Annotated in this window: 43 protein-coding genes (1 of these 43 running past the window's edge); 26 read left to right on the plus strand and 17 right to left on the minus strand. The window is 62.1% G+C overall.

Annotated elements, in window-relative coordinates; translation table 11 throughout:
- Nucleotides 1–854 carry the 5' portion of a 4-hydroxy-tetrahydrodipicolinate synthase gene (gene dapA / locus LQT98_RS15810; RefSeq protein WP_231463426.1) on the minus strand. 22 nt of this gene lie to the left of the window's left edge, so the window shows 854 of its 876 coding nt (coding positions 1–854); the start codon lies at nt 852–854; its stop codon lies off the left edge, out of view.
- A gap of 175 nt (nt 855–1029) precedes the next feature.
- On the opposite strand from dapA, the gene LQT98_RS15815 reads away from it, so the two are divergent.
- Together LQT98_RS15815 and fabG are read left to right on the plus strand one after the other, a co-directional pair.
- A complete protein-coding gene (locus LQT98_RS15815; protein WP_231463428.1) occupies nt 1030–2661 on the plus strand; it encodes an ABC-F family ATPase in 1632 nt (543 codons plus the stop codon).
- Between the two features lie 255 nt (nt 2662–2916).
- Entirely contained in the window at nt 2917–3657 is a 741-nt protein-coding gene (gene fabG / locus LQT98_RS15820) for a 3-oxoacyl-ACP reductase FabG (protein WP_048409082.1), read from the plus strand.
- Between the two features lie 67 nt (nt 3658–3724).
- Here fabG and cysB read toward each other — a convergent pair whose 3' ends face one another.
- The gene (gene cysB / locus LQT98_RS15825; protein WP_048409081.1) at nt 3725–4669 is read right to left on the minus strand and encodes an HTH-type transcriptional regulator CysB; all 945 of its coding nucleotides are present in this window, start codon (nt 4667–4669) and stop codon (nt 3725–3727) included.
- Between the two features lie 111 nt (nt 4670–4780).
- On the opposite strand from cysB, the gene LQT98_RS15830 reads away from it, so the two are divergent.
- From LQT98_RS15830 to greB, 16 genes are all read left to right on the plus strand, one after another.
- Entirely contained in the window at nt 4781–5482 is a 702-nt protein-coding gene (locus LQT98_RS15830; protein WP_231463430.1) for a phosphoadenylyl-sulfate reductase, read from the plus strand.
- An 18-nt stretch (nt 5483–5500) separates the two neighbouring features.
- On the plus strand, nt 5501–7156 hold the full coding sequence (locus LQT98_RS15835; RefSeq protein WP_231463432.1) for a nitrite/sulfite reductase: 1656 nt from the start codon (nt 5501–5503) through the stop codon (nt 7154–7156).
- Nucleotides 7140–7646 (plus strand): DUF934 domain-containing protein, encoded by a 507-nt coding sequence (locus LQT98_RS15840; protein ID WP_048409078.1) that lies wholly within the window; start codon nt 7140–7142, stop codon nt 7644–7646. Before LQT98_RS15835 ends, LQT98_RS15840 begins: the two co-directional genes overlap by 17 nt.
- Before the next feature lie 244 nt (nt 7647–7890).
- Nucleotides 7891–8568: an OmpA family protein gene (locus LQT98_RS15845; RefSeq protein WP_048409077.1), complete on the plus strand. Its 678-nt coding sequence runs from the start codon at nt 7891–7893 to the stop codon at nt 8566–8568.
- Between the two features lie 172 nt (nt 8569–8740).
- Entirely contained in the window at nt 8741–9676 is a 936-nt protein-coding gene (locus LQT98_RS15850; protein ID WP_231463435.1) for a bifunctional riboflavin kinase/FAD synthetase, read from the plus strand.
- Nucleotides 9673–12450: an isoleucine--tRNA ligase gene (gene ileS, locus LQT98_RS15855; protein ID WP_231463437.1), complete on the plus strand. Its 2778-nt coding sequence runs from the start codon at nt 9673–9675 to the stop codon at nt 12448–12450. The genes LQT98_RS15850 and ileS overlap by 4 nt, the downstream gene beginning before the upstream one ends.
- A 138-nt stretch (nt 12451–12588) precedes the next feature.
- On the plus strand, nt 12589–13077 hold the full coding sequence (gene lspA / locus LQT98_RS15860) for a signal peptidase II (protein ID WP_048409074.1): 489 nt from the start codon (nt 12589–12591) through the stop codon (nt 13075–13077).
- 27 nt (nt 13078–13104) lie between these two features.
- Nucleotides 13105–14046, plus strand: coding sequence for a 4-hydroxy-3-methylbut-2-enyl diphosphate reductase (ispH, locus tag LQT98_RS15865; RefSeq protein ID WP_048409073.1), 942 nt, complete (start codon nt 13105–13107; stop codon nt 14044–14046).
- A 156-nt stretch (nt 14047–14202) separates the two neighbouring features.
- Nucleotides 14203–16098, plus strand: coding sequence for a molecular chaperone HtpG (gene htpG / locus LQT98_RS15870; RefSeq protein ID WP_231463439.1), 1896 nt, complete (start codon nt 14203–14205; stop codon nt 16096–16098).
- A 128-nt stretch (nt 16099–16226) separates the two neighbouring features.
- Entirely contained in the window at nt 16227–17732 is a 1506-nt protein-coding gene (locus LQT98_RS15875) for a hypothetical protein (RefSeq protein WP_231463441.1), read from the plus strand.
- A 67-nt stretch (nt 17733–17799) separates the two neighbouring features.
- Nucleotides 17800–18648, plus strand: a complete 849-nt coding sequence (locus tag LQT98_RS15880) for a segregation and condensation protein A (RefSeq protein ID WP_048409070.1) — start codon at nt 17800–17802, stop codon at nt 18646–18648.
- A gap of 77 nt (nt 18649–18725) precedes the next feature.
- Nucleotides 18726–19259: a GNAT family N-acetyltransferase gene (locus tag LQT98_RS15885; RefSeq protein ID WP_231463443.1), complete on the plus strand. Its 534-nt coding sequence runs from the start codon at nt 18726–18728 to the stop codon at nt 19257–19259.
- A gap of 67 nt (nt 19260–19326) precedes the next feature.
- Nucleotides 19327–19959: an SMC-Scp complex subunit ScpB gene (scpB, locus tag LQT98_RS15890; protein WP_048409068.1), complete on the plus strand. Its 633-nt coding sequence runs from the start codon at nt 19327–19329 to the stop codon at nt 19957–19959.
- 44 nt (nt 19960–20003) lie between these two features.
- Nucleotides 20004–21404 (plus strand): pseudouridine synthase, encoded by a 1401-nt coding sequence (locus LQT98_RS15895; protein WP_231463445.1) that lies wholly within the window; start codon nt 20004–20006, stop codon nt 21402–21404.
- Nucleotides 21405–21439: 35 nt separating this feature from the next.
- The gene (locus LQT98_RS15900; protein ID WP_231463446.1) at nt 21440–21907 is read left to right on the plus strand and encodes an NUDIX domain-containing protein; all 468 of its coding nucleotides are present in this window, start codon (nt 21440–21442) and stop codon (nt 21905–21907) included.
- Nucleotides 21908–21937: 30 nt separating this feature from the next.
- Nucleotides 21938–22492, plus strand: a complete 555-nt coding sequence (greB, locus tag LQT98_RS15905; protein WP_048409066.1) for a transcription elongation factor GreB — start codon at nt 21938–21940, stop codon at nt 22490–22492.
- 69 nt (nt 22493–22561) lie between these two features.
- On the opposite strand, the gene LQT98_RS15910 is transcribed toward greB, so the two are convergent.
- Nucleotides 22562–22831 (minus strand): TFIIB-type zinc ribbon-containing protein, encoded by a 270-nt coding sequence (locus tag LQT98_RS15910; protein WP_231463448.1) that lies wholly within the window; start codon nt 22829–22831, stop codon nt 22562–22564.
- Nucleotides 22832–22908: 77 nt separating this feature from the next.
- A complete protein-coding gene (locus LQT98_RS15915; RefSeq protein WP_231463450.1) occupies nt 22909–23376 on the minus strand; it encodes a MarR family winged helix-turn-helix transcriptional regulator in 468 nt (155 codons plus the stop codon).
- An 86-nt stretch (nt 23377–23462) separates the two neighbouring features.
- Between LQT98_RS15915 and LQT98_RS15920 the strand changes: the two genes are divergently transcribed.
- Complete coding sequence (locus LQT98_RS15920; protein WP_231463452.1) at nt 23463–24620, plus strand: aminotransferase-like domain-containing protein; 1158 nt, start codon at nt 23463–23465, stop codon at nt 24618–24620.
- A gap of 43 nt (nt 24621–24663) precedes the next feature.
- Here the strand turns inward: LQT98_RS15920 and LQT98_RS15925 are convergent, their stop codons facing one another.
- The 6 genes from LQT98_RS15925 to minC all read right to left on the minus strand — a co-directional run bounded on the left by LQT98_RS15925 (nt 24664) and on the right by minC (nt 30046).
- On the minus strand, nt 24664–26700 hold the full coding sequence (locus tag LQT98_RS15925; protein ID WP_231463454.1) for a M3 family metallopeptidase: 2037 nt from the start codon (nt 26698–26700) through the stop codon (nt 24664–24666).
- 152 nt (nt 26701–26852) lie between these two features.
- Nucleotides 26853–27212, minus strand: coding sequence for a VOC family protein (locus tag LQT98_RS15930; RefSeq protein WP_231463456.1), 360 nt, complete (start codon nt 27210–27212; stop codon nt 26853–26855).
- A gap of 75 nt (nt 27213–27287) precedes the next feature.
- Complete coding sequence (locus LQT98_RS15935) at nt 27288–28226, minus strand: LysR substrate-binding domain-containing protein (protein ID WP_231463458.1); 939 nt, start codon at nt 28224–28226, stop codon at nt 27288–27290.
- A gap of 3 nt (nt 28227–28229) precedes the next feature.
- Nucleotides 28230–28487 (minus strand): cell division topological specificity factor MinE, encoded by a 258-nt coding sequence (gene minE, locus LQT98_RS15940; RefSeq protein WP_019104116.1) that lies wholly within the window; start codon nt 28485–28487, stop codon nt 28230–28232.
- Nucleotides 28488–28490: 3 nt separating this feature from the next.
- Nucleotides 28491–29303, minus strand: coding sequence for a septum site-determining protein MinD (gene minD / locus LQT98_RS15945; protein WP_048409059.1), 813 nt, complete (start codon nt 29301–29303; stop codon nt 28491–28493).
- Between the two features lie 26 nt (nt 29304–29329).
- Complete coding sequence (gene minC / locus LQT98_RS15950; protein ID WP_231463460.1) at nt 29330–30046, minus strand: septum site-determining protein MinC; 717 nt, start codon at nt 30044–30046, stop codon at nt 29330–29332.
- Between the two features lie 32 nt (nt 30047–30078).
- On the opposite strand from minC, the gene LQT98_RS15955 reads away from it, so the two are divergent.
- Together LQT98_RS15955 and LQT98_RS15960 are read left to right on the plus strand one after the other, a co-directional pair.
- Nucleotides 30079–30315: a hypothetical protein gene (locus LQT98_RS15955; protein ID WP_231463462.1), complete on the plus strand. Its 237-nt coding sequence runs from the start codon at nt 30079–30081 to the stop codon at nt 30313–30315.
- Between the two features lie 113 nt (nt 30316–30428).
- Nucleotides 30429–30995, plus strand: coding sequence for a phasin family protein (locus LQT98_RS15960; RefSeq protein WP_048409057.1), 567 nt, complete (start codon nt 30429–30431; stop codon nt 30993–30995).
- A gap of 47 nt (nt 30996–31042) precedes the next feature.
- Here LQT98_RS15960 and LQT98_RS15965 read toward each other — a convergent pair whose 3' ends face one another.
- Both LQT98_RS15965 and ppa read right to left on the minus strand, forming a co-directional pair.
- Nucleotides 31043–31768, minus strand: a complete 726-nt coding sequence (locus tag LQT98_RS15965) for a hypothetical protein (RefSeq protein ID WP_231463464.1) — start codon at nt 31766–31768, stop codon at nt 31043–31045.
- 290 nt (nt 31769–32058) lie between these two features.
- The gene (gene ppa / locus LQT98_RS15970; protein WP_048409055.1) at nt 32059–32586 is read right to left on the minus strand and encodes an inorganic diphosphatase; all 528 of its coding nucleotides are present in this window, start codon (nt 32584–32586) and stop codon (nt 32059–32061) included.
- A gap of 131 nt (nt 32587–32717) precedes the next feature.
- Here ppa and coq7 point away from each other — a divergent pair, with 131 nt between their 5' ends.
- Nucleotides 32718–33338, plus strand: a complete 621-nt coding sequence (coq7, locus tag LQT98_RS15975; RefSeq protein ID WP_048409054.1) for a 2-polyprenyl-3-methyl-6-methoxy-1,4-benzoquinone monooxygenase — start codon at nt 32718–32720, stop codon at nt 33336–33338.
- 131 nt (nt 33339–33469) lie between these two features.
- A complete protein-coding gene (locus LQT98_RS15980; protein ID WP_231463466.1) occupies nt 33470–34123 on the plus strand; it encodes a hypothetical protein in 654 nt (217 codons plus the stop codon).
- A gap of 56 nt (nt 34124–34179) precedes the next feature.
- Here LQT98_RS15980 and LQT98_RS15985 read toward each other — a convergent pair whose 3' ends face one another.
- The 4 genes from LQT98_RS15985 to LQT98_RS16000 all read right to left on the minus strand — a co-directional run bounded on the left by LQT98_RS15985 (nt 34180) and on the right by LQT98_RS16000 (nt 38416).
- A complete protein-coding gene (locus LQT98_RS15985) occupies nt 34180–35211 on the minus strand; it encodes a DUF475 domain-containing protein (RefSeq protein WP_048409052.1) in 1032 nt (343 codons plus the stop codon).
- Between the two features lie 114 nt (nt 35212–35325).
- Nucleotides 35326–36549, minus strand: coding sequence for a DUF1615 domain-containing protein (locus LQT98_RS15990; RefSeq protein ID WP_231463467.1), 1224 nt, complete (start codon nt 36547–36549; stop codon nt 35326–35328).
- A 66-nt stretch (nt 36550–36615) separates the two neighbouring features.
- A complete protein-coding gene (locus tag LQT98_RS15995) occupies nt 36616–37350 on the minus strand; it encodes a substrate-binding periplasmic protein (RefSeq protein ID WP_231463470.1) in 735 nt (244 codons plus the stop codon).
- Between the two features lie 358 nt (nt 37351–37708).
- Complete coding sequence (locus LQT98_RS16000) at nt 37709–38416, minus strand: peptidoglycan DD-metalloendopeptidase family protein (RefSeq protein ID WP_231463472.1); 708 nt, start codon at nt 38414–38416, stop codon at nt 37709–37711.
- 321 nt (nt 38417–38737) lie between these two features.
- Between LQT98_RS16000 and LQT98_RS16005 the strand changes: the two genes are divergently transcribed.
- The 3 genes from LQT98_RS16005 (at nt 38738) to tdh (ending at nt 41895) form a co-directional block, all read left to right on the plus strand.
- Nucleotides 38738–39424, plus strand: a complete 687-nt coding sequence (locus tag LQT98_RS16005; protein ID WP_048409048.1) for a substrate-binding periplasmic protein — start codon at nt 38738–38740, stop codon at nt 39422–39424.
- A gap of 196 nt (nt 39425–39620) precedes the next feature.
- Nucleotides 39621–40820, plus strand: coding sequence for a glycine C-acetyltransferase (locus tag LQT98_RS16010; protein WP_231463476.1), 1200 nt, complete (start codon nt 39621–39623; stop codon nt 40818–40820).
- 49 nt (nt 40821–40869) lie between these two features.
- A complete protein-coding gene (gene tdh / locus LQT98_RS16015) occupies nt 40870–41895 on the plus strand; it encodes an L-threonine 3-dehydrogenase (protein ID WP_231463478.1) in 1026 nt (341 codons plus the stop codon).
- Nucleotides 41896–42214: 319 nt separating this feature from the next.
- On the opposite strand, the gene LQT98_RS16020 is transcribed toward tdh, so the two are convergent.
- The coding region (locus tag LQT98_RS16020) for an SPOR domain-containing protein (RefSeq protein WP_231463480.1) at nt 42215–42716 on the minus strand (502 nt) is incomplete at its 5' end.

Genomic DNA, 42716 nt, shown 5'->3' on the forward strand with positions numbered 1-42716 from the left:
ATGGCCGCTTCCACTGCGGCTTGCGCGCCAGCGGACAGCGGGGTCAGCGGCAGGCGGATGCCGGCGGGGATCCGCTTCATCCGCATCAGCGCCCACTTCGCCGGAATCGGGTTGGGTTCAATAAACAGGTGCTTGTGCAGGCCTTGTAGTTTGTCGTTGATCTCGCGCGCCAGCTTGGCGTTGCCGCTGGTGGCGGCCTTGCAAAGCTCGCTCATCAGCTTGGGGGCGATATTGGCGGTGACCGAGATCACGCCGTGACCGCCGCAGAGCATGAAAGCCATGCCGGTGGCGTCGTCGCCGGAATAGAGGGTGAAGCCCGCGGGCGCGCGCATGAACAGATCGCAGGCGCGGCCGATGTCGCCGGTGGCGTCTTTCAGGCCCACGATGTTCGGGTGTTCTGCCAGGCGCAGCGCGGTGTCATTGCTCATGTCGGCCACGGTGCGGCCAGGCACATTATAAAGGATGACCGGCAGCTTGCTGGCGTCGGCGATCGCCTTGAAATGCTGGTACAGGCCTTCCTGGGTCGGCTTGTTGTAATAAGGTACGACCGACAGCACGTAGTCGGCGCCGACCTCCTGGGAGAGCTGGCTCAGTTCGATCGCTTCGGCGGTGGAGTTGCCGCCGGCGCCGGCGACGACCTTGACCCGGCCCGCCGCATAATCGACTACGGCCTTGACCACGGCGATGTGCTCGCTCACGCCCAGGGTGGCGGATTCGCCGGTGGTGCCAACCGCGACAATGCCGTCGGTGCCATTGTCAATATGGAAATCGACGAGTCGTCGCAGTGCCTCGTAGTCGACCGTGCCGTCTTCCGACATCGGGGTGACCAGGGCGACCAAGCTACCGGTAAGCATAGTTCAGCCTATCTCAGGGAATAGAAAACAAGATTCACGATTGTAGCGGAATTCGAGAAGCTGGCAAAAGGTGCTCGGCGATTCCTTGACGGATGGCTCGGGAAAATGGCCGCACTGTGCTAGAATCCCACGTTTTTCCGATACTTACGGCTATCTGGCTGAAGGATCCCTAAGCGTGATTACCACAAGCAACATTACCATGCAGTTTGGCGTCAAACCTTTGTTCGAAAAGGTTTCCGTCAAATTTGGCGAAGGCAACCGTTATGGCCTGATCGGCGCCAACGGTTCCGGCAAATCCACTTTTATGAAGATTCTGGGTGGCGACCTGGAGCAGACCAGCGGCGAGGTGGCCATCGAGAACGGTCTGCGCCTGGGTAAGCTGCGTCAGGATCAGTTCGCCTATGAAGATCAGCGCGTCATCGACGTGGTGATGATGGGCCACACCGAGATGTGGGCTGCGATGAGCGAACGCGACGCCATCTACGCCAACCCGGAGGCCAGCGAAGACGACTATATGCACGCGGCCGAACTGGAAGCCAAGTTCGCCGAGTACGACGGCTACACCGCGGAAGCGCGCGCCGGCGAACTGCTGATGGGCGTGGGCATTCCGGTGGAACAGCACGCCGGCCCGATGAGCGAAGTGGCGCCGGGCTGGAAACTGCGCGTGCTGCTGGCGCAGGCGCTGTTCTCCAATCCGGACATCCTGTTGCTGGACGAACCGACCAACAACCTGGACATCAACACCATCCGCTGGCTGGAACACGTGCTCAACGAGCGCAACGCCACCATGATCATCATTTCGCACGACCGTCACTTCCTGAACTCGGTGTGCACCCATATGGCGGACTTGGACTACAACACCATCCGCATCTACCCGGGCAACTACGACGACTACATGATCGCGTCGGCTCAGGCAAGGGAGCGTCAGCTGTCGTCCAACAGCAAGGCCAAGGAGCGCATCCAGGAACTGCAGGAGTTCGTGGCCCGCTTCTCCGCCAACAAGTCCAAGGCGCGCCAGGCGACCAGCCGACTGAAGCAGGTGGACAAGCTGAAGTCCGAAATGGTGGAAGTGAAGCCGTCCAGCCGTCAGAACCCGTTCATCCGCTTTGAAATGGACGACAAGTTCAAGCTGCACCGTCAGGCGGTGGAGGTGGATCACCTCAACAAGGCTTACGACAGCAAGGTGCTGTTCAAGGACCTGAGCCTGATTCTGGAAGCCGGCGCCCGCCTGGCCGTCATCGGCCCCAACGGCGCGGGCAAGACCTCGCTGGTCAAGCTGCTGGCCGGCGCATTCAGCGCGCCGTTCGCCGAAGGTCTGAGCGCTGACCGCGGTTCGATCAAGTGGGCGGAGAAAGCTCAAGTCGGCTATTTCGCCCAGGACCACGAAGCGGATTTCGACAGCGATATGACGCTGACCGAATGGATGCGCGAATGGGGTCAGGAAGGCGACGACGAACAGGTGATCCGCGGCACGCTGGGCCGTCTGCTGTTTGGCGGCGACGAGGTGGGCAAGCCGGTGCGGGTGCTGTCCGGCGGCGAGAAGGGCCGCATGCTGTACGGCAAGCTGATCCTGCAAAAGCCGAATGTGATGATCATGGACGAGCCGACCAACCATATGGACATGGAGTCGATCGAATCCCTGAACATGGCCTTGGAAAAGTACAAGGGCACCTTGATCTTCGTCTCCCATGACCGGCAGTTCGTCAGCTCGCTGGCGACCCATGTGCTGGAACTGGACGGCAAGGGCGGTTACGACTACTACACCGGCAACTACGAAGACTATCTGGCCAGCAAGGGCCTGGAATAAGCCTACGCGCCAGGGTAGTTACAAGTGGTAACTGACCTGTAGAGCAGTTGCTTTACCGGCGGGAGTGAGTGCGCTATATTGCAGTGCGTCTTGTGCGCTGCAATGGCTGCGGCGCACAAACTCCCGCTTTTATTTTTCAATAAGAAAAATATTCAATAAAAACAGGTGTTTGGCCGTAGATGGTCGATGGTGGAGTTGTTGGGTCCGGCCTCTGGGCGGATTGCCTGTTATCTACAAAGTCAGTAAGGAAAATCCATGCGCTTGAAAGGTAAAGTCTCCATCATCACCGGCGCCGCCAGCGGCATCGGCAAGGCGACCGCCGAGAAATTCGTGAAGGAAGGCGCGGTCGTCGCCGTTTGCGACCTCAATCTGGATGCCGTCAACGCGGTGGTCGATGAACTGCAGCAAGCCGGCGGCGAGGCCATCGGCTACAAGGTGGACGTGACCAACAAGGGCCAGATCGCCGAAATGGTGGCCGACCTGAAAAACCGCCGCGGCCGCATCGACGTGCTGGTCAACAATGCCGGCATCGTCATGGATGCGCAGCTGATGAAGATGACCGAGGACCAGTTCGACAAGGTGATCGACATCAATCTGAAAGGCGTCTACAACTGTGCCCGCGCGGTGATCGACACCATGGTGGAGCAGGGCGGCGGCGTGATCCTGAACGCGTCCTCGGTGGTGGGCGTCTACGGCAACTTCGGCCAGACCAACTACGCCGCATCCAAGTTCGGCGTGATCGGTTTCGTCAAGACCTGGGCCAAGGAACTGGGCAAGAAGGGCATCCGCGCCAATGCGGTGTGCCCGGGCTTCGTCGCCACTCCCATCCTGCAGTCGATGCCGGAAAAGGTGATCCAGGCGATGGAAGACAAGGTGCCGATGCGACGCATGGCCGACCCGACCGAGATCGCCAATGTCTACGCCTTCCTGGCGTCCGACGAGGCCAGCTACATCAATGGCGCCGCCATTGAAGTAACCGGCGGGCTGACACTCTGATCCGGCGCTGTCTCATACAAAAACGCCCCGCTAGCGGGGCGTTTTGTTTTGCTTGACTGGTCCAGCCTCAATCCTCGCTGTCCGGATCTCGCGCCAGCAGCGCGGCCTCGACTTCGCGTCGGTGCAGATGCGGCGCGAACAACTCGATGAAGGTGTAGGCGAAACCGCGTAGATAGGCGTCCTTGCGGATGCCTATCTTGGTGGTGGACGGCTCGAACAGCTGGCCGGCGTCCAGCAGCTGCAGATTGAGATCGCGCTCCGGCTCGTAAGCCATGCTGGCGATGATACCTATGCCCAGGCCCAGGCTGACATAGGTCTTGATCACGTCGGTGTCGATCGCGGTCAGCACCACATTGGGCGCCAGGCCTTGGTCGGCGAAGGCCTTGTTGATCTTGGAGCGGCCGGCGAAGGCGAAGTCGTAAGTGACGATGGGGTAGCGGGCGATATCCGCCAGCGTCAGAGGGTGATCCAGCTTTGTCAGCTCGTGTCCTTCCGGCACCACGATGGAACGGTTCCATTCATAGCAGGGCAGCATCGCCAATTCCTTGTACAAGGCGATGCCTTCGGTGGCGATGGCGAGGTCGGCTTCGCCGGACACCACCATTTCGCAGATCTGAGTGGGACTGCCCTGCTTGATCGACAGCCTCACCTTGGGGTAACGTCGAACGAACTCGGCGATGGCTGGCGGCAGCGCATAGCGCGCCTGGGTGTGGGTGGTGGCGATGGTCAGCGCGCCTTCCGCCTCCTTGGAGAATTCGTCGCCCACCCGCTTCAGGTTCTGCGCCTCGCGCAGAATGCGCTCGGAAATGCGCAAAACCTCCTTGCCCGGCTCGGACACCGAAACCACCCGCTTGCCGTTGCGGATGAAGACCTGAATGCCCAGTTCGTCCTCCAGCAAGCGAATTTGCTTGGAGATGCCCGGCTGCGAGGTGTGCAGCTTTTCCGCGGCCTCCGATACGTTCAGCCCTTGCTTGGCCACTTCGACCAAGTAACGCAGTTGTTGCAGCTTCATGCGACGCCATCCTCTTAAAACCTGTAGTAATTAAATACTAACACAATATTCTTTTAGGTTTATAAGCGGCTTGGGTAGGATTGTCGTGAAATTTCCTGCCTGGAGCTTTTGATGAGCCTGGAAGCAAAACTCGACGCGGCCGCCGCCTGTCTGCGCGCGATCGCCGCCGAGCACCCGGACGCGGTGCTGGCCAATAGCTATGGCGCCGAAGACATGGTGCTGACCGATCTGATCGCGCGGTTGAGCCTGCCTATCGCCGCCTTCAGCCTGGATACCGGCCGCCTGCCGGCGGAAACCTACGACTTGATGCAGCGGGTGGAAGAGCGCTATCCCAGCCACCCGGTGACGGTGTATTTCCCGCAGGCCGCCGCGGTCGAGCACTACGTCAAGCTGCATGGCATCAACGGTTTCTATCAAAGCGTCGATCAGCGCAAGTCCTGTTGCCAGGTGCGCAAGCTGGAGCCGCTGAGGCGCGCGCTGGCCGGGCGCTCGGCCTGGATCACCGGCCTGCGGCGCGAGCAATCACCGACGCGTCAGGACCTGCAGGTCAGCGCCTACGACGCCGACAATGGCCTGCAGAAGTTCAGCCCGCTGCTGGACTGGAGCGAGCGCGATGTCTGGGACTACCTGCGCGCGCACGAGGTGCCTTACAACGCTCTGCACGACCGTCACTATCCCTCCATTGGCTGCGCGCCCTGTACTCGGGCGATCTCGGTGGGCGAGGATGTCCGCGCCGGGCGCTGGTGGTGGGAAAACCCTGAATCCAAAGAGTGCGGCCTGCATCAGGCCAGCCCCTTGAAACGCCCGGCATAGCGCCGTCTGGAAGAGCCCATGTATCAATATGATGAAGTCGACCACCGCATCGTGCGCGAGCGCGTGGCCCAATTCCGTGATCAGACCCGGCGCTACCTGGCCGGCGAATTGAGCGAGGACGAGTTTCGCCCGTTGCGGCTGATGAACGGCCTCTATGTGCAGCGACATGCGCCGATGCTGCGCGTCGCCATTCCCTACGGCCACCTGCGCAGCGGCCAGTTGCGCAAACTCGCAGACATCGCCCGCCGCTACGACAAAGGCTACGGTCATTTCACCACCCGTCAGAACATCCAGTTCAACTGGCCGGAACTGGCCAGGGTGCCGGATATCCTGGAAGAACTGTCCACGGTTGAAATGCATGCGATCCAGACCTCGGGCAACTGCGTGCGCAATACCACCACCGACGCCTTCGCCGGCGTGGCCGGCGACGAGCTGTTGGATCCGCGGCCCTGGTGCGAAATCATCCGCCAATGGAGCACGCTGCATCCGGAATTCGCCTTCCTGCCGCGCAAATTCAAGATCGCGGTGTCCGGCAGCGTGGAAGACCGCGCGGCCACCCGAGTGCACGATATCGGCCTGCATGTGGTGCGCAACGAGGCCGGCGAAGTCGGTTTCCGGGTGATGGTGGGCGGCGGTCTTGGGCGCACCCCCATCGTTGGCGACGTGGTCAAGGAATTCCTGCCCACTCCGCATCTGCTGACCTATCTGGACGCGGTGCTGCGGGTGTATAACCGCTTTGGCCGCCGCGACAACAAATACAAGGCGCGCATCAAAATCCTGGTCAAGGCGATGACGGTGGAAGGCTTCGCCGCCAAGGTCGAGGACGAATGGCTGCATATCAAGGGCGGTCCGGCCACCTTGCGCGACGAGGATGTCGCCCATTACGCCAGCTTCTTCACCGATCCGCCCTATCAGGCGCTAAGCGCGTCTTCCGAATTCGCTGCCTTGCTGGCGCAGGACAAGGCCTTCTCCCGCTGGGCGGAGCGCAATACCCGCGCGCACAAGCGGCAGGGCTATCGCTCGGTGGTGTTGTCGCTGAAACGCACCGGGGTGCCGCCGGGCGACATCAGCGCGGAGCAGATGGATGCTGCGGCCGAGTTGGCGGACCGCTTCGGCTTTGGCGAACTGCGCGTTGCTCACGAGCAGAACCTGGTGTTGCCGGACGTGCCGGAGCGGGATTTGCACGCGGTGTGGCAGTTGGCGCGGCAGCACGGCTTCGCCACGCCCAATATCGGCTTGTTGACCGATATCATCTGCTGCCCCGGCGGCGATTTCTGCTCCTTGGCCAATGCGCGTTCGATTCCGGTGGCGGAAGCGATTCAACGCACTTTCGAGGATATGGACTACCTGTACGACCTGGGCGATATTGACTGCAACTTCTCCGGCTGCATGAACGCCTGTGGCCATCACCACATCGGCAATATCGGCATTCTCGGCGTCGACAAGAATGGCGAGGAGTGGTATCAGATCACCCTCGGCGGCAGCCAGGGCTCGGCCACCAGCATAGGCAAGGTGATAGGCCCGTCCTTTGCCCAGGCCGATGTGCCCAAGGCCTTCACCACCATCATGGGTGTTTACCTAGAACAGCGCGGAGCGGGCGAGCGTTTTATCGAAACCGTGCGCCGCATCGGCCTTGACCCTTTCAAGGAGCGGGTGTATGCCAAGCATCATTAAACAAGGGCAGTTGCGCCCGGATGACTGGAATTTGCTGCGCCAGGATGAAAACGGCCAGTTGCCAGAAACCGCCGCGGGCGGCAATGTGATCGTGCCGCTGGCGGACTGGCTGGAGCGCCGCGCGTTCTGGCGCAGCCATGCGGCGCGGGTTGGCGTTTGGCTGAGTCCGGACGATGATCCGGCGCGGCTACTGGCCGATTTGCCAGAGCTGGAGCTGATCGCCGTCGATTTTCCGGCTTTCACCGACGGCCGCGGCTACAGTCATGCCCGGCTGCTGCGTGAACGTTACGCTTATCGCGGGGAACTGCGGGCGATCGGAGATGTCTGGCAAGACCTGCTGCATTCCATGGCGCAAGTCGGATTTGATGCTTTTGCCATCAAGGAAGGCAAGACGCTGGAATCTTCGTTGGATGGTTTTAATACTTTTAGCGAAAACTATCAGGCCACCGTGCTGAATCCGCTGCCACTGTTTCGTAGGCGCGTCACATAGGCGTAATGTGTCGCTTATGCGAGACAAAGGCCGTGCAGAAACGCTTTTTTTGATGTTTTTTTGCAACGGATTGCTCGCAATCTGTGGCGCCTCAAGTTGACATGGGGTTGCAGCGTTTCTATAGTGCGGGTTAACTGCATAAACACAGTTTGCAGATCACCCTGTTGTTTGCAGTAAAATTGTTCGTGTGGTCTTTGCGTCAGCCCGCATTGCTACCCATTTTATAGATTAAAGAGGGAATAACATGACTAAACAGCTGAAACTGAGCGCCCTGGTTGCTGCTCTGTTGGTTTCCGCTAGCGCTTTTGCTGCTAAACCTGGCTATGCCGTTGACCAGTCCACCGAATCCGTGACTCGCAACAACTACGGCGAGTGCTGGAGAACCAACTTCTTCGACAAGGCCAAGGACGGCCTGGTTGAATGTGGCGATCGCGAAGCTGCCAAGCCGGTAGCCGAAGCTCCGAAGCCGGTGCTGGTTTCCGAAAAAGAAAAAGTCACCCTGTCCGCTAAAGTACTGTTCGACTTCGACAAAGCCAAGCTGCGCGGCGATGCCAAGAACGAACTGGACCCGCTGGTTGAAAAGCTGAAAGCCAACGCTGGCAAAGGCTACCTGAAGTCTGTTGAAGTTGCTGGCTACACCGACTTCATGGGCTCCGCTGCCTACAACAACCGTCTGTCGCAAGAACGCGCTGACGCGGTTAAGAACTACTTCGTAGCCGCTGGCGTTCCGGCCGACAAAGTGTCCTCCGTTGGTCGTGGCTCCGCTGAAGCCAAGATGACCGCCGAGTGCAAGGCCAAATTCCCGAAATTCCAGAAGAAAGGTTCCAAGCAGAACCTGGCTATCAAGGAATGCATCGAGTCTGATCGTCGCGTTGAGCTGACCATCGACGCGGTTAAAGAATCGCTGGTTGAGAAGAAGTAATCTTACTCAAACAATCGGTTTGAAAAGCCCCGCTAATAGCGGGGCTTTTTATTTTGCTGCATGGCTGAAAAGCATTGGCCCGCCGCTGGAGTCCAATTGTGTTCCATGTCTGGACGCTTTCCATGGCGGGCAGATACAATCGAAGGTTTTCAGGACGCAATAAGACCAGCACATGCAGGTATTCTTTGGAGATCCGCAGCGTTACCGGCTGTCAGCCTGCGCCTTGACCATCGGTAATTTTGACGGCGTGCATCTTGGCCATCAGAAAATGCTGCAACGGCTGCGGCTGGAGGCCGATGCGCGCGGCTTGCCGACGGCCCTGTTGACCTTCGAGCCGCACCCACGCGAATTCTTCACGCGAGACAAGCCTCCTGGGCGCTTGTCCACGCTGCGCGACAAGCTGGCGTTTCTGCAGCGGCTGGGCTTGGTCGACTATGTGTTTGTCTACCGCTTCAATCGCGGCTTCGCCGGCATGTCGGCGCCGGACTTCATCGACAAAGTGCTGGTGCGGGGTTTGCAGACCAAGTATTTGCTGATTGGCGACGATTTCCAGTTCGGCGCCAAGCGTCAGGGCAATTTCGAAATGCTGAGCTCCTGTAGCCACTTCGTTACCGAGGCGATGCCCACGGTGCTGGCCATGGGCGAGCGGGCATCCAGCACCCTGGTGCGCGAACGGCTGGCCGCCGGCGACCTGGGGGGCGCGGAACACTTGCTGGGCCGTGAGTACCAGATTTCCGGCCGTGTGGTGCATGGCAAGAAACTGGGGCGTACCATAGGCTTCCCCACCGCCAACATCCATTTGCCGCATCTGCGGCCGGCGCTGCAAGGCGTGTTCGTGGTGCAGGCGGAAACCGCCGATGGCGTGCTGGGGGGCGTGGCCAGCCTGGGGCTGAACCCGACGGTCAGCGACACGCCGGACTACAAGCTGGAAGTGCACCTGTTCGATTTCGCTGGCGATCTCTACGGCCAGCGGCTGACGGTGCGATTCTTGAAGAAACTGCGCGATGAGGCGCGGTATGATGATTTATCGGCGCTGATCGCTCAGATCGAAAAAGACGCGGCCAGCGCCAAGACCTATTTGACAAGTTTGCAGCGAGAGCAGGCATGAGCATCGATTATCGTAAAACCGTAAACCTGCTGGATACCCCCTTCGCCATGCGCGGGGATCTGGCCAAACGCGAACCGGCCTGGGTCAAGCGCTGGCAAGAGGAGAAGCGCTATGAAAAGCTGCGCAAGCTCTCCGCCGGCCGACCCAAATTCATCCTGCACGATGGCCCGCCGTACGCCAACAACGATATCCACCTGGGCCACGCGGTCAACAAGGTGTTGAAGGACATCATCGTCCGCTCCAAGACGCTGGCGGGTTTCGACGCCCCCTATGTGCCGGGCTGGGACTGTCATGGCCTGCCCATCGAGCTGATGGTGGAGAAGCTGCACGGCAAGGACATTCCCGCCGCCAAGTTCCGCGAACTGTGCCGTGAATACGCGAAAGAGCAAGTGGCGCGTCAGAAGAAGGGCTTCATCCGCCTGGGCGTGTTGGGCGATTGGGACAATCCCTATCTGACCATGGATTTCAAGACCGAGGCCGACATCGTGCGCACCCTCGGCAAGATCTTCGAAAACGGCTATCTGAGCAAGGGCGAGAAGCCGGTGCATTGGTGCATCGAGTGCGGCTCCTCTTTGGCCGAGGCCGAAGTCGAATACGAAGACAAGGTGTCGCCGGCGATCGACGTCGGTTTCAAGCTGGTGGACACGGCCAAGGCGGGTGAAATCTTCGGCGCGGACGCCTCCGGCGCGATGGCGGTGATCTGGACCACCACGCCGTGGACCCTGCCGGCCAACCAGGCCGTCGCCGTCGGCGAGGAACTGGTTTATCAATTGCTGGATACCCCCAAGGGCAAGCTTGTCCTGGCCAAGGACCTGGCCGAGGCGGCGATGAAACGCTATGGCGTTGAATCTTGCCAAGTATTGGGCGAGGCCAAGGGCCGGGCGCTGGAGTTGTTGCAGCTGCAACATCCGTTCTACGCGCGTCAGGTGCCGGTGATCCTGGGCGATCACGTCACCACCGACGCGGGTACTGGTCTGGTGCACACCGCGCCGGCGCATGGCCTGGAAGACTTCCAGGCCGGCCTGCATTACAAGTTGCCGGTGGCCAACCCGGTGGCCGACAACGGCTGCTACAAGTCCGGCACCGAGCTGTTCGCCGGCTTGCTGGTCTGGGACGCCAATCCGCGCATCATCGAAACGCTGGAAGAGCACGGCGCGCTGGTGCACAAGGCCAAGCTGGAGCACAGCTACCCGCATTGCTGGCGCCACAAGACCCCAATCATTTTCCGCGCCACGCCGCAGTGGTTTATCGGCATGGACAAGGCCGGCCACGGCGGCGAGACCCTGCGCTCCATCAGCCAACGCGCGGTGGATGCCACCGAGTTCTTCCCGGCCTGGGGCCGCGCGCGTCTGGACGCGATGATCAAGAACAGCCCGGACTGGTGCGTGTCGCGCCAGCGTAATTGGGGCGTGCCGATGACCTTCTTCATCCACAAGGACAGCGGGGAATTGCATCCGCGCTCGGCGCAATTGCTGGAAGAAGTGGCGCTGCGCATCGAGCAGCAGGGCATCGAAGCCTGGTTCAGCCTGGATGCCAAGGAGTTGTTGGGCGAGGAGGCCGAGCACTACCGCAAGCTGTCCGATACTCTGGATGTGTGGTTCGACTCCGGCTCCACCCATTTCGCCGTGCTCAAGCAGCGCGCCGAACTGGCCTGGCCGGCGGACCTGTACCTGGAGGGCTCGGACCAGCACCGCGGCTGGTTCCAGTCCTCGCTGAAAACCGGTTGCGCCACCATAGGCCGCGCGCCGTACAAGCAGTTGCTGACCCACGGTTTCACCGTGGACGACAAGGGCTACAAGATGTCCAAGTCGCGCGGCAACGGCATTGCGCCGGAAGAGATCTGCGGCACCCTGGGCGCCGACATCCTGCGCCTGTGGGTGGCCAGCGCCGACTACTCCGGCGATATGTCGCTGTCGCAGGAAATCCTGAAGCGCACGACGGAAAGCTATCGCCGCTTGCGTAATACCATCCGCTTCCTGCTGTCCAATCTGTCGGACTTCGATCCGCTGGAACACACCGTGCCCTTGGCCAATATGGTGGAACTGGACCAGTACGCGCTGCTGCGCGCGCGCGAAGTGCAGGAAAAGGTGGTGGGCGAGTTGTACTCGCGTTATGCCTTCCATCACGTGGTGCAGGAAGTGGTGGGCTATTGCTCCGAGGACCTGGGCGCTTTCTACCTGGACGTGATCAAGGACCGGCTGTACACCACCAAGGCCGACAGCCACGCGCGCCGCAGCGCGCAGACCGCGCTGTACCATATCACCCGCAGCCTGCTGCTGATGGTGGCGCCCATCCTGTGCTTCACCGCCGACGAGGCGTGGAATGTGTTGGTGGACAGCGAGGAAGAATCGACCCTCTATCACATCTGGCACGAATTCCCGGCCCAGGCCGCCGAACGCGAAGCGGCCTTGGCCGCCAAGTGGCAGGCCATCCGCGAACTGCGCGCTCAAGTGAACAAGCAGATCGAAGAACTGCGCAGCGCCGAGCAACTGGGCTCCTCGTTGCAGGCGGAAATCGAGATTGAAGCCGACGACGTCTTGCTGCCGTGGCTGCACAGCCTGGGCGATGAACTCAAGTTCGTGCTGATTGTCTCTAAAGCCAGCGTCAAGCAAGGTGAACACACTCGCGTCAGCGTGGTGTCGTCCACGCAGCAGAAGTGCGAGCGCTGCTGGCACTACCGCGCCGACATCGGCAGTCATGCCGGCCATGGCGCGGTGTGCGGTCGTTGCGTGGATAACATCGACGGCAAGGGCGAGTTCCGCAAGTTCGCCTAAGTTTGGCGGGCCGTTAGCCATCGCTTGACGAGGCTGGGCCGGAGGCAGTGGAGCGCAAGCTCCGCGCTTCCGGCGCTTTGATATCTAGAGTGCGCGGCGCTTCGCTTAAGCGCAATGGAAGGTCTGATGGATTCTGCAATGACTATGCCCAAGGCTAGGCAATGGCCGAAGTGGTTTGCGCTGGCCGCGGTGATCGTGCTGCTGGATCAATTGTCCAAGATCTATTTCAACGGCAATTACCAGTACGGCGAAGTCCGGGAAGTCATTCCCGGCTTTTTCGGATTTACCTTGTTGTACAATCCGGGCGCGGCGTTCAGCTTCCTGCACGACGCTGGCGGCTGGCAGAAGTATCTGTTTTCCGGCCTGGCGTTCGCCGTGTCCGGCTGGCTGGGCTGGAACATCTTCAAGAACCGCTTCAGCGGGCTGATGAGCCTGGCCGCGGCCTTCATCATGGGCGGCGCGCTCGGCAATGTGATAGACCGCATCGTCCACGGCCATGTGATCGATTTCATCCAGGTGCACTACTACAGCAGCTGGTCGTACCCGGCTTTCAATCTGGCGGACTCCTTCATCTGCGTCGGAGCCGCCTTGATGGTGCTGGACAGTTTCAGAAAGCCGCGCGCCTGAGCGCCGCGGCTTGAGCAAGGATTTGTGATGACGAAGACCATCATGCTGGCCAATCCGCGCGGCTTCTGCGCCGGAGTGGACCGGGCCATCGCCATCGTCGAGCGGGCGATCGAACTCTACGGCGCGCCGATCTACGTGCGCCACGAAGTGGTGCATAACCGCTTCGTCGTCGAGAACCTGCGCGCCAAGGGCGCGGTGTTCATCGAAGAACTGAAGGACGTACCCAGCGGCAGCACCCTGGTGTATTCCGCCCATGGCGTGCCGCTGTCGGTGCGCGAGGAGGCCGCCGCTTTGGGCCTGCAGGTATTCGATGCCACCTGTCCCTTGGTGACCAAGGTGCATGTCGAAGTCAAGCGCATGCACAAGGCGGGCATGGAAATCATCATGATAGGCCATGCCGGCCATCCCGAGGTGGAAGGCACCATGGGCCAGGTGGATGGCAATATGTATCTGGTGGAAAACGTGGCCGATGTCGCCAAGCTGCGGGTGCGCAATCCGGCGGCGCTGTCCTATGTCAGCCAGACCACGCTGTCGGTGGACGAGACCCGCGACATCATCGCCGAACTGAAGGCGCGCTTTCCCGAGATCTCCAGCCCGAAGAAGGACGATATCTGCTACGCCACGCAAAACCGCCAGGACGCGGTGAAGGTGTTGGCCGACGAGTGCGACATCGTGGTGGTGGTGGGCTCGCCCAATAGCTCCAACTCCAATCGCCTGCGCGAAGTGGCCGCGCTCAAGGGCGTGGACGCCTATATGGTGGACAACGCCGGTCAGCTGGAGGAGGCGTGGTTCGCCGGCAAGCAGCGCGTCGGCGTCACCGCCGGCGCCAGCGCGCCGGAAGTGCTGGTGCAGGCGGTGATAGACCAGATCAAGGCGTTTGGCGCCGACAGCGTCAGCGAACTGGCCGGCGTGGAGGAGAGCACCGTGTTCGCGCTGCCGCCGGCCTTGCGCGAAGACAAGCGCGCCTGAGTCCATCAAGTCCTGAGCCAAACCGCCCCGCGATTTCGTCGCGGGGCTTTTTCATGTCCGCGCGGCGACGATCCTGAGTTGCGGGCAGGGGTATTGAAAACCCTGGGACAGCCCTTATCTGATGCGCATCGTTGACCAACTTTCGACCAAGTCACCATGAGCGCATTGAAAGAAACCCTGGGTTTTCAGACCGAAGTCAAGCAGCTGCTGCAGCTGATGATCCACTCCTTGTACTCCAACAAGGAAATTTTCCTGCGTGAATTGATTTCCAACGCCTCCGATGCCGCCGACAAGCTGCGTTTTGAAGGCCTGGCCAAGCCGGAGCTGTTCGAGAACGAGCCGGAGCTGAAGATCACCATCGGCTACGACGCCGAGGCGCGCACGCTGACCATCGCCGACAACGGCATCGGCATGAGCCGCGACGAAGTCATCGCCAATATCGGCACCATCGCCAAGTCCGGCACCAAGGCCTTTTTCGAGCAACTGTCCGGCGACGCCAAGAAAGACGCCAACCTGATCGGCCAGTTCGGCGTCGGCTTCTACTCCGCCTTCATCGTGGCGGACAAGGTCACGCTGACCACTCGCCGCGCCGGCGATGCAGTCGCCACCCGCTGGGAATCCCATGGCGCCGGCGAATACACGCTGGAGCAAGTGGAAAAAGCCGGCCGCGGCACCGAGATCGTGTTGCACCTGAAAGAGGGCGAGGACGAGCTGCTGAGCGATTGGAAGCTGAAAGGCATCGTCCGCAAGTACTCCGACCACATCTCCATCCCGATCGAGATGAAAAAGGGCAATAGCTACGGCGAAAACGGTGAAGTCATCGTCAGCGACGAAATGGAAGCGGTGAACTCCGCCTCCGCGCTGTGGACCCGCGGCAAGAGCGAGATCAGCGAAGAGCAGTACAAGGAGTTCTACAAACACGTCGCCCACGATTTCACCGACCCGCTGGCCTGGAGCCACGCTCGCGTCGAGGGGCGCCAGGAATACACCGAGCTGCTCTACATCCCGTCGCGCGCGCCCTTCGATCTGTTCGACCGCGAGCGCAAGCAGGGCGTCAAGCTCTATGTGCGCCGCGTCTTCATCATGGAAGACACCGAGAAGCTGATGCCGCACTACCTGCGTTTCGTGCGCGGGGTGATTGACAGCAACGACCTGCCGCTGAACGTATCGCGCGAGATCCTGCAGGAAAGCAAGGACATCGATGCCATCCGCAATGGCTGCGTGAAGAAGGTGCTGGGGCTGCTGGAAGACCTGTCCGCCAATCAGCCGGAAAAATACGCCGAGTTCTGGCAAGAGTTCGGCCAAGTGTTGAAAGAAGGCGTCGGCGAGGACATGGCCAACAAGGAGCGTATCGCCAAGCTGTTGCGCTTCTTTTCCACCACTTCCGAAGGCGTCGAGCCGACGGTGACGTTGGGCGACTACATCGGCCGGATGAAGGAAGGTCAGGACAAGATCTACTACATCACCGCGGACACCCTGGCCGCGGCCAAGAACAGCCCGCACCTGGAAGTGTTCAAGAAGAAGGGCGTCGAGGTGCTGCTGCTGGCCGACCGCGTCGACGAGTGGGTGGTGGGTTCGTTGTTCGAATTCGACGGCAAGGCGTTGCAGTCCGTGGCCAAGGGCGCGTTGGACCTGGGCGCGTTGGAAGACGAGGCCGACAAGGAAGCGCAAAAGCAGGTGGAGGAAAGCGCCAAGCCGGTGGTGGAAAAAGTGCAGAAAGCCTTGGCCGACCGTGTCAAGGAAGTGCGCGCCACCGCTCGCCTGACCGAGAGCCCGGCCTGCCTGGTGGCTGGCGAGCACGATATGAGCGCCCACCTGGAGCGCATGCTGAAGGCGGCGGGCCAGCAAGTGGAGGCCAGCAAGCCCACGCTGGAGATCAACCCCGAGCATGTGCTGGTGAAACGATTGGCCGAGGAGGCCGACGAGGCGCGCGCCGGTGATCTGGCCCAGGTGCTGTACGACCAGGCGCTGCTGGCCGAAGGCGGCAAGCTGGAAGACCCGGCGGCCTTCGTCAAGCGCATCAACAAGCTGATGCTGGAGCTGTCGGCTTAAGTCGAACATGGTCTCCCACAGCAATGCCCCGCCTCGGCGGGGCATTTTTTTGCGGCTGGCAATAATGCCGCGCTAAAAACCATGGCTGGGGGTATCATCGGCGGCGTCTCACTCGCTATGACTCAGTCATGATCGAATTGTCGCTGATTCACGCATTGCCGGAGCCGCCCTGGCAAGCCCTGGACTTGAAAGCGGCGCGCGCCCAGCTAGCCAGCCTGGCGACGCTGCCGGCGCAACTGGCCGCGAACCAGGTCGGCCAATGGCTGGCGCAATGGCTGCGCGCGGCCTTGGCGCCGGCCGAGCGCCTGGCGCTGCTGCAAACGCTGCAAGCCCCGGTGTCGGCGCTGGCGGCGCGGCTGGAGAGCGGCGCGGCGCGCCAGGAGCTGTCCTGCACGCCGGAGGCGCGCGCCGGTTTGCATTCTGCTCGCCAATTGCTGCGGCAATGGCATGAACAGTGCAAGCTGCTGGCGCAGGCGTTCAGTGCTCAGGAAGCCAGCCGTTTTGCTAGTTCGCGCCCGCGGCAGGAGGCCTTGCAACTGGCGCTGGCCAGCGGCTACGACTTGCTGGCGTTGCACGCGCGCAGCTATGCGCCGCTGTACAAGGGCTTCTGGCGCGACTGCCACCACCTGTACGCTCATGCGCTATCCCAGGGTTGGGAAGGGCGGCAAGCCGGCAGCGGCACGGCGGCGCCGGGGCTCAGCTATCGCCGCCTGATGCTGCTGGGCCTGACCGCCAGCAATCGGCTGGAGCCGGCCAAGATCGCGCTGCTGCTGCAATGGCTGGAACAGCATGCCGGCCTGCTGCGCGTGGAACAACTGGATCAACCGCTGGGAGACGAGGGCGCGCTGGCGTTTCGCGCCGATGTCGATCGTCCGGCGCGCTTCTGCGCCGAACTGGACCTGGACGGCGACGGTGTGTGGTGGCGGCTGGACGCCGGCCGCCTGCTGCAGCGCATGGATGAGCTGGGCCGCCAGCGCCAGCGTCAGGGCCTGGACGACAGTCACGAAGCCTGGCTGCTGGCGCGTTTGCGCCAGGAATGGAGCGCGCCGCGCCGGCGGCGCCATGTCCGGCTGCGCCGGCTCAGTGTTGAAACCGTAGAATTGGTCAGCCTGTTGCCGCGCTGCTGGCGGCTGGCCGCCGGCGCGCCGGCCGACGGCGAATTGGAGCCTTGCCACTTGCAGATCAGCAATCTCAGCGCTTCCGGCCTGCTATTGCAGGGCGAGTCCTTGCAGCAGCCGCTGCGCGCCGGCGAGGTGGTGATGCTGCGCCGCCGCGGTTTCGGCTGGCAGCTGGGTCTGGTGCGCTGGGTCAGTTTCGGCGGCGAGGACATGCAGACCGAGTGCGGGATCGAATTCATCGGCAAGCGTCCGCAAGCGGTGGAAGTGGCGGCGGTCACCAGCCATGCCAGCGGCGGTTTCGAGCCGGCGCTGCGCATGCAGGCGGAGAGGCATTTTCGTCTTTCCGGCATTCTAGTGCTGCCGGGGCGTTTATATCAGGCGATGCGTCCCTTTCTGTTGCGCGGCGCGGATGGCGAGAGCCGGGTGCGCGCGGTGCGCCTGCTGCAGCAAACCGCGCATTACCAGTTTGTCGAGATCAAGATCGACGAAGCGCTGCCGGCGGAGGCGCCGGCCTGAATCCACGCCCAGCGCGCGCGGGCAAGTTCCGTCACCCGTCGGGCCGCTAGCTGGTATCCTTGCCGCCATGAGCACCGCCCCATCTCCCGACACCCAGCCTGCGACCGACGATTTTCAGTTGACCGCGCCGGAATTGCCGCCCAGCGTGCCGATCGCGCACGTGTTCGGTCAGCCGGTGCTGGAAGTGCCGCAAGATCTGTTCATCCCGCCGGATGCGCTGCAGGTGATCCTGGACAGTTTCGAAGGGCCGCTGGATTTGCTGCTTTACCTGATCCGCAAACAGAATCTGGACGTGCTGAACATCCCGATGGCGGAGATCACCGTCCAGTACATGGCCTATATCGACGCGATGAGCGACGGGCGTTTGGAACTGGCCGCCGAATACCTGCTGATGGCGGCGCTGCTGATCGAGATCAAGTCGCGGCTGCTGCTGCCGCGTCCGCAACTGGACGAAGAGGGTGAGCCGGACGATCCGCGCGCCGAACTGGTGCGCCGTCTGCTGGAATACGAGCAGATGAAGCTGGCGGGGCTGGAGCTGGACAAGCTGCCGCAGGCTGACCGCGATTTCGCCTGGCTGGCGGTGCTGATCGAGCAGTCAGCGGAACAGCGACTGCCCGAGGTTTTCCCCGCCGACCTGCGCCAGGCCTGGATGGCGATTTTGTCGCGCGCGCGCCACCACCGTCATCACAAGGTGGAAAAGGACGAATTGTCGGTGCGCGAGCAGATGAGCTGGATTCTGCGTTATCTGGACGGCCGCGAATATGTGCCCTTCGAAGAACTGTTTGACGTGGACAAGGGCGTGGCCCACCTGGTGGTCAACTTCATCGCGGTGCTGGAGCTGGTGAAGGAAGGCCTGGTCAAGGTCAGCCAAGAGGCCCCGTACCAGCCTATTTATGTGCGCATCGCACTGGTCTGATCGCCATCGGCTGCGATTTGCACTTGATGTTGGCTCGCCAGCGATTAGGATAGAGGTATTCATCGCGAGAGCATGCCATGCACATTGAAGCGGCCGATCCGAAACATCAATCCGTCTACCGCCCCTTTTTCCTGGCCTGTCACGAAGAGGGGCTGGAATATTATCGCCGCGCCGGCGACGACCCGGACGCCTGGCTGGCGCAATTGCTGCGGCATGCCGCCGGGCAGGACCTGCCAGAAGGCTGGGTGCCGTGCCGCACCTGGTTCCTGATCAATGGCCAATCCGAAATCATAGGCGCGGTGCGCCAGCGGCTGGGGGACAGCGCGTTGATCGTGGAGCGCATCGGCCACATCGCTTTTGAAGTGCTGCCGGCCTGGCGTGGCCATGGCTATGGCCGCGTGCTGTTGCAATACGTGCAGACCCTGGGCGAGAAGCCGGCGCACGGCAACTGGGTGCTGGTCTGCCCGGCGGACCGGCCGGCGGCGGTGCGCACGGTGGAAGCCTGTGGCGGCCAACTGCTGGCGACGATGGAACTGGGCGACCGCACGCTGCGTCGCTACAGCCTGACCGCGCTGGCGGCATGGGACGATATGGCCGCAGGATTAATTTAGCCCCGGTCGGCAAGTTCATGTACAATAACCGGTTTACTGCGCATACGTGTTACGGCTTCACGGCTCAATGTCCACCATCACCGACCTAAAATATCTGAAGATCGTGCTGGAGACGGCCCTGCTGACCGCGCAGGAACCTCTGTCGGTTGCCATGCTCAAAAAGCTGTTCACCGAAGAGGTGAAAGCCGCATTGATCAATGACATCCTCGACGACATCCAGGGCGACTGGAGAGGGCGGGGTGTCGAACTGGTCAAGCTGGCATCGGGATGGCGCTTTCGCGCCCGGGCCGAGTTCACGCCATACCTGAACCGCCTGAACCCGGAAAAGCCGCCGCGCTACTCGCGCGCGGTAATGGAAACCTTGGCGATCATCGCCTACAAACAACCTGTGACCCGTGGCGATATCGAAGCGATACGCGGCGTATCGGTGTCCACCGGCGTGATGCAGACTCTGCTGGAACGCGGCTGGATCGAAGTCATCGGCCACAAGGACGTACCCGGCAGGCCGGGCTTGTATGCCACGACCCGAAAATTCCTGGACGACTTGAGCTTTGTCTCGCTCAAGGATCTGCCGCCGCTGGCGGAACTGGGAAGTCTGGTGGTGCCCGAGGCGGAGCCTCGGGAACAAGGCCCGGCAGCGGCCACAGACGACATCCCCCTCGACGATGAGGCGGATAATTTCGAGCCCATCGCAGAATAACTCCACATTCTGCCGGTTGCTCGCACGGAAAGAGCAAAGCACATATGTCTAAAGGACAACGCAATCACGCCCGCCAGCCGGTGGCGCGTGTCAAAGGTCGCGAAACTTCCCAAGCACGCCAGCCGGGCACCGGCGGCGTTCAGCCGCGCGGCAAGACCCAGGGCGGCATGATCAAGAACCGCAACGGCCAGCCGGCCGAGGCCAGCGCCCGCCAGGGTCAAGCTCGCGCCAACGGCGGCAAGGGTCGCGCGCCGCAGAATGGTCGCGCCGCGCGCGACGCCTACGGCAATCCGCTGATGCACGAAGGCACGCCGCTGTTCAAACTGAGCCGCCGCGAGCAGGAACAGCAACAGATGCAGCAGGCGCAAGGCCGCAACAAGCCGGTCTACCAGCGCGACAGCAATGGCGACGTCAACGGCAATGTGGCCTTGGATCATGAGCGCCGCTTCGGCAACAAGAACGCCGCGACGCCGGCGGGTCAGCCGGCAGCCGGCAAGAACGGCGGGCAGCCGCGTCAGGGCAAGCCCGACGGCGGCAAGCCGCAATTGGTGCAGAAGGCCAAGAAGCTGCGTCTGCGCAGCCCGAACCAGGACATCAAGGACAAGGCCAAACGCCTGCGCGAAGTCCGCGTCGACCTGGACGATATCGAGCCGGTGCGGCTGCAGAAAGCGCTGGCGGCCTCCGGCGTCGGCTCGCGCCGCGAAATGGAAGAATGGATCGAGGCCGGCCAGGTCACCGTCAACGGCAAGAAAGCCAGCCTGGGCGACCGCGTCGGCCCGCGCGACCGCGTGATGGTCAAGGGCGACCAGATCAAGCTGAAATGGCCGGACCGCCTGCCGCGCGTGATCATGTATCACAAGGAAGAGGGCGAAATCGTCAGCCGCGACGATCCGGAAGGCCGCGTTACCGTGTTCGACCGCCTGCCGCAGGCCAAATCCAGCCGCTGGGTGGCCATCGGCCGCCTGGACGTCAACACTTCTGGCCTGCTGCTGATCACCACCAGCGGCGAACTGGCCAACCGCATGATGCACCCCAGCTTCGAAGTGGAGCGCGAGTATTCGGTGCGCGTGCTGGGCGAGTTGACTCCGGAAATCATGAAGGAAATGGTGGCCGGCGTGGAGCTGGAGGACGGCGAAGCGCGCTTTGACCGTATTTTCCAGAAAGGCGGCCCGGAAGAGGCGGCCAACCAGTGGTTCAACGTGGTGATCAAGGAAGGCCGCAACCGTGAAGTGCGTCGCATGTTCGAGCACTTCGGCCTGACCGTCAGCCGGCTGATCCGCGTGCGTTTCGGCAATATCGGCCTGCCGCCGCGGCTGAAGCGCGGCCAGTTCTACGAACTCAACTCCGCGGAAGTGGCGGCGGTGATGAAGTGGTCCAATCTGACCGTCACCGGCGGCAAGAAGGCGGCGCCGGTCAAGAAGGCTTCGGCCAAGGCGCATCGCTGAGCCTGCGCGCCATGCTGTGGAGCCTGGCCGTACGCATGATGTCCCGCCTGCGCGGCGCGGCGCCCGAGACGCCGCCGTTGCCGGCGGCGGCGGGCAAGCGTCAGCGCGCCGCCATCGCCATTGTCGAGGGTGGTCGCATTCTGCTGATACATCGCATCAAGCCGGGCAAGGACTACTATGTGCTGCCCGGCGGCGGCATCAAGCGGCGGGAAACCGCCGCGATTGCCTGCGTGCGCGAGACGCGCGAGGAAACTGGGCTCAACGTCCATCTGGGCGGCACCCTGTGCGTGCTGGACGCCAAGGACCGGGTCGAGCATGTGTTCCTGGCGCGCAGCCATGCCGGGGAGCTGCGCCTGGGCGGACCGGAATTGGCCAAGATGGGGCCGGACAATCAATACCGGCTGGAATGGCTGGACCGCGAGCAATTGCAGCGGATCAAGCTCAAGCCCAAAGGCCTGCTGCCGCATTGCCTGGCGTTGTTGGAACATGCCGCCGGCCGTTGAGGCCGGCGTTTTCATTGATGGATGGGTGATATGAGCAAAGCGTTTACCAAGGAAAACGACGAGGCGGAAGAGGATCTCCCGGCCGAGCGGCGTTTGCCCGCGTCCAGCAAGAATTACATCACGCCCGGCGGCTGGCAGCGCTTGAAGGACGAGCTCTACCACCTGGTTAACCGCGAACGGCCCGAAGTGGTGCAGATCGTGAACTGGGCGGCCAGCAATGGCGACCGTTCGGAAAACGGCGACTACCTCTACGGCAAGCGCCGCCTGCGCGAAATCGACCGCCGCATCCGTTTTTTGACCAAGCGTCTGGAAATCGCGGAAGTGGTGGACCCGGAAACCCGGGAAGCGACCGACCAGGTGTTTTTTTCCGCCACCGTGCTGATCGAGCGCGGCGACGGCAGCGAGCAATTGCTGCGCATCGTCGGCGTCGACGAAATCGATCTGGCGCGCGGTCACATCAGCTGGATCTCGCCAATCGCGCGGACCCTGCTGAAGGCGCGCGAGGGCGATTCCGTGTTGTTCCGCGGCCCTGAGGGCGATGAAGACATCGAAGTGCTGGAAGTGCGCTATGAGCGCATAGACTGAAGCCGCGTGGCGCTATGGCCGAAAACAGGCCCGGACCGATGTCCGGGCCATTTTTTTGCCCGGCCGGGTTCAGTCCAGCAGCTTGCGCAGCCAGCCGCCGTGCTTGCCGCCATGGCGGCCGCCGGAGCGATGCGATTCGCCATGGCCATGCGCGGGCGCGGCCGGCGCGCAGCCGGCGACCGCTTGGGGCGCTGCGGGCAGGGTTGGCGCCTGGGTTTGCAGCAGCCGCTCCAGCTGGCCGGGCGCTAGCCAGACGCCGCGGCACTGCGGACAGTAATCGATGGCGACGGACAAACGCTCGCCCATCAGCAGGGTGACTTGGCAAGTGGGACAGTTCATGGCGTGCTCCTTGGCGCGGTGGCTGAGTGGATGCGATGACTCGCCAGCGCATTGCAAACCATGAAGCGGCTACAGGGTCAAGCCTTGCCCTGGGGCTCCTGTGCACCGAGGCGGGTATGCGCCGCCAGGCTGTGATTCACCGCCATCCAGCCGGCGGTGGCCGGCTTGCCGGTCAGATCGAAGGCTGTCTGCAGCAATTTCAACTGCTCGCGGTGCAGGGTCTCTTCCAGCTTGCGTCCCTCCGTGGTCAGCGACAATTGCTTGACCCGTTTGTCGTGATGCGCGGCGACGCTTTGCACCAAATCCATTTCCAGCAACTGACGCAAGGGCATATTGATGGCCTGCTTGGTCACGCCCAGCGCGCCTAGCAAGTCCTTGACCGACAGGCCGGGGTAGCGCGCGACGAAGAACAGGATGCGGTGGTGCACACGCGCCAGGCCGCGCTTGGCCAGCATTTCATCCGGTTTGTCGGTGAAAGCCTTGTAGGCATGGAAGAAGGCTTCCATCGCGGCGCGCATGTCATCGGGTGCAGATAGGTCAGCCATGTTGACGGAGCCCGTTGTGATCGGTAGATTGAGTCAATATTATTGACATTAGTAAGAAAGCTGCGGACAAGCTTATGCAGAGTACCATGTTTTCAGAGCGCATCGAACGGCTCAGCGGATCGCTGATCCGGGAAATCCTGGCGGCGGCGCAACAGCCGCAAATGATCTCGTTCGCCGGCGGCCTGCCGGCTGGTCAATGCCTGCCGCAGCTCGATTTCGCCGACATGCCGGCGGGCTTGGCGCAGTACGGCGCCAGCGAGGGCGAACCGGAGTTGCGAGAACTGATCGCGGAGCAGGCGCGGCGCATGGGCATAGGCTGCGAGGCGGAGCAGGTATTGGTGCTGTCCGGCTCACAGCAAAGCATAGATTTGTGCGCCAAGCTGTTCGTTGATCCCGGCACCCCGGTGCTGACCGAGGGGCCGACCTATCTGGCGGCCTTGCAAGCCTTCAAATTGTTCGGCGCTCGCATCCATGCGGTGGCGCAGCAGGATGGACGGCTGCCGCCACAGGCCTTGGCCGCCGCGCTGGAGCAGGCGCGGCCACGCTGCTGTTATCTGATTCCCAGCTTCCAGAACCCGGCGGGCAGCTGTTACAGCGCCGAAGACCGCCAGGCGCTGGCAGCGGCGATAGACGCCGCCGGCGTGCCCTTGATCGAGGACGACCCTTATCGCGCGCTGAGCTATGACGGCGACGCGCCGGCGCCGCTGGTCAGTCATTTGAAAAGCGCGCCGTGGATTTACTCCGGTTCCTTCTCCAAGACGCTGGCGCCGGGGCTGCGCATCGGCTTCCTGATCGCCTCTCCGGATTTGTTCCCTTATCTGATGCGGCTGAAGCAGGCCAGCGACTTGCACAGCAATCGGCCGGCGCAGTGGTTCATTGCCCGCCAGCTGCGCGACCCCGGCCATGAGCAACGCCTGCTGGGCCTGCGCGAGGTATACCGCGCCGGCCGCGACGCGATGCAGGCATCGTTGCAGCGCCATTTCAGCGATCTGGCCGATTGGCAATTGCCGCAGGGCGGGCTGTTCTTCTGGCTCAAATTGAAGCAGCCGCGGGATACTCGCCAGCTGTTGCCGCTGGCCTTGCAGCAAAACATCGCCTTCATGCCGGGCGAGGCGTTTTTCCCGGATCCGGAGCGGAACTTGGGCTATCTGCGCCTGAATTTCAGCCATGCCTCTCCGGAGCGCATCGAGACCGGCATCGCGCGGCTGGCGGCCTTGCTGCGCGAGCAGGCCGCGATAGTCTAGGGAAACAGCCGGCGGACTGGGGGCCGCCGGCCGCTGGGGGCGGTCACGCGCCGAGCAGGCCGCGCTTGCGCAACATGGCGGCGGCATCGGGATCTCGGCCGCGGAAGGCGCGGAAAGCCTGGCTTTGCTCACGGCTGTCGCCGGCGCTGTAAATATAGCGGCGCAGCTTGTCCGCCAACTCGGGATCGAAAGCGTCGCCGCGTTCCTTGAAGGCGGCGAAGGCCTCCGCTTCCAGCACCTCGGCCCAGATGTAGACATAGTAGCCGGCGGCATAACCATCGCTGGCGAAGATGTGCTGGAAGTGAGGTGGACGATGGTTCATGCCGACGGCGTCGGGCACGCCCAGGCTTTGGCGCTGCTCGGCCTCGAAGGCGGCGATGTCCACGCCGTCAACGTCGTTGCGCAGATGCAGCGCCAGGTCTATCAGCGTTGAGGCGGCGTAGCGCACGGTTTCAAAGCCTTGATTGAAGCTGCGCGCCGCCAGGATCTTGGCAATCAGCGCTTGAGGAATGGCCTCCCCGCTATCGGCGTGGCGCGCGTGCTTGGCCAGCACCGCCGGTTCCAGCGCCCAGTTTTCGAATAGCTGCGATGGCAGCTCCACATAATCCCTGGGCGTGTTGGGGCCGGACAAGCTGCGGTATTCGACATCGGACAGCAAGCCATGCATGCCATGGCCGAATTCGTGGAACAAGGTGCGCACATCGTCGAAGCTGAGCAGAGTGGGGCCGTGGCTGGACTTGACGAAGTTGTTGTTGTTGATCACCACTGGCAGGGTCTTGCCGCCGTTGCGCGCCTGCTGGCGGAACAAATGCATCCAGGCGCCGCTGCGCTTGCCCTGACGCGCGAAGTTGTCGCCATAGAACACGCCGATCAATTCCGCGCCGCGATAGACCTCCCAAACCCGCACATCCGGATGGTAGCGCGGCAGTTCGGCGCGTTCGACGAAGCTGAGACCGAACAGACGGCCGGCGACATCGAACATCGCGGCTATCATATTGTCCAGGCTGAAATAGGGTTTGATTTCGGCATCATCCAGCGCGTACTGGCTTTGTCTGACCTTTTCCGCCAGGTAATACCAATCCCAGGGCTGGATGTCCTCCGGCTCTCCCAGCCGCCGCGCCTCGGCGCGCAATAGCTCCAGCTCGCGCGCGCAGCTTTGCTTGGCCGGCTCCCATACTTGCCGCATCAGCTGCTCCACCGCTTGCGGCGTGCCGGCCATGCGATTGGCGAGCGCGTAGTCGGCGAAATTGGCATAACCGAGCAGGCCGGCCAGTTCGGCGCGCAGCGCCAGGATGCGGCGCGCCAGCGGACGATTGTCGCGTTCCGCGTGTTCGCCGCGGCTGGTCCATGCGCGCCACAGCTGTTCGCGCAGCCCGCGTTGGCTGGAAAAGCCGAGAAAGGCCAGCACCGACGCGCGCGACAAGGTGAACACATGGCCGGGCAGTTTGCGTTCCGCCGCGGCGGCGCGGGCACCGTCCAGGGCGAAACCGGGCAAGCCGTCCAGTTGATCGTCACCCACGGATAGCGCGTATTCCGCCTCATCCGCCAGCAGGTTTTGACGGAAGCTGGTTTGCAGTTCAGCCAGCTGCGTCTGCAGCTCGGCGAAGTGTTGGCGCTGCTCGCCCTGCAGCTTGGCGCCGGCGCGGACGAAGTCGGTGTGGATGCGCTCCAGCAAGCGGCGCTGCTCTTCGCTCAGCTCCAGCGCCAGCCGCTGCTGATGAAGCTGATCCAGGCGCTGGAAAAAGCCCGCGTGCATCAAGATTTGATTCTGATGCCGCGCCAGCAGCGGCGCGGTGTCGCGCTCCACCGCCTGCAACGCCGGGGTGCTGGCCGAGGCGACCAGGTTGCTCAGCAGCAGGGTGGCGCGCTCCAGCCGCAGGCCGCTGGCGTCGAAGGCGGCGGCGGTGTTGGCGAAACTGGGCGCGTCGGTCCGCTGGGCCAGCGCGTCGATTTCCGCCAGATGCTGCGTGAACAGGACTTCAAGGGCGGGGATAAAGTGCTCGGCGCGGATCGCGTCGAACGGAGGTAGTTGTTGCGGGGTGTTCCAGTCTTGCAATAAAGGATTGTCAGCTATGTTCATCGCTCATGGCTCCTGGGGTGGGTGGCAGGAAAAATCAGGATGAATGCCAATCTATCATGTTTTGTCTGCATGGCTACCATCTTGATGACAAAATCATGTCGTGGATTTGGCGGCTGTTTGTTATTCGCCACGCGAAGGCTAGGCGGCCGGGTTTACCGGTTCTGGCCGATGCGCCACAGCACGCCGCAGGGGTCGTGCAGGCAGAAGTCGAGCATGCCCCACGGCTGCTCGGTCAGTGGGCCAAGCTGGACGGCGTAGCGCTGGGCGACGCCTTGCGCCAGCAAGTGCCAGGCGGCGGCATCGCTGACCAGTAGATGCAGCATCAGGTTTTCCGCCAGTTGCGGATGATAGAAGTCCTGCAGCAGGAAGCTGCATTGGCCGTGGACGAAGTAGCTGACGCCATGGCTGTCGGATTTTTGTTCGAAGCCCAGATCGGCATAGAAGCGCTGCGACAGCGCGTAGTCGCGGGCGGGGACGAAGGCTTTGATTTCAATGCTGTGCAGCGTGGTCATGATGGAGCTCCTGGCAGCAGATGGGCGGAAAAAAACCGCTGCGATGCGCAGCGGTTTGTCCGAGTGGTGTGGCGCTTATTGCAGCGGCGCTTCGCCTTCCAGCATCGCCACGCCTTCCAGGCCGGAGCGGAACACCGCCTGCTGCAGGGTGTCGATCGCTTTCTTGCGGAAGAACTGCTTGCGGGTCACCAGCAGCACGCGGCGTTGCGGTGCCGGCGCCTTGAACGGCACCACCGACAACAGCGATTCGTCGGTAGGACCTATCGAGGTCGATGGCATCACGGTGACGCCCATGCCGCTGGCCACCATGTGGCGGATGGTGTTCAGCGAGCTGCCCTGCAGATTGGCGGCCAGCGTGCCGCCGTGGCTCTGCCGGCTGGCCAGGTCGCTGCAGGCCTGCAGCACCTGATCGCGGAAGCAGTTGCCCTGGGTCAGCAGCAAGACGCTTTCATCGGCCAACTGGCCGGCGGAAATGCCCGCCAGTTTTTCCCAGGGATGGCCCTTGGGCGTGGCGACGACGAAGGGCTCGTCATACAAGGGGCAGGCCACGGTGCCGGCTTCTTCGAACGGATCGGCGACGATGATGGCGTCCACTTCGCCGCGCTTGAGCATTTCCGAGAGCCGGGAGGTGTAGTTCTCCTCCAGGATCAGCGGCATGTCCGGAGCCAGGATGCGCAGCGCCGGAATCAGCCGCGGCAGCAGATAGGGGCTGATGGTGAAGATCACCCCCAGCTTCAGCGGGCCCACCAGTTCGTTCTGGTGCTCGCCCGCCAGGCGCTTGACGGTCTCGGCCTCTTCTAGCACGCGTTGCGATTGCTCGATGATGCGTTCGCCGATCTCGGTGACGCTGACTTCCTGACCGCCGCGCTCAAACAGCGTGACGCCCAGTTCATCCTCCAGCTTCTTGATGGCGATGGACAGCGTCGGCTGGCTGACGAAGCAGCTTTGCGCGGCGCGGCCGAAGTGGCGTTCCCGCGCCACCGCGACGATGTAACGGAGTTCGGTCAGCGTCATGGCTCAGCGCTGGTGCTCCGGCAGCACGATATTGACTTCCAGCACTTCGAAGTCATCCTGGCGCTCCACTTGCACCTTGATGTCGTCCAGATTGACCGCCACGTATTTGGAAATGACTTCCATCAATTCTCGCTGCAGCGCCGGCAGATAGTCGGGCGCGCTGCGGCCGTTGCGTTCGTGGGCCAGGATGATTTGCAGGCGTTCTCTGGCAATGGCCGCGGTTTTCTGGCGCTTGCCAAAGATCATTTCGATCAGGGACATGACTTAACCTCCAAAGAGGCGCTTCAGAATGCCCACTTTGGGGGCATCGAGGAAACGCATCGGGCGCTCTTCGCCCAGGAAACGGGCCACCACGTCGGAATAGGCGTCGGCAACGTCCGAGCCTTTCAGGTGGATGGCCGGGGTGCCGGAGTTGGAGGCTTGCAGAACGGTCTGCGACTCCGGAATCACGCCCAGCAGCGGCACGCGCAGAATTTCCTTCACATCGTCCACCGACAGCATTTCGCCCTTGTCGACGCGGCCGGCGGAGTAGCGGGTGATCAGCAGGTGTTCCTTGACCGGCTCGCGGCTTTCTTCCGCGCGCTTGGACTTGGAGGACAGAATGCCCAGGATGCGGTCGGAGTCGCGTACCGAGGAAACTTCCGGATTGGTGACGATCAGCGCTTCGTCGGCGAAGTACAGCGCCATCAGCGCGCCTTTTTCAATGCCGGCCGGCGAGTCGCAGACGATGTATTCGAAGCCGGCCTCGGCCAGGTCGTTCAACACCTTTTCCACGCCGTCCAGCGTCAACGCGTCTTTGTCGCGGGTTTGCGAGGCGGGGATGATGTAGAGGTTGTCGCAGTTCTTGTCCTTGATCAGCGCCTGGTTCAGGCTGGCTTCGCCGTTGACGACATTGATCAGGTCATAGACCACGCGGCGTTCGCAACCCATGATCAGGTCCAGGTTGCGCAGGCCGACGTCGAAGTCGATGACGACGGTTTTGTGACCGCGCAACGCCAGGCCGGAGGAGAAGCTGGCACTGGTAGTGGTTTTACCGACGCCACCCTTGCCGGACGTCACAACGATGATTTTTGCCACAGTCGATCCCTTTGAATAATGGCTTGTTACTCGCCGAGCGCGGTCATGACCAGGCGCTCGTTCTCGAGATAGATTTGAGTTGGCTTGCCCAGAATGCTGTCGGGCAAGGCTTGTTCGATAGTTCGATAGACTCCGGCGATGGATACCAGTTCGGCCTCCATGCTGCGAGCGAAAATGCGGGCGCCGGCGTTGCCGCGCGCGCCGGCGAGCGCGCGGCCGCGCAAGGGCGCGTAGATGTGGATATTGCCGTCGGCGATCACTTCCGCGCCGGCGCTGACCATGGCCAGCACGATCAGATCGCAGCCCTTGGCGTAGATTTGCTGGCCGGCGCGCACGGGACGGTCGACGATCATGGCGCCGGTGGCCGGGGCCGGTTCTGGCGCTGCGGGTTTGTCGGCGGGTTCCGGCGCGTTTTGCGCCGAGCGCGCCGGCGTGGCGCTGCTGGTGTAGGCCAGGCCGAACTGGCTGGCGATGCCGGCCAGCGCGGTACTGGGGTGGCGCAGCGCCACCGCGCGGATGCCGCGACGGCTGAGCATGGGCAAGAGGCGGCCGTAGTCCAGTTCCGCCGGGGCGGGCAGGGCTTCCACGTCGAGGACGAAGGCTTCGGCCGGCGCGTCGTGGCCGGTGCCGAAGCGGGCGTCCAGCGCCTGGCTCAATTCTTCCAGGTCGTCAGTGCGCAGCAGGAGCGCCAGCAGATCCAGGCTGGCGGATTTTATGTCGAATGCGTTGGCCGCAGGGCTCATTGTACTTGGCTTTATGTAGATAGATTTATTCTATGGGGCGAGTGTACTGGGTTGCAGACAGGCTTTCAATGGCGTTGCTCAGTTCTGGCGGCAAAGGCCGTAATCGTCCGGTGTGGCGGGCTTTGGCGGTGGCGAGTGTTGCAATTGAGGGAATCGTCGGTGCGGTGCGGAAAAACGGGTTGTCTTGTAATGCTTTTGGAATGTTTGTGTTGCAAAAATGCATGAAAAATAGCAGCTTAGTGGTTTGTGCGTTGCAACATTTTTCTTGACGGGGGCGGTGGCAGCAGCCACAATGGTAATTGTTGCGATGCAACATCATGAGCGCAGGTTAAGTTCGCTGTCGTTGCTGAGCTGTCAATTTTGGATATTTTTAGGAGTTGTCATGTTTACCACTACTCAAGAATTCTCCGCTCTCGGCCAGTCGCAGTTCGACAAGGCCGTGCGTTTCTCCTCCATCGTGCTGGCCGGTGCCGAGCGTCTGGCCGCGCTGCAACTGGAACTGTCGCGCAAGCTGCTGGCCGACAATGCCCAGGCCATCAAGGCCTTGAGCGAAGCCAAGGACCCGAAGGCTTTTGCCGAGGTGCAGAGCAACCTGGCTCAGCCGTCCATCGATCAGGCTTTCTCCGTGGCGCGCAATGTCTACGACGCCGCGCTGGCTACCCAGAATGAGCTGGCCGCTTTTGTCGAAGAGCAGATCGCCGAGGGCAATCAGACCCTGCTGAGCAATCTGGACCGCCTGTCCAAGAACGCACCGGCCGGCTCGGATGCCGCGGTGTCGGCGTTGAAAAGCCTGGTGAACACCTCCAACGCCGCTTTCGAAAGCGTGTCCAAGACCGCCAAGAAAGTCAGCGCGGAAATCGCCGAAGCCAGCGTGGAAGCCGCCACCAATTCGGCCAAGGCTGCCAGCGCCGCCGTCGCCCGTGGCAAGAAGGCGACCAGCGCCGCTTGATGCCTGAGTGTTACCCAATCAAAAAGCCCGCAGCAATGCGGGCTTTTTCAATTTGGCGCCGCGGGGGCATGGGCCGCCAGCGTACTCCATAATTGCTGCCAGGCTTGTTGGCAGCCGCCGGCGGCGACGATCAGGCGTGCCAGGCTGGCCGCGTAATGATGCTGCCGCCACGGCGCTTCCGCGAAGGCCTGGCGCGCAGACGCGGCGTCGGCGTCAAGGCCGTGTCGCTCGAGGTAGCGCAGGGATAGCTGGAGCAGTTTTTCCCATAGTTGCCATTGCCGACGCAGCGCGTTTTCCCAGTCCAGGGCGATCGGTGTGTCCGGTGTCGGCGGCGCATGCTGGCGCAGCATGAACAGCAAGCCTTCCCAGACTTGGCGCGTGTAGCGCGCGCTGCCCACCGGGCCGCAGCGCAGCCAGGCGGCGGGCAGCGGCGCCAGTGCGTCCAGCAGTGCCGCCGCGGCGGCGGATGGCGTCTGTTCCGCGCCCAGCAGCAGCATGAAGCCGAAGTCCCGGCCCAGGGCTTGCCAAGCGCCGTCCAATTCCAGCAACTGCGCGCCATGGTCCTGGCAATGCCGTTGGCGGGGCTGCAGCGCGGCCTGGTGATCGGTGTCGATATTGATCCAGCTGCCGGATGGCAGATAAAAGCCCTGCCAATCGGCGGGCAGCCAGGGCGGAGCGCCGCCGGCGTCGGCAAGCGCAGGCAGCCCCCGGCGAGCCAGCCGTTGCTGGAGCCAGTGCAGTTGCGTTGCTGAGCCTTGGGCGATGTAGGTCACAGTGTTTCCGATTGGGCGACCGGCCGCGTCAAGCGTCGGACGGGTGTGAGTTGCCTTGTTGAAACGATACCCGCAATGCGATGGCGGGTAAAAGTATTATTTATCGTATTTAATAACCATCACTTGCTTTTCTGGAGGCGTCCAGCGGCATCGGACAGCTGCCGACGATTGTAGCAAATCTTGTCGGCATATTGCGCTGCAATATCAGTATTGGCGAATGTGTGGGCGCGGTGGCGGATGGGCATGAAAAAACCGGCGCGGGGCGCCGGTTTGCATTGGGCTCAATGGCCTTATTTTTCGAAGCGGGCGATGCCGTCAACCAGCTCGGCCTTGGCGTCGTCCAGCGTGCCCCAGCCTTGTACCTTGACCCACTTGCCTTTTTCCAGGTCCTTGTAGTGCTCGAAGAAGTGCACCATCTGGTTGCGCAGCAGTTCCGGCAGGTCTTCCAGCTTCTGGATGGACTTGTACATCGGGCACAGTTTTTCCACCGGGACAGCCACCAGCTTGGCGTCAACGCCGGACTCGTCTTCCATCTTGATCATGCCCAGCGCGCGGCAGCGCACTACCACGCCCGGCGGCAGCGGGAACGGAGTCACCACCAGCACGTCAACCGGGTCGCCGTCGCCGGCCAGGGTTTGTGGCACGAAACCGTAGTTGGCCGGGTACATCATGGAGGTGCCCATGAAACGGTCAACCACCAGCGCATTCCAGTCCTTGTCGAATTCGTACTTGATCGGAGCGGCGTTGGCGGAGATTTCGATTACGACGTTGAAGTCGCCCGGCATGTCTTTGCCAGGACCGATGCTTGCGAGATCCATCAGCGGGAATCCTTGTAGAGCGTTAAACACAGAGTTTCGATAAACCCGGCGATTATAGCAGCAGCTGCCGCGCTGCGTATCGGCCGGGTATAATCGCCGGCGATTGTGTCAGCGCGAGAAAGAACGGATAGATGTTGGACAAATGGATAGTCGAGTTCGACAAGGGCCTGCGCACCCTGTTTGCGCCCGCGCAGAGCCTGCGCCCGCACCCGGACGCGGAACTGGAAGAGACTGAGCTGGAGGCGCAGGAAAAGCAGCATGCCTTGGGCTTGATGCGGGTAAACCACTGCGGCGAAGTGTGCGCTCAGGCTTTGTACCAGGGCCAGGCCTTGACCGCGCGCACGCCGCAGGCGCGCGACGCCCTGCGCCTGGCGGCGCAGGAGGAGGTGGAGCATCTGGCCTGGACCGAGCGGCGCATACGCGAGCTGGGCGGGCGCCCCAGTCTGTTCAACCCGCTGTGGTATACCGGCTCGCTGGCGATAGGCGTGGCAGCCGGGGTCTTGGGCGACAAGTGGAATCTCGGCTTCCTGGAGGAAACCGAGCAGCAGGTGGGCGCGCATCTGGACAGCCACCTGGCCTTGTTGCCGGAAGGGGATGCCAAGAGCCGCGCCATCGTCACGCAGATGCGCGATGATGAGCTCAAGCACGCCGACATGGCCCATGAGTTGGGCGCGGCCACGCTGCCGGCTCCAGTCAAGAGCGCGATGAAGCTGTCCGCCAAATTGATGACCGGAGCCAGTTACCGTTGCTAGCGTTTCAATGAAAACCCTGGTTTAATATATATTTACATCTTTCCGCTGCGACTGGGACGATGGCTGCCGATATTGGAAAGCGAGGCTGAGGCCGGGGTTGACCCCAGTCATCCTTTATCAGGGAGAGCGCCATGTCACTCGGATCGATCAATAGCAGCTCCAGTTCGTTTTACGCCCAGTTTTCCTTGCAGGAGAGTGTGTCCCTTTCCAGCGGCCCGTCAAGTGAGGGTGGCGGGCAGGTGCAAGGCCATGGCGGCCATCACCACCATGGCGGTGGCGGTTTTGAACAGAGCGTGCTGCAGGCCTTGCAGCAGGCGGGCATCAATGTGCCGGGCACTTCCTCGGCCACGTCTTCCTCGACCGCCACAGCGAGCAGCGGTTCGGATGCCGACGCTGACGGCTCCAGTTCCGCTGGCGGGGTGCGCCAAGCGCTTCACTCCTTCATGCATGCCTTGTTTCAAGCGGTGGGCCAGCAAGGCTCAGGGTCTGAATCGGCATCCACGGACCAGGATGGCTCGGGAGGCGATGCCTCCGGTCCCAGTTCGCCATTCGGCAACTTCCAGACCAATTTGCAGCAACTGCTGCAAGATATGGCGAATGGCACGCAGAGCGACGCCACCAGCGCGCTGAGCAGCGCGTTCCAGAACTTGCAGCAAGCGCTGGGCAACTCAGGCTCTGGTCAGAGCCAGTCCTCCTTGCAGTCCTTCTTGCAGAATCTAAGCCAGGATTTATCGCAGAATGCAGCGAATGCGGGGATAGGCGCGGTGGTGAACACCTCGGCTTGAGCGGGAAAACGTTTGTCGACGGGCCCGCATGCGGGCCCGTTTGCTTTAAACCTGTTTTAGCGGCGGCGATGTTTGGACGGCAGGCTGGTGACAATGCCTAGGCCGATGATGACGACACTGATCAGACCTGTGGTCACTTCACCCAGCTCGATGTGGAGAGCGGCGGCGAACATGATGGCGACCAGGGCGGCGATTGCCCAGAACGCCGAGGTTTCCAGGTATTTGAACTGGCCGATGATATTGCGCTCCACCAGCAGTATGGTCATTGAGCGCACGAACATCGCGCCGATGCCAAGGCCGGCGGCGATCAGCCAGAAATTATTGGTGATGGCGAAGGCGGCGATGACGCCATCCATGGAAAAGCTGGCATCCAGTGTTTCCAGGTAGACGAAGCCGATCAGGCCGTTCTTGGCCGCTGCGGTCTGAATGTCCATGCCGCCGAACAGCTGCTTGAACGCATGCAGCGCCATGAATACCACATAGCCCCAGAAGCAACTGCTGAGGAACTCCAGTTTCTGGCCTTCGGGGATTGCCGCCGTCACCAGCGCGATCAGCAGGATGGCGAGCAGCGACTGTGCGTTCTCCACCGAACCCAGCCGCGCCAGCAGCGGCTCGATGGCCGGCAGCCAGTGTTCGTCTTTTTCCTTCTTGACGAAATATTCCACCACCACCATCAACAGGAAGGTGGCGCCGAAGCCCATGATCATCAGGTGGGAGTCATGCATGATCTGCTGGTAGCGCTGCGGTTCGCGGGTGGCGATGGCAAAGGCTTCCAACAGCGGCGTGTCGCCGGCTACGGACACGATCAGCAGCGGAAACAGAATGCGCATGCCGAACACCGCCACCGCGATGCCCAGGGTCATGAAGATATTGCGCCACAGCGGGCTCATCGCCTGCAGCACCGTGGCGTTGACCACGGCATTGTCGAAGGACACGCTGGTTTCCAATATCGCCAGCACCAGGGCGGTGACGAGAAAAGAGCCGGCCACGGCGGGGCCGCCGACTTGAAAACCGTACCAGCCGGTGGCGGCCAGCACGATGGCGCTGAACAGCAGCGATCCGGTGAAGTAAGAGAGCGTGGTGCGCATGATGATTTCTAGCTGTTGTCAGGCCGGGCCAAGGCGCCCGGCATCCCCGCCGCAAAGCGGGGTTTGCGGCGATTATAGCAGCCCGGCTGTCAACGCTCAGGCCGCGCGGAGGTGTCAGCGCGCGCGTTCCAGGCAGCGCTGATAGCGGCCATCGACGCGTTTGGCGAACCATTCCGTGGTCAGCTTGCGGGTGATCTTGGGGCTTTTCAGATCGATCTGCGGCAGTTGCTCGCGCGCCGCGGGCTTGCCGAAGCGCTGGTCCGCCAGCGCATAGGTTTTGCGGTAGAGCTCGCTTTGGCCAAAGGCGGCGCTTTTTTCCAGTTTAAGGTCGCGCATAATCTCGCCCTGCCCCATGCCCAGCTTGCCGCCCAGGCTGATGACCGCGCTCTGGGTGGCGCTGGCATAGACCCTGCCGTCCTTGTAGCTAAGCAGATCGCCGTCCAGCGTCAGATCCTTGCCGCTGAGTTTTTCCATCACGGCTTGGAAGGCTGCGTTGCGGCTGCTGTAGCGGCCGGCGTTGAAATCGGCGAAACGGTACAGCATCTGGCTATATGGCGCCGGGTATTGCAGCAGGATGGCGGCACCGAAATAAACGCCGCCACGGCGGGTGAACACTTCCTGGCGCACACTGCCGCTACGCGGATAGGGGTAGGGCCAGACTTTGACGTGGCCATCGGCGAATTCGACGCTGACCTGCATCGGGCCGCCGGTGCGGATCGGGTTCTTCATATTCATCGGCAGGCCCAGCTTGCTGGCCTCGCGCGCCATGTCCTCGAACAAATCGTTCATTTCCCGCTCGGTGCGCAGGCCGTCGATGCGCGCTTTGTAACTCTTGCCGTTGGGCGAGGTTTTCAGCAAGGCCGCTTTCACCACCGGTAGCGGAATCAGATAACCGTGGGCACGCTCGGCTATCTTGTCCCAGACAATGGCGGGCAGATTGGGCACGGTGGGGTCGGCCTGCCAACTGGACTCTTGTTCGATCACCGCCGCCAGTGCGCAGAAATTCTCCGCGGTGTAGGGGATTTTCAGGTGGGTGAAGGCCGAGAGCATGTCGTTGCTCCAGCCCTGACGGTCGCGAATCTTGGGCGGCAGCACGCGATTGAGCAAGAGCCGCCCGGCCTGAGGGTCGCTGTAGGCGGGGCGGGGAGGCTGCACCGCCGCTGGTGGGGTGGCTGTCGGCGCTTCAAGCGGTTGCAGCGCATCCGGCTCCGGTGGGGGCGCGGACGGCGCCACAATGATGGGGGCGGAGGGGGCAGCAGGCTGAGCGGGCCGACTCACATTGGCGCAGGCGCTCAGCAGGGCCGGCAGCAGGGCGAACAGCAGCAAGGATGGTTTCACGGTAGCGGGGCGGAACGAAATCAAACCGTGAAGGTTAGGCCATCTCGCCGTCATCGGCAATCGCGGCTAGGGGTTCTGGTAACGATTCACAATCTGCTTGTAAACACCGTTCTTTTGAATCGCGCGCAGGCCGTGGTTGAACTCATCCTTCAGTGTCGCGCTACGGAAGGCCATCCGGTACAGGGTGGGCGCGAACAGGCGATGAATGTCCACCGGCGCGGTTTTTTCCTTGAATTGGCTGCTCAGTTTGTGATTCATCCAGGCGAAGATATTGCGATCGGCCACCACCACGTCCACCGAGCCTCTGAATAGCAGCCGGTTCTGATCCACCTGGTTGGCGGTCTCGGCATAATTGGGATTGGCCTTGGCCATCTCTTTGTAGGCGGGACCCAGGTATTGCTTGGCTAGGGAGAAGGCCAGCACGCGATAGGCGCCCAGTTCCTTGGGGTTGTGCAGCTGGATATGCCTGCTGGCCAGAGTGATGGCCACATCTTCGTAGCTGATGTAAACGTCGGAATACTCGGCCAGCAAGCCGGCCTGTTCGCCCACGGTCGCCACCGCGTCGATGTCTTTGCTCTTCATCGCCATCGGCAGGCGTGGTTGGGAGAAGAATACCGGTTCGATCAGATAGCCGCGCTCTTGCAGCGCGGCGCTCACGATTTCGAGTTCCAGGCCGGTCTTGCCGCCCTCCATCACATAAGGCTCCAGGGATTCGCCGAACGCCACCTTGATGGTCTTCTGAGCCCAGGCTTGGGCGGCGAGGGCCAGCAACATGCTGCCAAGTATCAGTATCCGCCGCATTGGCTTGCCTTCTTGCGTCCGCTTTGCGCCGCCGCAGTGTGCGGCGCCGGCGGCTTGGGTTGTTGCGTCTATTGTACAGAGTGGCTAAGAACCTGTTCAAAGTCTGCCGCGCTTCGTGAAGCGTTGAACGGTGAATACAAGCTCAAAATGCTCATGTACCACGTGTACATTCCGCTTTTTCGCTCGTTTTCGCCTCGTCTCGCTCATGCTCGCGAGACTTTGAACAGGTTCTAACAAAAATCAGTTCTACGGCAGAGGCAATGCGCCGACACAGACTACACCGTGGCAGCTTGTTGGCAACTCTAAAGTATTGTGAGCGCCGGACGGCGAGCAGACAAGCGCCGCGTCTCCGGTGGTGTCAGTCGGCCAGATAGGGCATGGGGTCGACCGCCGCCGCGCGGACGCGCAATTCAAAATGCAGTTTGACCCGGTTGGCCCCGGAGTTGCCCATGGTGGCGATGGCATCGCCGGTCTTGACTGTCTGCCCTTCCTTGACCAGCAGGGATTGATTGTGAGCATAGACGGTGAGGTGGGCGTTGTCATGCTGGATGATCAGCAGATTCCCGTAGCTGCGGATGCCTTTGCCGGAGTAGGTGACCTTGCCGGATGCTGCTGCGCGTATGGTGGCGCCGGCGTCGCCGGCGATGTCTATGCCCTTGCTGCCCTGGCCGTTGAATTTGGCGATGACGGGTCCTTTGACCGGCCAGGCCAGTTTGATGCTGGCCACCGGCTTGGGGGCCGGTTTGCTGGGTTCGGAGGCCGCGGGCTTGCTTGCTGGCCGGCCAGGCGGCTGGCGTCCTGGTTTGCCCGACGCCTGCGTGGCTCCGGCGGGGGGCGATACGCGAAGCAACTGCCCGGCATTGATGCTGGAAGGGTCCTTGAGGTTGTTCCAGCGCACCAGGTTGGCCACGCTGACCCGGTTATTTTGGGCGATGCGGAACAGGGTGTCTCCAGGCTTGACCCGGTAAAAACCGGCAGATTCGACCGCCGCGGGCTGCGAGGTGCTGGCGCAGGCGGCGAGCAGTAAGGTCAGAGAACTGGAGATGAGGAGGGCGCGCAAGGACATGGCGCGGATTTTAGCATCGCGAGCGGTGGCTGCGCGCTTTCCGCGCGCAAATGCCGCTGGCTGAACTAAAAATCATGTTAAGGACTGCTAAGAACCTGTTCAAAGTCTCGCGAGCAAGGGCGAGACAAAGCGAAAACCGCTGAGAAGGCGGAAGGTACTCGTGGTACATGAGCATTTCGAAGCGGTACTCACCGTGCCACGTCTCACGAAGCGCAGCAGATTTTGAACAGGTTCTAACAGGTGTGATGTCTGGCGGTGGCTGGGGACATGGGCTGCGGAGGGAGAGGAATGAGGCTGGGGTGCTTGCTGGGCTTGTGGAGCATGACGGTTTTGGCGGCGGAAGCGCCTGTACTGTCGGTTTATAGCGTGGAATACCCGCCGCTGGTGATGAAGGGCGACGCCGGCAGGTCAAGTGGCATCGCCGTCGAGGTCATCGCTCAGGCGGCGCTGCTGGCCGGGCTTGGCGTGCGCATGCCGGAAATGCCGTGGAAACGCGCCCAACTGCAAGTGCAACAGGATGCGGACAGCTGTCTGATTCCGTTCACCCGCTCCCCGGAGCGGGAAAAACTGTATCGCTGGGTAGGCTTGGTGTTGGAAAGCAACCAGTCCTTCTTCATCAATACTCATCGTTCGCTGGTGTTGAATACCCTTGATGACGTCAGAGGCAAGCGCGTGGTGGCGCTGCTGGGCTCGTCTGTGGCGGATTATTTAAGAAAAAACAATATCCCGTTCTCGGTGCTGCCAACGCCGGAAGAGGCGGAGCGTGAACTGGCGGCGGGGGTGGCGGATATCTGGGCAGTGCATGATGTGGTGGCCGCTTACACCATCAAGCAAGTGGGAGCGCCGGCTGGAAACTTCCGCGAAGGGCTGCGGATGCAGTCTACCGGCATTTACCTGGCTTGCAGTCTCAAAATGCCGGATGCTACGGCGCTGAAGCTGAGTCGGGCATTTCAGCAACTGCGCGAAAATGGAAAGCTGGAAAAGATTGTCGCCAAGTATTTGAAGTGAAGATTGTCCAAACGCGGTATCGATGGTGACAGTGCTGGTTTGGATTAAGCTTGGCTGGGTACAGTATCCGGGAAAATCGCCAGTAACTGTCACTGATCGCTGTTAAATGACTGGGCTAGAATGGTGCCAGTTTTGAGTTGTCATGAATTTGGCGGCTCGATTGGGATTCTTTTGTCATCACAGGACAAGGACAGTCATGAACCGTACCTACTTAGCCCATCTTGAGGCCACGCTGGCGCAGATCCGCGCCGACGGATTCGAAAAGCCCGAGCGCGTCATCGCCACGCCGCAGCGCGCGGACATCGCGTTGAGCAATGGCAGCCATGTATTGAATTTCTGCGCCAACAACTACCTGGGCCTGGCCGACGATCCACGCCTGGTGGCAGCGGCCAAGCAGGGCATGGACGACTACGGCTACGGCTGCGCCTCCGTCCGTTTCATCTGCGGCACCCAGCAAGTGCACAAGGATCTGGAGCAGGCGATTTCCGGCTTCCTGGGCACCGATGACACCATCCTGTACTCCAGTTGCTTCGATGCTAACGGCGGTGTGTTCGAAACCCTGTTGGGCGAAGAAGACGCGGTGATTTCCGATGAGCTCAATCACGCGTCCATCATCGACGGCGTGCGCCTGTCCAAGGCCAAGCGCTTCCGTTACAAGAACAACGACATGGCCGATCTGGAGGCGCAGCTGGTCGCCGCTGAGCAGGCCGGCGCGCGCTTCAAGCTGATCGTTACGGACGGCGTGTTTTCCATGGACGGCATCATCGCCGATCTGAAAACCTTGTGCGAAGTGGCCGAACGCCATGGCGCGCTGGTGATGGTGGACGATTCCCACGCCGTCGGCTTCATCGGCGACAGCGGTGCTGGCACTCCGGAACTGTGCGGCGTCGCTGATCGCATCGATATCTATACCGGCACCCTGGGCAAGGCCCTGGGCGGCGCGTCCGGCGGCTATGTGTCCGGCCGCAAGGCCATCATCGACTTGCTGCGCCAGCGCTCGCGTCCCTACCTGTTCTCCAATACCCTGGCGCCAGCCATTGCCGCCGCCAGCCTGGAGGTACTGAACATTCTCAAGGGTGGCGAGGGCGCCGAGCTACGCGCCAAGGTGCGCCGCAACGCTGAAGTGTTCCGCCAGGAAATGAGCGCGGCGGGCTTTACTCTGGTGCCGGGTCAGCACCCCATCGTGCCGGTGATGCTGGGCGATGCGCGGCTGGCCGGCGAGATGGCGGCCAAGCTGTTGGAGGAAGGAGTGTACGTGATCGGCTTCTCCTTCCCGGTGGTGCCCAAGGGCAAGGCGCGCATCCGTACCCAAATGTCGGCTCGCCACAGTGAAGAACAGGTTAGGCTGGCTGTGGCGGCTTTCATCAAAGTCGGCCGTGAACTGGGCGTGATCTGAGGCGTAGCGCCGCGCGCCCGGGCGGGCGCAGCGGCGGATAGGAATAGAAATGAAAGCATTATCCAAACTGAAGGCCGAACGCGGCCTGTGGATGACCGATGTGGCCAAGCCGGAAATCGGCCATAACGATCTGCTGATCCGTATTCGCAAGACCGCGATCTGTGGAACGGACATCCATATCTGGAACTGGGATGACTGGGCGCAGAAAACCATTCCGGTGCCGATGCATGTAGGCCATGAATACGTTGGCGTGATCGAGGAAATCGGCTCGGAAGTGCAGGGTTTCAGCATAGGTCAGCGCGTGTCTGGCGAAGGGCACATCACCTGTGGCCATTGCCGCAACTGTCGCGCCGGCCGCCGCCACCTGTGCCGCAACACCTTCGGCGTGGGCGTCAATCGCGAGGGCGCGTTCGCCGAATACCTGGTGATTCCAGCCTTCAACGCCTTCCCGATTCCGGATGACATTTCCGACGATCTGGCGTCCATCTTCGACCCCTTCGGCAATGCGGTGCATACCGCGCTGAGCTTCAACCTGGTGGGAGAGGACGTGCTGATCACCGGAGCGGGTCCGATCGGCATCATGGCGGTGGCGATTGCGCGCCATGTCGGCGCGCGCCATGTGGTGATCACCGATGTGAACGAATACCGCTTGGAACTGGCGCGCAAAATGGGCGCGACGCGGGCGGTGAACGTGGCCAAGCAGGACCTGAAACAGGTGATGGCCGAGTTGCACATGACCGAGGGCTTCGACGTCGGCCTGGAGATGTCCGGCAATCCGCAGGCCTTCCGCCAGATGCTGGACACCATGAACCACGGCGGCAAGGTCGCGCTGCTGGGCATTCCGCCGGCGGACACCGCCATTGACTGGAATCATGTGATCTTCAAGGGCCTGGAAATCAAGGGCATCTACGGTCGCGAGATGTTTGAAACCTGGTACAAGATGGTGGCCCTGATCCAGTCCGGTCTGGACATCACTCCCATCATCACCCATCACTTCCCGGTGGATGCGTTTGAACAGGGTTTCGAAGCGATGCTGTCCGGGCAGAGCGGCAAGGTGATTCTGGACTGGAGTTGATGCCCTTACCGGTTGGCAAGCCCTCTCCGCGGCGCGGGGAGGGCTTTTTTGTTTGGGTCGTGGCGTCTTGATGAATTCTTGAGACTGTTTGGGCTTGGCGCTGCCGTCGCGGGAGAATGGCCGGGCAAGGGGAGAAGGGCGGCTGCCTACGGGAGGCCGGTCTTGTTCCAATTGTCTGAGTGAGCCAGAGCTTTCCCCCGCGCCTTGGGCGCGGGGGATTTTTTTTGCCCGGGTTCTTGTCAGCGCCTATTCATGATTGGGCGGTTCGAAATCGACGCTCATCGCGCAATGTGTCGACCAACGCAATCGTGGGCTGCTGTTACTGGTTGGCCGGCGCCAGCAGCGGCGCGTATCCCAGGCCGCGCAGTTTCTCCATGGTCTCGTCGGCCTCGGCCCGGCTCTTGAACGGGCCAACCTGAACCCGGGTCACCGTGTGCGCGGGGATGCCGTGTTGCTTGAGTTCCTTGACCAGCTTCTCGGCGTTGCCGATGCTGGAAAACAGGCCCAACTGTACTTGGTAGCCGATGGAAGTACCGGCGGGGCGCGCCTTGTTTGGGCTTTCCTTGGCTGGGGGCGCGGCCGGCGTTGCGGCTTTGTCGCTTGGAGCGGCGGCGCTTTTCGCCATGGGCGCCGGCTGCGGAGCGGCGACCGGCGTCGCGGTCCGCTCGCTCGGTGCCGCTGCGTTTTTGGCTGCGGGCGCCTGTGCATGGGGCGCTGCGGCACCTTGGGCATGCTCCTGCGCGCGCGGGGCCGGGCGGTTGTTGACCACGGCCGGCGTTTTATCCAGGTCCGGCGCGCTTGGGCTGGCCGCGCTGGGAGAG

It is taken from the genome of Chromobacterium aquaticum (genome assembly GCF_021129195.1).
Classification (GTDB): domain Bacteria; phylum Pseudomonadota; class Gammaproteobacteria; order Burkholderiales; family Chromobacteriaceae; genus Chromobacterium; species Chromobacterium aquaticum.

Coding starts and splice junctions, on each gene's coding strand:
- LQT98_RS15845 (WP_048409077.1), top strand. CDS start 7,891: ATGACTAAACAGCTGAAACTGAGCGCCCTGGTTGCTGCTCTGTTGGTT.
- minE (WP_019104116.1), bottom strand. CDS start 28,487: ATGTCCCTGATCGAAATGATCTTTGGCAAGCGCCAGAAAACCGCGGCC.
- LQT98_RS15985 (WP_048409052.1), bottom strand. CDS start 35,211: ATGCGCACCACGCTCTCTTACTTCACCGGATCGCTGCTGTTCAGCGCC.
- ispH (WP_048409073.1), top strand. CDS start 13,105: ATGACGAAGACCATCATGCTGGCCAATCCGCGCGGCTTCTGCGCCGGA.
- LQT98_RS15995 (WP_231463470.1), bottom strand. CDS start 37,350: ATGCGGCGGATACTGATACTTGGCAGCATGTTGCTGGCCCTCGCCGCC.
- lspA (WP_048409074.1), top strand. CDS start 12,589: ATGACTATGCCCAAGGCTAGGCAATGGCCGAAGTGGTTTGCGCTGGCC.
- minC (WP_231463460.1), bottom strand. CDS start 30,046: ATGAGCCCTGCGGCCAACGCATTCGACATAAAATCCGCCAGCCTGGAT.
- fabG (WP_048409082.1), top strand. CDS start 2,917: ATGCGCTTGAAAGGTAAAGTCTCCATCATCACCGGCGCCGCCAGCGGC.
- LQT98_RS15925 (WP_231463454.1), bottom strand. CDS start 26,700: ATGAACATAGCTGACAATCCTTTATTGCAAGACTGGAACACCCCGCAA.
- LQT98_RS15960 (WP_048409057.1), top strand. CDS start 30,429: ATGTTTACCACTACTCAAGAATTCTCCGCTCTCGGCCAGTCGCAGTTC.
- htpG (WP_231463439.1), top strand. CDS start 14,203: ATGAGCGCATTGAAAGAAACCCTGGGTTTTCAGACCGAAGTCAAGCAG.
- cysB (WP_048409081.1), bottom strand. CDS start 4,669: ATGAAGCTGCAACAACTGCGTTACTTGGTCGAAGTGGCCAAGCAAGGG.
- LQT98_RS15955 (WP_231463462.1), top strand. CDS start 30,079: ATGGGGCGAGTGTACTGGGTTGCAGACAGGCTTTCAATGGCGTTGCTC.
- LQT98_RS15895 (WP_231463445.1), top strand. CDS start 20,004: ATGTCTAAAGGACAACGCAATCACGCCCGCCAGCCGGTGGCGCGTGTC.
- LQT98_RS16010 (WP_231463476.1), top strand. CDS start 39,621: ATGAACCGTACCTACTTAGCCCATCTTGAGGCCACGCTGGCGCAGATC.
- scpB (WP_048409068.1), top strand. CDS start 19,327: ATGTCCACCATCACCGACCTAAAATATCTGAAGATCGTGCTGGAGACG.
- ileS (WP_231463437.1), top strand. CDS start 9,673: ATGAGCATCGATTATCGTAAAACCGTAAACCTGCTGGATACCCCCTTC.
- LQT98_RS15915 (WP_231463450.1), bottom strand. CDS start 23,376: ATGGCTGACCTATCTGCACCCGATGACATGCGCGCCGCGATGGAAGCC.
- LQT98_RS15935 (WP_231463458.1), bottom strand. CDS start 28,226: ATGACGCTGACCGAACTCCGTTACATCGTCGCGGTGGCGCGGGAACGC.
- LQT98_RS15980 (WP_231463466.1), top strand. CDS start 33,470: ATGTCACTCGGATCGATCAATAGCAGCTCCAGTTCGTTTTACGCCCAG.
- tdh (WP_231463478.1), top strand. CDS start 40,870: ATGAAAGCATTATCCAAACTGAAGGCCGAACGCGGCCTGTGGATGACC.
- LQT98_RS15875 (WP_231463441.1), top strand. CDS start 16,227: ATGATCGAATTGTCGCTGATTCACGCATTGCCGGAGCCGCCCTGGCAA.
- ppa (WP_048409055.1), bottom strand. CDS start 32,586: ATGGATCTCGCAAGCATCGGTCCTGGCAAAGACATGCCGGGCGACTTC.
- LQT98_RS15920 (WP_231463452.1), top strand. CDS start 23,463: ATGTTTTCAGAGCGCATCGAACGGCTCAGCGGATCGCTGATCCGGGAA.
- LQT98_RS15835 (WP_231463432.1), top strand. CDS start 5,501: ATGTATCAATATGATGAAGTCGACCACCGCATCGTGCGCGAGCGCGTG.
- LQT98_RS15880 (WP_048409070.1), top strand. CDS start 17,800: ATGAGCACCGCCCCATCTCCCGACACCCAGCCTGCGACCGACGATTTT.
- LQT98_RS15885 (WP_231463443.1), top strand. CDS start 18,726: ATGCACATTGAAGCGGCCGATCCGAAACATCAATCCGTCTACCGCCCC.
- LQT98_RS16005 (WP_048409048.1), top strand. CDS start 38,738: ATGACGGTTTTGGCGGCGGAAGCGCCTGTACTGTCGGTTTATAGCGTG.
- LQT98_RS15900 (WP_231463446.1), top strand. CDS start 21,440: ATGATGTCCCGCCTGCGCGGCGCGGCGCCCGAGACGCCGCCGTTGCCG.
- LQT98_RS15910 (WP_231463448.1), bottom strand. CDS start 22,831: ATGAACTGTCCCACTTGCCAAGTCACCCTGCTGATGGGCGAGCGTTTG.
- LQT98_RS15850 (WP_231463435.1), top strand. CDS start 8,741: ATGCAGGTATTCTTTGGAGATCCGCAGCGTTACCGGCTGTCAGCCTGC.
- LQT98_RS15840 (WP_048409078.1), top strand. CDS start 7,140: ATGCCAAGCATCATTAAACAAGGGCAGTTGCGCCCGGATGACTGGAAT.
- coq7 (WP_048409054.1), top strand. CDS start 32,718: ATGTTGGACAAATGGATAGTCGAGTTCGACAAGGGCCTGCGCACCCTG.
- LQT98_RS15930 (WP_231463456.1), bottom strand. CDS start 27,212: ATGACCACGCTGCACAGCATTGAAATCAAAGCCTTCGTCCCCGCCCGC.
- LQT98_RS15830 (WP_231463430.1), top strand. CDS start 4,781: ATGAGCCTGGAAGCAAAACTCGACGCGGCCGCCGCCTGTCTGCGCGCG.
- LQT98_RS16000 (WP_231463472.1), bottom strand. CDS start 38,416: ATGTCCTTGCGCGCCCTCCTCATCTCCAGTTCTCTGACCTTACTGCTC.
- greB (WP_048409066.1), top strand. CDS start 21,938: ATGAGCAAAGCGTTTACCAAGGAAAACGACGAGGCGGAAGAGGATCTC.